Origin of the sequence: Halochromatium salexigens (genome assembly GCF_016653295.1) — a bacterium.
GTDB classification, from domain to species: Bacteria; Pseudomonadota; Gammaproteobacteria; order Chromatiales; family Chromatiaceae; genus Lamprobacter; species Lamprobacter salexigens.
Genome location: NZ_NHSF01000070.1, coordinates 56,794 through 114,160 on the forward strand (window position 1 = coordinate 56,794; position 57,367 = coordinate 114,160).

General features: G+C 63.6%; 50 protein-coding genes (1 of these 50 cut by a window edge). 21 read left to right on the forward strand and 29 right to left on the reverse strand.

Going from position 1 to position 57,367, the window contains the following annotated elements:
- The 5 genes in view from rpoS to surE are tightly spaced (at most 31 nt apart) and all read right to left on the reverse strand, a layout consistent with a single transcriptional unit that may run on beyond the window.
- Positions 1–819 carry the 5' portion of an RNA polymerase sigma factor RpoS gene (gene rpoS / locus CCR82_RS15220; RefSeq protein WP_201246655.1) on the reverse strand. Its footprint begins 240 nt before the window's first position, so the window shows 819 of its 1,059 coding nt (coding positions 1–819); it begins with the start codon at positions 817–819; its stop codon lies off the left edge, out of view.
- A 27-nt stretch (positions 820–846) separates the two neighbouring features.
- Complete coding sequence (locus tag CCR82_RS15225; protein WP_201246656.1) at positions 847–1,647, reverse strand: peptidoglycan DD-metalloendopeptidase family protein; 801 nt, start codon at positions 1,645–1,647, stop codon at positions 847–849.
- Positions 1,648–1,678: 31 nt separating this feature from the next.
- Positions 1,679–2,254 (reverse strand): YqaA family protein, encoded by a 576-nt coding sequence (locus CCR82_RS15230; protein ID WP_201246657.1) that lies wholly within the window; start codon positions 2,252–2,254, stop codon positions 1,679–1,681.
- Positions 2,254–2,943 (reverse strand): protein-L-isoaspartate(D-aspartate) O-methyltransferase, encoded by a 690-nt coding sequence (locus CCR82_RS15235; RefSeq protein ID WP_242513524.1) that lies wholly within the window; start codon positions 2,941–2,943, stop codon positions 2,254–2,256. Before CCR82_RS15235 ends, CCR82_RS15230 begins: the two co-directional genes overlap by 1 nt.
- Entirely contained in the window at positions 2,940–3,689 is a 750-nt protein-coding gene (surE, locus tag CCR82_RS15240) for a 5'/3'-nucleotidase SurE (protein ID WP_201246658.1), read from the reverse strand. The genes CCR82_RS15235 and surE overlap by 4 nt, the downstream gene beginning before the upstream one ends.
- A gap of 100 nt (positions 3,690–3,789) precedes the next feature.
- Here surE and CCR82_RS15245 point away from each other — a divergent pair, with 100 nt between their 5' ends.
- On the forward strand, positions 3,790–4,329 hold the full coding sequence (locus CCR82_RS15245; RefSeq protein ID WP_201246659.1) for a Smr/MutS family protein: 540 nt from the start codon (positions 3,790–3,792) through the stop codon (positions 4,327–4,329).
- Between the two features lie 136 nt (positions 4,330–4,465).
- Here CCR82_RS15245 and soxB read toward each other — a convergent pair whose 3' ends face one another.
- From soxB to soxA, 3 genes are all read right to left on the reverse strand, one after another.
- The gene (soxB, locus tag CCR82_RS15250; RefSeq protein ID WP_201246660.1) at positions 4,466–6,253 is read right to left on the reverse strand and encodes a thiosulfohydrolase SoxB; all 1,788 of its coding nucleotides are present in this window, start codon (positions 6,251–6,253) and stop codon (positions 4,466–4,468) included.
- Between the two features lie 211 nt (positions 6,254–6,464).
- Positions 6,465–7,139, reverse strand: coding sequence for a sulfur oxidation c-type cytochrome SoxX (gene soxX, locus CCR82_RS15255; RefSeq protein WP_201246661.1), 675 nt, complete (start codon positions 7,137–7,139; stop codon positions 6,465–6,467).
- A gap of 29 nt (positions 7,140–7,168) precedes the next feature.
- A complete protein-coding gene (gene soxA / locus CCR82_RS15260; RefSeq protein ID WP_201246721.1) occupies positions 7,169–8,011 on the reverse strand; it encodes a sulfur oxidation c-type cytochrome SoxA in 843 nt (280 codons plus the stop codon).
- A gap of 629 nt (positions 8,012–8,640) precedes the next feature.
- On the opposite strand from soxA, the gene CCR82_RS15265 reads away from it, so the two are divergent.
- Both CCR82_RS15265 and ppsA read left to right on the forward strand, forming a co-directional pair.
- On the forward strand, positions 8,641–9,276 hold the full coding sequence (locus CCR82_RS15265; protein WP_201246722.1) for a rhodanese-like domain-containing protein: 636 nt from the start codon (positions 8,641–8,643) through the stop codon (positions 9,274–9,276).
- Positions 9,277–9,384: 108 nt separating this feature from the next.
- Positions 9,385–11,766: a phosphoenolpyruvate synthase gene (gene ppsA, locus CCR82_RS15270; protein WP_201246662.1), complete on the forward strand. Its 2,382-nt coding sequence runs from the start codon at positions 9,385–9,387 to the stop codon at positions 11,764–11,766.
- Between the two features lie 154 nt (positions 11,767–11,920).
- Here ppsA and CCR82_RS15275 read toward each other — a convergent pair whose 3' ends face one another.
- Entirely contained in the window at positions 11,921–17,893 is a 5,973-nt protein-coding gene (locus CCR82_RS15275) for a CheR family methyltransferase (protein WP_201246663.1), read from the reverse strand.
- A gap of 311 nt (positions 17,894–18,204) precedes the next feature.
- Here CCR82_RS15275 and CCR82_RS15280 point away from each other — a divergent pair, with 311 nt between their 5' ends.
- Positions 18,205–19,131 (forward strand): glutathione S-transferase family protein, encoded by a 927-nt coding sequence (locus CCR82_RS15280; RefSeq protein WP_201246664.1) that lies wholly within the window; start codon positions 18,205–18,207, stop codon positions 19,129–19,131.
- A 7-nt stretch (positions 19,132–19,138) separates the two neighbouring features.
- Here the strand turns inward: CCR82_RS15280 and CCR82_RS15285 are convergent, their stop codons facing one another.
- Both CCR82_RS15285 and CCR82_RS15290 read right to left on the reverse strand, forming a co-directional pair.
- Positions 19,139–19,339, reverse strand: coding sequence for an AbrB/MazE/SpoVT family DNA-binding domain-containing protein (locus CCR82_RS15285; RefSeq protein WP_201246665.1), 201 nt, complete (start codon positions 19,337–19,339; stop codon positions 19,139–19,141).
- Positions 19,323–20,258, reverse strand: a complete 936-nt coding sequence (locus CCR82_RS15290; protein ID WP_201246666.1) for a DHH family phosphoesterase — start codon at positions 20,256–20,258, stop codon at positions 19,323–19,325. The genes CCR82_RS15285 and CCR82_RS15290 overlap by 17 nt, the downstream gene beginning before the upstream one ends.
- A 224-nt stretch (positions 20,259–20,482) precedes the next feature.
- Here CCR82_RS15290 and CCR82_RS19425 point away from each other — a divergent pair, with 224 nt between their 5' ends.
- The 9 genes from CCR82_RS19425 to CCR82_RS15335 all read left to right on the forward strand — a co-directional run bounded on the left by CCR82_RS19425 (position 20,483) and on the right by CCR82_RS15335 (position 26,949).
- On the forward strand, positions 20,483–20,803 hold the full coding sequence (locus tag CCR82_RS19425; RefSeq protein WP_201246667.1) for a response regulator transcription factor: 321 nt from the start codon (positions 20,483–20,485) through the stop codon (positions 20,801–20,803).
- Positions 20,800–21,129, forward strand: a complete 330-nt coding sequence (locus tag CCR82_RS15300) for a DUF3127 domain-containing protein (protein WP_201246668.1) — start codon at positions 20,800–20,802, stop codon at positions 21,127–21,129. The genes CCR82_RS19425 and CCR82_RS15300 overlap by 4 nt, the downstream gene beginning before the upstream one ends.
- Positions 21,130–21,152: 23 nt before the next feature.
- Positions 21,153–21,311, forward strand: a complete 159-nt coding sequence (locus CCR82_RS15305; protein ID WP_201246669.1) for a hypothetical protein — start codon at positions 21,153–21,155, stop codon at positions 21,309–21,311.
- Positions 21,312–21,446: 135 nt separating this feature from the next.
- On the forward strand, positions 21,447–23,201 hold the full coding sequence (locus CCR82_RS15310; protein ID WP_201246670.1) for an alpha-amylase family glycosyl hydrolase: 1,755 nt from the start codon (positions 21,447–21,449) through the stop codon (positions 23,199–23,201).
- Between the two features lie 195 nt (positions 23,202–23,396).
- On the forward strand, positions 23,397–23,762 hold the full coding sequence (locus CCR82_RS15315) for a response regulator (RefSeq protein ID WP_201246671.1): 366 nt from the start codon (positions 23,397–23,399) through the stop codon (positions 23,760–23,762).
- Positions 23,762–24,376, forward strand: coding sequence for a chemotaxis protein CheX (locus CCR82_RS15320; RefSeq protein ID WP_201246672.1), 615 nt, complete (start codon positions 23,762–23,764; stop codon positions 24,374–24,376). The genes CCR82_RS15315 and CCR82_RS15320 overlap by 1 nt, the downstream gene beginning before the upstream one ends.
- Positions 24,376–25,614 (forward strand): sensor domain-containing diguanylate cyclase, encoded by a 1,239-nt coding sequence (locus CCR82_RS15325; protein WP_201246673.1) that lies wholly within the window; start codon positions 24,376–24,378, stop codon positions 25,612–25,614. The genes CCR82_RS15320 and CCR82_RS15325 overlap by 1 nt, the downstream gene beginning before the upstream one ends.
- 68 nt (positions 25,615–25,682) lie before the next feature.
- The gene (locus CCR82_RS15330; protein ID WP_201246674.1) at positions 25,683–25,832 is read left to right on the forward strand and encodes a hypothetical protein; all 150 of its coding nucleotides are present in this window, start codon (positions 25,683–25,685) and stop codon (positions 25,830–25,832) included.
- Between the two features lie 235 nt (positions 25,833–26,067).
- Entirely contained in the window at positions 26,068–26,949 is an 882-nt protein-coding gene (locus tag CCR82_RS15335; RefSeq protein ID WP_201246675.1) for an alpha/beta hydrolase, read from the forward strand.
- Between the two features lie 39 nt (positions 26,950–26,988).
- On the opposite strand, the gene CCR82_RS15340 is transcribed toward CCR82_RS15335, so the two are convergent.
- The gene (locus CCR82_RS15340) at positions 26,989–27,174 is read right to left on the reverse strand and encodes a CPXCG motif-containing cysteine-rich protein (RefSeq protein WP_201246676.1); all 186 of its coding nucleotides are present in this window, start codon (positions 27,172–27,174) and stop codon (positions 26,989–26,991) included.
- Positions 27,175–27,318: 144 nt separating this feature from the next.
- Between CCR82_RS15340 and CCR82_RS15345 the strand changes: the two genes are divergently transcribed.
- On the forward strand, positions 27,319–28,131 hold the full coding sequence (locus tag CCR82_RS15345; RefSeq protein ID WP_201246677.1) for an HAD-IIB family hydrolase: 813 nt from the start codon (positions 27,319–27,321) through the stop codon (positions 28,129–28,131).
- Here the strand turns inward: CCR82_RS15345 and galE are convergent.
- The 4 genes from galE to CCR82_RS15365 all read right to left on the reverse strand — a co-directional run bounded on the left by galE (position 28,107) and on the right by CCR82_RS15365 (position 33,013).
- The gene (gene galE, locus CCR82_RS15350; RefSeq protein ID WP_201246678.1) at positions 28,107–29,147 is read right to left on the reverse strand and encodes a UDP-glucose 4-epimerase GalE; all 1,041 of its coding nucleotides are present in this window, start codon (positions 29,145–29,147) and stop codon (positions 28,107–28,109) included. The genes CCR82_RS15345 and galE overlap by 25 nt on opposite strands.
- Before the next feature lie 36 nt (positions 29,148–29,183).
- Positions 29,184–29,705, reverse strand: a complete 522-nt coding sequence (locus CCR82_RS15355; RefSeq protein WP_201246679.1) for a hypothetical protein — start codon at positions 29,703–29,705, stop codon at positions 29,184–29,186.
- On the reverse strand, positions 29,702–31,123 hold the full coding sequence (gene mgtE, locus CCR82_RS15360) for a magnesium transporter (RefSeq protein WP_201246680.1): 1,422 nt from the start codon (positions 31,121–31,123) through the stop codon (positions 29,702–29,704). Before mgtE ends, CCR82_RS15355 begins: the two co-directional genes overlap by 4 nt.
- 120 nt (positions 31,124–31,243) lie before the next feature.
- Entirely contained in the window at positions 31,244–33,013 is a 1,770-nt protein-coding gene (locus CCR82_RS15365) for an RsmB/NOP family class I SAM-dependent RNA methyltransferase (RefSeq protein WP_242513526.1), read from the reverse strand.
- Between the two features lie 48 nt (positions 33,014–33,061).
- Here CCR82_RS15365 and argE point away from each other — a divergent pair, with 48 nt between their 5' ends.
- Positions 33,062–34,279 carry an acetylornithine deacetylase gene (argE, locus tag CCR82_RS15370; protein WP_201246681.1) on the forward strand — a complete coding sequence of 406 codons (1,218 nt, stop codon included), beginning with the start codon at positions 33,062–33,064 and terminating at the stop codon, positions 34,277–34,279.
- Between the two features lie 101 nt (positions 34,280–34,380).
- On the forward strand, positions 34,381–36,606 hold the full coding sequence (locus CCR82_RS15375; protein ID WP_201246682.1) for a tRNA(Met) cytidine acetyltransferase TmcA: 2,226 nt from the start codon (positions 34,381–34,383) through the stop codon (positions 36,604–36,606).
- Here the strand turns inward: CCR82_RS15375 and bchJ are convergent.
- From bchJ to bchF, 13 genes are all read right to left on the reverse strand, one after another.
- Positions 36,561–37,160: a bacteriochlorophyll 4-vinyl reductase gene (bchJ, locus tag CCR82_RS15380; protein WP_201246683.1), complete on the reverse strand. Its 600-nt coding sequence runs from the start codon at positions 37,158–37,160 to the stop codon at positions 36,561–36,563. The two genes, CCR82_RS15375 and bchJ, sit on opposite strands and share 46 nt — an antisense overlap.
- A complete protein-coding gene (gene hemN / locus CCR82_RS15385) occupies positions 37,157–38,524 on the reverse strand; it encodes an oxygen-independent coproporphyrinogen III oxidase (protein ID WP_201246684.1) in 1,368 nt (455 codons plus the stop codon). The genes bchJ and hemN overlap by 4 nt, the downstream gene beginning before the upstream one ends.
- Before the next feature lie 151 nt (positions 38,525–38,675).
- Positions 38,676–39,488: a putative photosynthetic complex assembly protein PuhE gene (gene puhE, locus CCR82_RS15390; RefSeq protein WP_201246685.1), complete on the reverse strand. Its 813-nt coding sequence runs from the start codon at positions 39,486–39,488 to the stop codon at positions 38,676–38,678.
- Positions 39,489–39,502: 14 nt separating this feature from the next.
- Positions 39,503–40,006, reverse strand: a complete 504-nt coding sequence (gene puhC, locus CCR82_RS15395; RefSeq protein ID WP_201246686.1) for a photosynthetic complex assembly protein PuhC — start codon at positions 40,004–40,006, stop codon at positions 39,503–39,505.
- Positions 40,007–40,040: 34 nt separating this feature from the next.
- Positions 40,041–40,742, reverse strand: a complete 702-nt coding sequence (puhB, locus tag CCR82_RS15400; RefSeq protein WP_201246687.1) for a photosynthetic complex putative assembly protein PuhB — start codon at positions 40,740–40,742, stop codon at positions 40,041–40,043.
- Positions 40,739–41,512, reverse strand: coding sequence for a photosynthetic reaction center subunit H (gene puhA / locus CCR82_RS15405; RefSeq protein ID WP_201246688.1), 774 nt, complete (start codon positions 41,510–41,512; stop codon positions 40,739–40,741). The genes puhB and puhA overlap by 4 nt, the downstream gene beginning before the upstream one ends.
- 25 nt (positions 41,513–41,537) lie before the next feature.
- Complete coding sequence (locus CCR82_RS15410) at positions 41,538–43,010, reverse strand: BCD family MFS transporter (protein ID WP_201246689.1); 1,473 nt, start codon at positions 43,008–43,010, stop codon at positions 41,538–41,540.
- A 2-nt stretch (positions 43,011–43,012) separates the two neighbouring features.
- Entirely contained in the window at positions 43,013–43,726 is a 714-nt protein-coding gene (gene bchM / locus CCR82_RS15415; protein ID WP_201246690.1) for a magnesium protoporphyrin IX methyltransferase, read from the reverse strand.
- Between the two features lie 22 nt (positions 43,727–43,748).
- A complete protein-coding gene (bchL, locus tag CCR82_RS15420) occupies positions 43,749–44,729 on the reverse strand; it encodes a ferredoxin:protochlorophyllide reductase (ATP-dependent) iron-sulfur ATP-binding protein (protein ID WP_201246691.1) in 981 nt (326 codons plus the stop codon).
- Complete coding sequence (locus CCR82_RS15425) at positions 44,726–48,553, reverse strand: magnesium chelatase subunit H (protein WP_201246692.1); 3,828 nt, start codon at positions 48,551–48,553, stop codon at positions 44,726–44,728. Before CCR82_RS15425 ends, bchL begins: the two co-directional genes overlap by 4 nt.
- Positions 48,528–50,117 carry a ferredoxin:protochlorophyllide reductase (ATP-dependent) subunit B gene (gene bchB / locus CCR82_RS15430; protein ID WP_201246693.1) on the reverse strand — a complete coding sequence of 530 codons (1,590 nt, stop codon included), beginning with the start codon at positions 50,115–50,117 and terminating at the stop codon, positions 48,528–48,530. Before bchB ends, CCR82_RS15425 begins: the two co-directional genes overlap by 26 nt.
- 22 nt (positions 50,118–50,139) lie before the next feature.
- Positions 50,140–51,414 carry a ferredoxin:protochlorophyllide reductase (ATP-dependent) subunit N gene (locus CCR82_RS15435; RefSeq protein WP_201246694.1) on the reverse strand — a complete coding sequence of 425 codons (1,275 nt, stop codon included), beginning with the start codon at positions 51,412–51,414 and terminating at the stop codon, positions 50,140–50,142.
- Entirely contained in the window at positions 51,411–51,923 is a 513-nt protein-coding gene (gene bchF, locus CCR82_RS15440) for a 2-vinyl bacteriochlorophyllide hydratase (protein ID WP_420827340.1), read from the reverse strand. Before bchF ends, CCR82_RS15435 begins: the two co-directional genes overlap by 4 nt.
- Before the next feature lie 450 nt (positions 51,924–52,373).
- Here bchF and ppsR point away from each other — a divergent pair, with 450 nt between their 5' ends.
- The 5 genes from ppsR (at position 52,374) to pufA (ending at position 57,277) form a co-directional block, all read left to right on the forward strand.
- Positions 52,374–53,816, forward strand: coding sequence for a transcriptional regulator PpsR (gene ppsR, locus CCR82_RS15445; protein ID WP_201246696.1), 1,443 nt, complete (start codon positions 52,374–52,376; stop codon positions 53,814–53,816).
- A gap of 160 nt (positions 53,817–53,976) precedes the next feature.
- On the forward strand, positions 53,977–54,891 hold the full coding sequence (gene chlG, locus CCR82_RS15450) for a chlorophyll synthase ChlG (RefSeq protein ID WP_201246697.1): 915 nt from the start codon (positions 53,977–53,979) through the stop codon (positions 54,889–54,891).
- A gap of 104 nt (positions 54,892–54,995) precedes the next feature.
- A complete protein-coding gene (locus tag CCR82_RS15455) occupies positions 54,996–56,252 on the forward strand; it encodes a geranylgeranyl diphosphate reductase (protein WP_201246698.1) in 1,257 nt (418 codons plus the stop codon).
- Positions 56,253–56,862: 610 nt separating this feature from the next.
- Positions 56,863–57,006: a light-harvesting antenna LH1, beta subunit gene (pufB, locus tag CCR82_RS15460; protein WP_201246699.1), complete on the forward strand. Its 144-nt coding sequence runs from the start codon at positions 56,863–56,865 to the stop codon at positions 57,004–57,006.
- A 37-nt stretch (positions 57,007–57,043) separates the two neighbouring features.
- Positions 57,044–57,277, forward strand: a complete 234-nt coding sequence (gene pufA / locus CCR82_RS15465; protein ID WP_201246700.1) for a light-harvesting antenna LH1, alpha subunit — start codon at positions 57,044–57,046, stop codon at positions 57,275–57,277.
- The last annotated feature ends 90 nt before the right edge of the window (positions 57,278–57,367 follow it).

Sequence of the window (57,367 nt, forward strand, 5' to 3'; positions counted from 1 at the left end):
GATCTCATCGCTGGGATCATGCGCCGCCTCATCCTGCAGCAGATCGACCAGCGGCTTGTCGGCATCCTTGCCATAGGGGGTATCGACCGAGGCGGTGCGCTCGTTGAATCCGAGCATGCGCTTGACCTCGGCGATCGGCTTGTCGAGCAGCGCGGCCACCTCCTCGGTGGTCGGCTCATGATCGAGCTGCTGCGAGAGCAGCCGGGTCGCCTTCAGGTAGACGTTGATCTCCTTGACCACATGGATGGGCAGGCGCACGGTGCGCGTCTGGTTCATGATCGCCCGCTCGATGGTCTGGCGAATCCACCAGGTGGCATAGGTCGAGAAGCGAAAGCCGCGCTCGGGATCGAACTTCTCGACCGCGCGGATCAGCCCCAGGTTGCCCTCCTCGATCAGATCCAGCAGTGGCAGCCCGCGGTTGAGATAACGCCGCGCGATCTTGACCACGAGCCGCAGGTTGCTGACGATCATGCGCTTGCGCGCGTCCTCATCGCCCTGCTGCGCCAGGCGCGCGTAGCGGATCTCCTCATCCGCCGAGAGCAGTCTCGACTCGCCGATCTCGTTCAGGTACAAGCGGGTCGCGTCGAGTTCGGTATCGCTCGCCGCATAGCGTTTGCTCGGCGCATCGGAGGCCTGCGGGGCCGAGGCTGAGGCATAGGCCGGATCATGCGCGTCGTCCTCGGCGCTCTCGACCTCATCGGTCTCGGGCTCCGGCAGATCCGCATCGCTCGCGTCGACCTCTTCGGCGCTGATGAACAACGCATCCTCAACGGGGAGGGAATCCGTCTCCGGGTCCTCTTCCGGGTTAGCCGCTGGCATGAATCCCCCTCAGTGCGGTCGATCGGGTCACCCTGCTGCCGGTAGGAGCAGCAACGGATCAACGGTGGCGCCATCACGACGGATCTCGAAATGCAACATGGGTTGCCCAGCCGCTGACTGACCAACCTCGGCGAGCTGCTGGCCGCGCTTGACACGCGCGCCTTCGCTGACGAGCACCCGGCGGTTGAAGCCATAGGCACTCAGATAACGCGAATCGTGCTTGACGATGATAAGAGTGCCGTAACCGGCGAGTCCACTGCTACCGCTGTAGACCACCTCGCCATCGGCCGCCGCCGTGACCGGCGTGCCTGCGGCGGCGGCGATGCGAATCCCCTGCCGGGTGCGATCATTCGGCTGATAGCGCTGCAGCAGACGCCCCGAGACCGGCCAGGCCCAGGTCAGTCCGCTCGCGGGGGCTGGCGCAGGTTTCGTCGCGGCTTTTGCCGCAGGCTTCGGGGCCGATGTGGCGGGTCTCGCCGAGGCCGTCTTGGCGCTGCTCGGGCGCGTACTCGTCCTGCTCGGTGCTGTGGTCCGCGTCGTCCTGCCGCCAGGCGGGGCCTCGATCCGCAACAACTGGCCGCTATAGATCGGATAGGGAGGCGCCAGATCGTTCCAGGCGGCGAGCGTGCGCATGCGGATGCGCTGACGCTCGGCGATCTCGCTCAGGGTGTCGCCGGCGCGGATGCGATAGAAGCCGGGCGGGGCTGGTCCATAACCGCGATCATCGACCGGAGCAAGCCCCTTGCTGCCGCACCCGGCGAGCAAGAGCGCCGCCAACAGCACGGTACCCACTGCTCGAGCTTGGCGGTGGTCGAAGGAGAACACCATGATCGCAACGCCTCGCCCGCGCCAGCACACCTTAGCGCAAGAGAATGACGAGTCCGATGAGCGCCACCATGACCCAGCCGATAGTATCCACATACTGGCGCAAGCGCCGCTCCATCGCCTCCCCGCCCCAGGCCATTAGGGCGGCGACTAGAAAGAACCGCGCGCCACGACCGATGACCGAGGCGATAAAGAACGGCAGCAATGCCATCGCCATCACCCCGGCCGTGATGGTGAAGATCTTATAGGGGATCGGCGAAAAGCCAGCCAGGAACACCGCCCAGACACCCCAGCGCTCGAACCATTGTTCACCGTGCAAGAAGGCCTCGTGGTAGCGCCCCCCGACCCCGACCAATGGCTCGATCAGCTCGAAGGCGAAGACGCCGAGCAGATAGCCGAGCAAGCCGCCAGCGGCCGAGGCCAGCGTGGTCAACAAGGCGAACCGCCAGGCCATCTTGGGCTGCCCCAGACTCATCGGTGCGAGCATGACATCGGGCGGAATCGGGAAGAACGAGGACTCGGCGAAGCTGAGTCCGCCAAGATACCAGGCCGCATGCGGATGCCTCGACCAGGACATCACACGATCATACATGGCCGAAAACAGGCGCATCAGGCGATCCCTCCAAGTAAGGGGACAAAGGTAACAGGCTCCAACAATTCGTGCTGATAGTTGGGCCGCCGTCCAGCGGGGTTCTTGATCAGGCGCACCAGCACCTGCCCACCGCCATGATTGATCGGCAACACCATCCGCCCACCGGGCGCCAACTGCTCGGCCAGCTGTCGCGGAATCCCACTCGCCGCCGCAGTGACCAAGATGCCATCGAACGGGGCATATTCGGCCCAGCCGGCACTGCCATCGTCATGGCGCAGGCGGACATTGCGCTGCTTCAGCGCCCGCAAGCGCTGCTCCGCGCGCGCCTGCAAGGCGCTGATGCGCTCGACGCTATAGACACGGCGCGCCAGCGCGGCGAGCACCGCCGTTTGATACCCAGACCCAGTCCCGATTTCCAGCACCGTCTGGACCGGACCGGCCTCGAATAGTGCCTGGGTCATGCGCGCGACCATATATGGCTGCGAGATGGTTTGCCCCCAGCCAATCGGCAAGGATGAGTCCTCGTAGGCCCGGCTTGCCAACGCCTCCTCGATGAACAGATGCCGCGGCAGCTGTCGCAACACCTCGATCACGGCATCGTCTTGCAGACCCGCCGCCAGCAGCCGTTGCGCCAAGCGCTCGCGCGTTCGCGAGGAGGTCATGCCGCTGCCAGCCACGGCACGATCACAGGCCCGCGCGACACTCATCGCAAGGAACTCAGCCAGTACCCGAGCGGCTCGACCGCATCGTGACGGGTCAGGTCCACCTTCAACGGCGTTACCGAGGCGTAGCCGTGCCGGAGCGCGTCAAAGTCAGTGCCCTCGCCGGCATCCTGCTCCGGCCCGGCGGGACCGACCCAGAACATCGCCCGCCCGCGCGGATCGAGGATGCGCTCGATCGGCTCGGCCTTGTGCCGATGCCCGAGCCGGGTCGCGCGCAGCCCACGCAGCTCGGCGAGCGGCAGATCCGGCACATTGACATTGAGGATGGTATTGGCCGCCATGTCGCCATCGCGCAGCCCCCCGACGAGCCGAGCGGCCACGGCGGCAGCCGTCTCCAGATGCTGGGGCTCGTGCGAATCGATCGACACGGCCAACGCCGGCAAGCCGAGAAAGCGCCCCTCGGTGGCGGCGGCGACCGTCCCCGAATAGATCACATCGTCACCGAGGTTGGGGCCGTGATTGATGCCGGCGACCACCAGATCCGGCTCCGTGTCCAGCAATCCGGTGATCGCCAGATGCACACAGTCGGTGGGGGTGCCGTTGACGCGGATGAAGCCATTCTCGAGCCGTTCGGCGCGGATCGGCACGTCGAGCGTGAGCGAGTTGCTCGCGCCGCTGCGATCGCGATCCGGCGCCACCACCGTCAGCTCGCCGAAGGGCGCGAGCGCGTTCGCCAAGGCCTGGAGGCCGGGCGAGCGATAACCATCATCATTGCTGAGGAGAATCTTCATAAGTCCTGACCCGAACGAGCGCCACCGGCAGACATCGAACGCCGGCTCCTCGAGTTTGCTACAGTTTTCGATTCAATGCGGCGAGCACGCGAGAAGCAAAGTGAACAATCGCCTTCATGACGATGATTATGCGCTCTTTCGCGCCGAAGTCGAAGATGCGGAACCACTCGATCGCGAGACCATCGAACCCTTTCGCGAGCGACCGCCGCCGATCCCGCGCCCGCGCGTCGAGGACGCCCCGGCCGAAGACCCGCAACTGCTCTCGGAGTCCGAGGTCGAGACCCACGACGAGTTGCTCTTCATGCGCCCTGGGCTGCAGAAACGGGTTGTGTTCGAGTTACAGCGAGGCCGGATCGAACCCAGCCTCGAACTGGACTTGCACGGCCTAACCGCGAGCTATGCAGGCGCCCTGCTGCAAGCCTTCCTGGCCGATTGTGCCGCGCGACGGGTGCGTTGCGCCAAGATCATCCATGGTAAAGGTCGCGGCTCGGCGACGCGGCAGCCGGTGCTCAAGTGTAAGGTCAACTACTGGCTGCGGCTGCGTCCGGACGTGCTCGCCTTCTGCTCGGCGCCGCGCTTCGACGGCGGTACCGGCGCGGTCTATGTACTGCTGCGCAATCCCGCGAAAGCCAAGCGCTAGCGCTGAGCGCCGGATCAGGGGAACGCCAGGGAGCGCACATCAACTGCGGCAACGATGTCCGTGTGCATGGCGTCTGACGACAAACCGCCCGCGAGCGGGCGGCTGACGGGCTTGATGCCCAGGCAGGGAGGCAACCTCAGCTCAGGATCTCGCCATCATAGTCGGCGATCCCCGGATTGCCCTTGACGTTCTTCAGTTTGGGCGTGTTGAGCTTCTCCAGCTTGACCGTTTTCAGATCACGCAGATAGGTCGCGACCGTCTCCCAGATCGGCTCACCAGGCGACTGACTGCCGACGGTGGCCCATCCAGAGACGACATAGCTCTTGTCAGCCTCGATCTTGGTGCCGTCATCAAGCCGCATCTCGGAGACGCGATTGCCCATGCCGGCCGCTGGATCGCAGACGTAGTCGAGCCCACCGACCCGAACCATGTCACCACCCTGTTGCACATAGGGATCGGGGTTAAACAGGTTGTCGCAGACGTCTTCCAGAATGGCTTTGAGATCGGCTCCCGACATCTCCCGACGATAGGTCTCCGGGTAGGTGATGCAGGTCTGATCCATGACATGATCCATGGTGATCGTCTGCCCCGGCAACACCGACGTGCCCCACCGAAAGCCGGGCGAGAGACTGATCTGAGCATCGTTGACCTTGCGCAGCGCGTCACAGATCACCTGATCGAAGGTGCCATTGAAGTTGCCACGACGATAGAGCACCTCCTCGGCGGTAGCGAGTTTCTCGGTCAGCTTATCCAGATAGGGGGCGCGCTGCTCCTCGATGTACTTGGCCATTTCGGCATTCGGCTCGAGCAGATTCGAGAACACCGGTAGCAGGCGATAGCGATAATCGCGCAGCTTGCCGTCCTTGACATCGAGGTCCATCACGCCGAGGAATTTGCCGTTCGAGCCGGCATTGGTGACTAGGGTCTTGCCCTTAGCGTTGTCGACAATGGTCGGTGCCGGCATGCCATCGTGGGTATGGCCACCAAAGACCGCATCGATGCCGGTCACGCGCGAGGCCATCTTCAGGTCCACGTCCATACCGTTATGCGAGAGCACCACGACCAGATCCGGGGATTCCTCGTCGCGGATCTTGTCGACGAACGCCTGCATGCGCTGATCCTGGATACCAAAGGTCCAATCCGGGATGAAACGGGATGGGTTGGCGATTGGCGTATAGGGGAAGGCCTGGCCGATCACCGCGACGCGTGAGCCGCCGACCTCCTTGATCACATAGGGCTTGAAGGCCAGCCCCGCATCCTCCTGGAAACCGCCAAAGTCCTCGAACTGGTAATCGAACAGCGCCTCTTCGCGCACCTTGACGTTCTGCGCCACGAACTCGCCGTTGAAGGCCTCGACATTCTTGATGACTTCGGTGTCGAGGTAGGTAAACTCCCAGTGACCCGTCATCACATCGACGCCGAGCCGATTGGTGGCGCCCACCATGTCCATGCCACGGGTCCAGTAGGCGGTGCCCGAGCCCTGCCAGGTGTCGCCGCCGTCCATCAGCAAGGTATTGCCGTCGCCGCGCTCGGCGCGGATGCGATCGACCAGGGTCTTCAGATGCGCGAAGCCGCCGATGGTGCCGTATTTCTCAGCCGCGTCGGCGAAGTTAAGATAGGTGAACGCATGCGCCTGGATGGTTCCGGGCTCGATCCCGAAATGCTTCAGCAACGCATCACCAACGATATGCGGCGCCTTACCGAAGGCCGGACCGATACCAAGGTTAACATTCGGCTCGCGGAAGTAGACCGGATTGAGCTGCGCATGGCAATCGGTCATATGCAGCAGCGTCAGATTGCCAAATTTGGGCACCTCGTAGAGATCGCTCGGCTGTTTGGCCTCGGCGAACACCGAGCGCGGCAACATCCCGGCGGCACCGGCCAAGCCCAAGAGGCGGACAAATTCACGGCGAGAAATAGTCATTGGGGTATCATCTCTTCCTACGGTTCTGCTGATCGATCCGCCGCGTTTCACGCAGGCGATCACCCGACTAGGACGGCTGAAACCGGGCACTAGTATGCACGCGGTTCGTTGTCGATGGCCATCGGCCTATCCCTACAGAGAATAGCGACCGGGCACCAAGCGGACAGTGATGCCCGGCCTGCCCCCGGGCGCGCGGGGGATCAACGCAGTGTCATTGGTTAACCGGCGACTCCGGATCGAGCAGATAGGCCATGATGTCGGCAATCGCCTGCTGGTCTAGATAACCGCTGGCACCAAACCTAGGCATATTGGTGCAAGGGAAGGCAGAGTGCGAGTTGTAGATCACGTCATAGGTATATTTCTTGATCGCATCGCTGGTGCCACGAATCCTGCCAAAACCAACGAGGCTAGGGCCGAGCGAACCACCGGTGCGGTCGGTTCCGATCTGATGACAGTTGTAACAATTACCGCCCACCTCGTTGTTCTCGTGGTCATCCGTCTTATGGCCGACTCGGTAGCCATAACCAGACCACGCCAGCTCAGCTCCCCGCTTCCAGTCGCCGAGCTCGATGCCATCCTCCGGATAGACGATGCTCTCGCGCGCCATTTTGCTGATCTCGAGCAGTGTCTCCATATCCGGTCTGCCGCCACCGACCACCGAACAGGTCTTCTGTAATTTATCCTGCACCATGCGTTGGCGCGCCGTTCCGCCTTCCTGGACCTCTTGATCCAGTTTGAAGCTATCGGACTCGAAGATGAGGTACTCGGCGAGTTCCTCAGGCGTCATCTCAGTGTAGTCGACTTCATCGGCGATGGCCGAGACGGTTGGGATCGACAAGGCGGCGAGGCCCATGAGAAGGGTCGCCGAAATACGCTGCTTTAACATGGTTTGAAATCTCCTTTGGGCGTGGCTGCTCAGCGCTTCATATCAGGTAGGATCGCCGGTTGGCCACGGGCCGCGTCGGTCCAGTAGCTAAGCATCGCGATGCTGCCGTCGGAGCCAGCGACCGTTCCCGCCTGCCGCATCTGCCAATAGCAACCACGCAGGCGGTGTTGGCTACTCCGAACCTGGTCGTGACCAACGCGAAACGCTGGCCATGAGACAGCCTTGGTCCACTCTTCCGGAACATTCTTGTTAGGCAGCACCGAGGCTCGGATGCGCTTGCCGGTCTCGGAATGGCAGGTGCTGCAGGCAAAGTCGGCCTTGCCTGCGCGGCGGTAGAACATCACCTCGCCAGCATCGCGCATGGCCTTTTCCAGCGGGTGGTCCATCGGCGGATTCCAGGCGAAGCCACTGGACTTGCTGGCGATATAGGTCTGCAGCTTCATGTGGTCGGAGCCATTGCCATGACGCTTCGCCACCTCGGGATCATCCGGGCTGAAGCCTTGCAGCGTGACCATGCAATGCACCAGACGGGTCTCGAGGTCCATGACTTTGCCGGTGTCCTCGAAATACCGCGGCAGTTCGGCATAGGCGCCCTCCAAGACCCCCGGGCCCTTGCCAAAATCACACTCCTCGAGCGAGACGTTGTTCGGCCCACGGGCCTCTTCGAACAGCGTCTCACCATCCATCGCGGTCCACTGCGCTGGGTTATCGGCCATCATCATCAGGTTCTGGTCGCTCTGCGTCAGATAACCCGACTCAGTGCGATCGATCAGCCCTTGGAGCACATCCAGCGGCTCTTGATAAGTACCCACGGCCGCTTTCGCGGCCTCGCCCGATGCCTTGCGTGCCTCTTGCTTGGCGATCAGTTCCATCGCCAGCGCATCCTGGCGTCGCGCCCATTCCGCATACTGAAGCGCCCGCGTGTACTGGCGCGATGGCAACACCGACTCAGCCTGCTCGATCATCTCATCGGTGGGGCTCTCGGTGACGCCCATAGCGATCGCTTCCTCGCGCGTCTGCTTGGCCTCGGCGATGGCGGACTCGGCCTGTTCACGCGTCGTCGCCCAGACGCTAAGCGGGATCAGTGCCACTAGCAGCGCGATGAGCGCACTCCGCCCGAAGCGTCGGCCAGTCCCGCTCGCCAGCGGCAACGGTTGATGTCGATTCCTGGTTTTTCCAGACACCTCGCTGAGCGACTGGGGCAGCCTCGGCAGTAATGTTCGTAACATTGAAACCTCTTATCACGACAGGATGATTGTTATTGGTCCAGCTCGGATGGCGCCTCCTGAGCCCTGTTAAGTCTGTAAATAACCCAGTGCACCTGTCAACAAATAACAGTACATCAGAATGTGCTAACACAATGATCCTCTAGCGAGTTCAGCTGCTTGATCTCTTATAATGGCTTTGCACGCTTGGTTTTCCCACATCTCGCAAACTATCAAAAGGAGCATCCACCGTGATCATCCGCCATCCCCTCGCCCTCGCCCTCGCCATCTTCTCGATGCTGCTCATCGGCAACCTGACGCTCGCTGCCGAGAACAAGATCGCGCCGACACTCGACAGCGTCGATGTCACCCACAACGGGGAAACCCTGACCATCACTCGCGGCGCGGATCGCCACGCCACCCTGCCAGCCCTCTTCCAAAAGACCGAGCGCGGCTGCCCACCCTTCTGCGTGCAGCCGATGCAGGCGGTTCCCGGCGTCGCCACGATCGGCGAGCTTGATGTGCTCAACTACCTGAGCCGCATCCATCAAGGGGACGACTCGATCCTCGTCGTCGACTCGCGCACGCCCGATTGGGTCATGCGCGGCACCATCCCAGGGTCGGTCAACATCCCGTGGAACACGCTCAATACCGATCTCACCGGAAACTTGGAACAGACCGGCGAGGCCGAGAGCCTGACGCGGGTACTGACCGAGCAATTCGGCGCCAGCCAAGACCCGAGTACCGGGCAGTGGCGGTTCGATGACGCCAAGACCCTCGTCCTCTTTTGCAATGGCATCTGGTGCGCACAATCGACCGCCAACCTGCAGACACTGGCTGGACACGGCTATCCAGTCGACAAACTCAAGTGGTACCGGGGCGGGATGCAAGACTGGCTGAGCGTTGGCCTCACGAGCGTGAAGCCCGAATAGCGCGGCCAGAACCTCGGCGTGCGGTCCAACCAAATTGATGCACCGCACAATCCCCCATTGCCGTATGGTCTATAGTGTTTTATTTGATCCTTGGAGGCATCCGGAGCAATGACCGATTATGTGCGTTGGCTGAGTGAGTTGGGTATGGACGACGTTCCCGTCGTCGGTGGTAAGAACGCCTCGCTCGGCGAGATGATTCAACATCTGACCCAACTCGGGGTCCAGGTTCCGGGCGGATTCGCGACCACCGCGCAGGCCTACCGTGATTTTCTCGCCGTTGACGGCCTCGCCGAGCGCATCGCCGCCGAGCTCGACGCGCTCGATGTCGACGACATCGCCGCGCTCAGCGCCGCCGGTCCGCGCATCCGCGGCTGGATCATCGAGCAGCCGTTCCAACCTGAGCTGGACGAGGCCATCGATGAGGCCTACGCCGCGCTCGCGGACAAGACCGGCAGCGCCGCCGATACCACCTGGGCGGTGCGCTCCTCGGCTACCGCCGAAGATCTGCCCGACGCCTCGTTCGCCGGCCAGCAGGAGACCTTCCTCAATATCCATGGCCTGGACAACGTCAAGCTCGCCATCAAGGAGGTCTTCGCCTCGCTCTACAACGATCGCGCCATCTCCTATCGGGTGCACAAGGGCTTCACCCATGCCGAGGTTGCGCTCTCGGCCGGCGTCCAGCGTATGGTGCGCAGCGATATCGCCGCCAGCGGCGTGATGTTCACCCTCGATACCGAATCCGGCTACGACAATGCTGTGTTCATCACCTCGAGCGTCGGTCTCGGCGAGATGGTGGTGCAAGGCGCGGTCAACCCCGACGAATTCTATGTCCACAAACCCACGCTCGAGGCCGGGCGCCCGGCGATCCTGCGCCGCAGCGTCGGCGACAAGGCCATGCGCATGGTCTTCGCCGAGCCCGGCAGCCGCGAGCCGGTACGCACCGAGCAGACGCCGACCGAGCTGCGCGGGCAGTTCTCGATCAGCGATGCCGAGGTCGAAGCCCTAGCCAAGCAGGCGGTGCTGATCGAGCAGCATTATCAGCGCCCGATGGACATCGAATGGGCCAAGGACGGCATCGACGGCCAGCTCTACATCGTCCAGGCGCGCCCGGAGACGGTACAGAGCCGCAGCGGTCAGGTGGTCGAGCGCTATCGCCTGCAACAGACCGGCGGCGAGGTGCTGGCCACCGGGCGCAGCATCGGCGGGCGCATCGGCGCCGGCAAGGCGCGCGTGGTCGAGTCGATCCGCGACATGGATCAGGTGCAAGCCGGTGATGTGCTGATCACCGACATGACCGACCCCGACTGGGAGCCGGTGATGAAGCGTGCTGCGGCCATCGTCACCAATCGTGGTGGTAGAACCTGTCACGCCGCTATCATTGCCCGCGAATTAGGCGTGCCAGCGGTGGTCGGCTGTAACGACGCGACTGACAAGATCGCCGAGGGGCAAGCGGTGACGGTCTCCTGCGCCGAGGGTGACACCGGTTATATCTACGATGGCGAGCTCGAGTTCGAGCACAAGGTGGTCGAGCTGGAAAAAATGCCCGAGGTGCCGGTCAAGGTGATGATGAACGTCGGCAACCCCGAGCGCGCCTTCGGCTTCGCCTCGCTGCCGAATGCCGGCGTCGGCCTCGCCCGGCTCGAGTTCATCATCAACAACAGCATCGGCATCCATCCGAAGGCGCTGTTAGAGTTCGACCAGCTCCCCGACGACCTCAAAGCCGAAATCGGCCCGCGCATCGCCGCCTATCCGAGCCCGCGTGACTACTTCGTCATGCGCCTCGCCGAGGGTATCGCCACGCTGGCCGCGACCTTCAGCCCCAATCCGGTCATCATCCGGATGTCCGACTTCAAGTCCAACGAGTACGCGAACCTGATCGCCGGCCCGCGCTACGAACCCGAGGAAGAGAACCCGATGATCGGCTTCCGCGGCGCCGGGCGCTATGTCTCCGACACCTTCAAGGACTGTTTCGCGATGGAGTGCGAGGCACTCAAGTACGTGCGCAATGAAATGGGGCTAACCAATCTGCAGATCATGATTCCGTTCGTGCGCACCCTGAATCAGGCCAAGGCGGTCAGCGAGGCGCTGGCCGAGCAGGGCCTCAAGCGCGGCGAGAATGGGCTCAAGCTGATCATGATGTGCGAGATCCCCTCTAACGCCGTGCTCGCCGAGCAGTTCCTCGAGTACTTCGACGGCTTCTCGATCGGCTCCAACGACATGACCCAACTCACCCTCGGCATCGACCGCGACTCGAGCCTGGTCGCCGCCGACTTCGAGGAGCGCGACCCGGCGGTGAAGGCCATGCTCTCAATGGCCATTCAGGCCTGCCGCAAGCAGGGCAAATATGTCGGCATCTGCGGCCAGGGTCCGTCCGATCACCCTGACTTCGCCGACTGGTTGGTCAAGGAAGGCATTGAAAGCGTGTCGCTGAACCCGGATACCGTGATCGATACCTGGCTGTATCTGGCCGAGCATCTCGGTCAAGGCTGAGGGCTGGACGGGTCAAAGCGCGTTGCGTCCAGCACAAGCATGACCCGTCGCCCCCTGCCTATCGGCCTCCAGACCTTGCGCGAAATCCGCGAAGGCGACGAGTTCAGCGAGGTGAGCCTCTTGAATTCAAGGTCGTGTTCCAGCTCCCTCGGCTTCACAGCTCATTGATCAGGCCGTGCAACAAACGCTCGGCACCGCGAAAATCGAACTCGTTCAGACAGGCCTGAACGGCCGCTAACTTCTTTGCCTCCACAATTTTCTGCAACTGCTCAAGGCAGGCTTCGGCGCCGGCCAGATCATGCTCGTCAATGGCCTGGAGACCGCCTTTGAAGAGTTGGCGACGGGTCTCGACATCAACAGCACCTTCATGATCAGCGGTGGAGACTGGCGTGGGCTCCGGCTCAGTGCTGCCGATCCAATCCCCCAAGCCTGCCATGACGTCAGCAAAGGCGCGTTGAAAGGCATCTTCCGTCGCCGCATCCGGGGCCTGTCCCGCGCGCAAGCGCTGCTCCAAGCACTGGGCCAGATCGGCCAGCTGTGGCATGGAGAGTGTCGCCGCGACGCCAGCGAGCCGATGCGCGAGCGCCGCCCCTTCGGCAAGCGCCCCGGAATCGATGGCATGCGCGATGGTCTGCGCATCATTGGCATGCATGTCACGGAACTTAATCAGAGAGGTGCGATAGAGCCCCGGATCACCCCAACGCGCCAGGGCCGCCGGTAGGTCGAAACCCTGGTCGGCGGGCCTCTGGGTATCTGGGAATGCGGCAGCAGCCTCGGCTTTTGCTGTCGGTACCGGCACGCCCAGATCAGTCCAACGCTGGACGCACTGGATCAACTGACCGACATCGAATGGCTTCCCGATAAAGCCGTTCATCCCTGCCTCCAGCGCCCGCACCTTCATCGAGTCGAAGATCCCCGCCGTCACCGCGATGACCGGCAACTCGCGCCAGCGGACATCCTGACGCAGTCGGCGCGTCGCCGCGTAGCCATCGAGCCGCGGCATTTGCAGATCCATCAGCACGATATCCGTGCTATCGGGATGGGCATCGAGCCAATCCAGAGCCGCCTCGCCATCGCCAGCGAGGATGACCTCGGCGCCATGGCTACTGAGGATGCGCTCGGCAACCTCCTGATTGATCTCGCTGTCATCAACCACCAGCACCCGAATGCCAGCGAGCTGCTCGCTCTGGCTTGGAGACAGGATGCCAGTCGTCTCTTTGGCACCGCGTGGCTGCAGGCCGCGCAGACTGGCGAGACTGTTGTAGAGTGACAAAGGCGTGACAGGCTTGTGGATGATTCCGTTGATCGCCGATTGGGCCGGTAGGCCTTGCAAGGCCGCGTCGGCCTGAGGGGTGGCCATGAGTAGGATCAGGGATTTCGCTTCTTCTCCAGTCTCGGTGAGCGCAGCTCGAAGCGCTTGCGCGCACTCCAGTCCCTCTTCGTCTGGCATCTGCCAATCGATCAAGATGGCATCATAAGACACCGCGCCCGCGAGCAAGCGTGCAGAGGCCGCACGTCCAGAAGACACCCAATCGACGGTCCAGCCCAGTGCTTGTCCGGTCTGCATCAGCGCCTCACCGACGCGGCGACAGTCGTCGGCAACCAGCAGCCGCAGCGGCCCCAGCTCGTCTACCGGTAAGGTCTCATCTGGGTCGCGTCGCAGCGGCAGTGTGAACTGGAAGCGACTGCCCTGCCCCAGTGCACTCTCTACCTGCAGGTCTCCACCCATCAGCCGGACCAAGCGCTGGCTGATCGTCAGTCCCAGTCCGGTGCCGCCAAACCGACGGCTGATGCTGCTATCAGCCTGGCTGAAGGCATTGAAGATCTCCTGCTGCCGCTTGGGAGCGATCCCGATACCGGTATCGCGCACAGTGAACTGCAGGTCCACATGGGTCTCGCTCTGGGCCTTACAGACGATACTCAGCTCCACCTCGCCGCGCTCGGTGAACTTGATCGCGTTGCACAGCAGGTTGATCAGCACCTGCTGCAAGCGCTTACTGTCGCCGATCAGGCCTTCGATACAGTCACCCGGCGGAACCATCACCAGCTCCAGGGGCTTATCGCCAACCGCCGCGATCATGATCTCGGCAAGGGAATCAAGCAGCACCGAGAGGCGGAAGGGCGCCGCCTCCAGCTCAATGCGCCCGGCCTCGATCTTGGAGACATCGAGGATATCGTTGATCAGATCCAACAAGACCTGAGCAGAATTGCGGATCTTCTGCACCAGCTGACGACTGGCCGGGTCCAGCGAGCGCTGCTCGAGCAGATAGCCAAAGCCGAGCACCGCGTTCATCGGCGTGCGGATCTCGTGGCTCATGTTGGCCAGGAACTCGCTCTTAGCTTGGCTCGAGGATTCGGCCAGATCGCGTGCCTGGCTCAGTGCCTGCTCGGTCTGCTTGAGGGCGGTGACGTCCTGATTGACGATGAACGAGCCGGTGATGCGCCCAGCCTCATCATGCAGCGGGATCACCGCATTGAGGATGGTCTTTCGTGATTCGTCGAAGCACTGGATGTCGATCAGCTCGTCGAGCACGGATTCGCCCTGTTCGATCGCCCGCACCACGGCCCAATCCTCGGGCGCCAGCGGCTCACCGGTCTCGTGCCACCAGCCTTTGAAGACCCCGAACTGATCGGGGCCGACGTAGCGGGCACCGGCCCAGATACGCTGTCCTTCCTCGTTCCCAAACACGATGGTCCCGGTCGCATCGGTGATCCAGACGCCGACTGGCAGGAGACGCATGATGGCGGCCCAGCGCCGCTCCTGCTCGGCCAGGCTCTGAGTGCGTTCTTCAACCAGCTCTTGCAGCCCGCTGCGGTGGCGCTCGAGCTCTTCAGTCAGACGCTTGTGCTCGCTAATATCCTGAACGGTACCGCGCAGCGCTTTGATATGGCCGTCAGACTCTAGCACCGCCTCGCAGCGGACCCGTGCCCAAAGGTCCTTGCCCTCGCGCGCGACTTCCAGATCCATCGTGCAGCCGCGACCTGTGCCTAAGGTCTCTTCGCGGGCTGCCTTTAGCCGCTGCCAAACGGGCTCTGGTAATGAACGCTCAGCGCTTGGCTCATGATCGAAGATACGCATCAGCTCTTCCGAGCCGCTGAACCGATTGGTCGCGCGCTCCCAATACCAGTTGCCAAGACGCGCAAGACGCTGCGCCTCCCTAAGCTCCGCCTCCTTTTCACTGAGGCGCTGCGCGCTCGCTCGCAGCTCGCGCTCCGCCGATTTACGCTCGGTGATGTCCTCGACCGAGGCCAGGGTACAACGCCGCCCATCCATCTCGATGCTGCTCAGGCCAATGGCGATATCGAAGCGCGAGCCATCCTTGCGCTGACCCTGGATATCGCGGCTGCGATCCATTGGCCGTCGTTGCTCTGGCGCCGCTTGGAAGTCCTCACGATGCCTCTGATGGCGAGCGCGCAGCGCATCGGGAACCAGTCGCTCGACCGATTCGCCATCGAGCTCACCCGCCTCGTAGCCGAAGATCTGCTCAAGCGCCGGGTTCACCAGCAAGATCGTGCCGCGCTCGTCGGCCACCAGCATCCCCTCCATGGTGGCCTCCCAGACCTGCCGGAACTGCCGCTCGCTGCTGGCACGGGCGAGCTCGAAACGATGCAGCTCACTGATATCGGAAAAGGTCAGCACAGCACCAGCGACCTCGCCCAGCTCATCGCGATAAGGATCGATTCGCATCAGATAATGCAGATCGTCTTGGTGCACCGGCTCCGCCTGAGAGTCACCTGAGCTGATCACCGCCTGCAAGCGCTCGCGGAGGTCTGTCAGCTTGATCTGAGAAGGCATGATCGCGAGGTGATCGCCGATGTCGTTCTCGCCGATGCCGAAGATGCGCACCGCGAGTCCATTGAAGCGCGTGATCCGTCCGTCGCAGTCGACCACGATGAGGGCAGTCCGGATCGACTCCTGGATGTTGGTCAGGATGGTGCTAAGCTGGGTCGCCTCGTGGGTCTTTTGGCGCAGCTCATCGTTGAGGGTGGACAATTCCTCGTTAGAGGACTGCAGTTCCTCGTTGGCGGTTTGCAGCTCTTGGGTGGAGACAGCCTTGTCTTCACGCAGCCATTGCAGCTCCTCGTGCGCAGCCGCGAGCTGATCGAGAAGCGCGCTCAAGCTGTCCTGAATCTCGTCACGCTCGCGGCGCAAGCGCGCGATCTCGACATTCTGTGAGTCCTCGCTGCCATCCGACTGGCCCTGGCCCGATGGCGATACGCTCTCGTCGACCGGCTGCTCCTCGAGGACGATCAGGAAGGCGCCGGCCGGTAGCTCGCTCGAAAGCTCGAGACGGCGCGCCACCGGGGAGATACGCAGTCTCTGGTCGTCGACGCGCAGCTCCAGACTGATGCCGTGCAAGACATCCCGCCCCTCTTGCAAGAAGCGATAGCAGAGCGCTTTCAGCTCGAGGCCGAGCTCGGGGCGACAAAGCGCGAACAGGGAGAAGTCGGAGGTATCGTTGGGCAGACTGAAATAACGCTTGGCGTTGCCGAAGAAATGCAGCGGCTCGAAGCGCGTGTTGACCAAGACGGCGGCGAGTCCATGCATCTGGATCAGCGCATCCAGAACGACGTCGCGAATCGGGTCAACCGTCTGCTGGGAGCGACGCTGCGAGCGCCTTGGATCATCGGCCAGCACCGGCAATGCATAGCGCCCCTGCGCCGGCGGCTGAGACGGCACCGCGCGACGTCGATAAAGCTTATTCAGGGCATCGATTGGCTCGAAGAAATGGGCATCGCTGTCTGCCGACTCGGAGCGTCCGGTCAGGAACAGTCCGCCCGGTTGCAGGGCGTAATGGAAGGTTTCCAGACACCGGGGCTGCTGCTCGGATCGGAAATAGATCAGCAGGTTGCGACAGCTGATCAGATCCATGTTCAGGAACGGCGGGTGGCGAAGCAGGTCGTGAACACAAAAGACACAATGCTCACGCAGGGACTTGTCCACCCGCCACTGGCCGCCCTGTTTTATGAACCAGCGCTCGCGCCGATCGGTCTCCAGATGGCTCAGCGACTCGCTCGGGTAGAGTCCGGCGCGTGCAGCCTGGATCGCCTGCGGGTCAGCATCGCTAGCGAAGATGCGGACATCGAAGTCGTCGAAGCGCTCGCCGAGGATCTCGTGCAGCAGGATCGCGAACGAATAGGCCTCTTCACCGCAGGCGCAACCCGCAACCCAGAGGCGGATCGCATCGCCCTTATCCTTGTCGCGCAGCCGCGGACGCAGCGCCTGCTCCGCGGTTGCGAATGCCTCTGGATCGCGAAAGAAGCGCGAAACAGCCAGCAGGAAGCGCTGTTGCAGCTCCTTCAACTGCTCGGGGCGATCCTTGGCATAGTCGACATAGGCCTCCAGCGAATCGAAACCGAGTGCCTGATAATGCCTGGTGGTTTGGCGGAACAGCGTCGCCTCCTTATACCAGTCGAGCTTCAAGCCAGTGAGCTCGGAAACGCGCTTGATCAGCTCCGCGAAGACGCCTTCTTTGGAGCCTTGGCCGCGCGGCTCCTCGTGTAACTCCTCGTCGCTCAACATGCTGATCCGATTGAGCCAATTGACAATCTCTTGAGTATCACCCGAGCGCGCATCCGCGGAGAGTCGGAGCGCAGCAGCCGGCATCTGGGATTCGCGTGCGTCCGCGGGCGACTGCACGATGACCTGTCCGCCTGCCGCGAGTACCGCCTGACAGCCCTCGGCTCCGTCTTCGCCGGTGCCCGACAAGATCAATGCGCAAGCCCGATCTCCGAAGGCATCCGCAGCCGAGCGAAACAGCCGGTCGATGGAGGGCACCTCGGGGACATCGGGATCAGGTTGGCGGAGGACCAGCTGGCCGTCTCGGACCTCCATATCCTGTCCTGCTGGACACACATAGAGATGATCAGGCTGCAGGTGCATCTCCGATTCGGCAAGCAGGATCTCGAGATCAGTCTGAGACGCGAGCAGCTCCGGAAGTCGGGTCTCCTGATCCGGCTTCAGATGCTGTGCGAGCACATAAGCCGACAAGCCTTGTCGATCCAGGCCGCCGATGATGGAGCGGAGGTGCGGCAATCCCCCGGCAGAAGCGCCGAGGGCAACCAGGTACTCGGGGCAGTCGGGACGCAGCGCATCAGATGAAGAGCGGCCGTCGCGGTCAGTCATCGCCTCAGCCCTTCTTGACGCGCAAGCGGATGGGCGCATCCTCAACCAAGCACGAGTCCCGTCCACGCAAGCTCCGCACCTGGCCCTCTGAGTCCAACGAGAAGACGCGGAGTCGACCGACAGAAGCCCTTGGTTGCATGATCAATTCTCATTATTGACATCTTGTTCCGAGGGCGAAGCTAGCCATAGGCTAGGGTGTCGGTCAAGCCCCAGCACAACTTTGTCATCAAAACCATTGAGGCCCGCCGAGCGTGAAAAGTGCTGTGCTAGGGCTCACCTCAAAGATCCCAACTGAGCGACGGAGCATCATCATGGCAGCAACCAAGAACGGCGAATTCATCCGCTGGGAATCCGGCTTTCGCCACTGGGTGACGTCCGATGGCAGCCCGGGGCCTTCCGGCGAGGGCGGCTTCCCGGCCGAGCCTGGTCGCTATCACCTCTACGTCTCTTACGCCTGCCCCTGGGCCCATCGCACGCTGATCCTGCGCGCGCTCAAGGGTCTCGAGGAGCTGATCAGCGTCTCGGTGGTGCATCCGTTGATGCCGCCCGAAAGCTGGGTGTTTGGTGAGTATCCGGGTGCGACGCCCGATCATGTGCACGGTTTCGACAAACTGCTGCAGCTCTATGCGCACAGCGCGCCAGACTTCGATGGCGTGGTGACCGTGCCGGTGCTCTATGACAAACAACGCGAGACCATCGTCAACAACGAGTCCGCCGAGATCATCCGCATGCTCAACAGCACCTTTGACGCCTGGGGCAACGCCGAGCTGGATCTCTATCCGGTCGAGCTGCGCGCCGAGATCGACGCAATCAATGCGCTGGTCTACGACAATGTCAACAACGGCGTCTACCGGGCCGGTTTCGCGACGACCCAAAGCGCCTATGAAACCGCCTTCGATCAACTCTTCGCGACCCTCGACCAGTTAGAGGCCAAGCTGGCGACCCAGCGCTATCTGGTCGGTGATCAGATCACCGAGGCCGATTGGCGCCTGTTCACCACCCTGGTGCGCTTCGATCCAGTCTATCACGGCCATTTTAAGTGCAATCGCCAGCGCCTCGTTGACTACCCAAACCTCTGGGCCTACACCCGCGAACTCTACCAGGTGCCCGGCATCGCCGAGACCGTTAACATGGATCATATCAAGCGGCACTACTACGGCAGCCACAAAGACATCAATCCGACCGGCATCGTGCCGAAAGGCCCCGCGCTAGACTTCACCGAGCCCCATGGCCGATGACCTAACCTTACCGCGTAGACCAAACCGGTTGACTTAACCAGCCAATCTGTTCAGGTAGGGCGACGGCGATGCGATCCGCCTCTTCCGTATTCACCTGATCGAGTCCGACGCCTTCCAGCTCGAAATCGAGCTTGCTGCCTGGCTCGAGACCAAGCCGCCGGCGAATAACGGCGGGTATGACGACTTGGCCCTTATCGGATATCGTCACTGATGCGCGCGATCAGTTCCTCGCGCACCCGCGCGGCCTGGTCGTTATCGACCTGGCAGGTGCCGGCGGCATCATGGCCACCGCCGCCGTATTCCAGCATCAAGCTGCCGACATGGGTCTTCGAGCCGCGGTCGAGGATCGACTTACCGACCGCGAACACCGTGTTCTGCTTCTGCCGTCCCCACAGAACATGCATGGAGATGTTGGCCTGCGGATAGAGCGCGTAGATGGTGAAGCGGTTGGCGGCCCAGATCGGGTCCTCGTCGCGCAGATCGACCTCGACCAGGTTGCCGTGCAGGGTGGAGACGCGCTCGAGCTGAGCGCGCGCTTTGTCCTGGTGATCGAAGTAGAGTTCGCAGCGCTCCTTGACATGCGGCAAGTCCAGGATTTGCTCGATGTCGTGATCCCGGCAATAGTCGATCAGCTGCATCATCAGCTGATAGTTGGAGATGGTGAATTCGCGAAACCGCCCCAGGCCGGTGCGCGCGTCCATTAGAAAGTTCAGCAGCACCCAGCCCTGGGGATCGAGGATCTCGTCGCGGGTGAAGTCGGCCGAGTCGCCCTTGTCCACGGCCGCCATCATCGCCTCACTGACCCGAGGAAAGCGTTCCTTGCCGCCATAGTAGTCGTAGACGACGCGTGCTGCCGAGGGGGCGTCGGGATCGATGATGTGATTCTCCCGGCGCTGACCACCGGCACGCTCGATCTCGCTGGCATGATGGTCGAAGGCCAGATGCACACCCTCGACATAGGGCAGGTTGGTGGTGATGTCGCGGGCGGTGATCTCGATTGCGCCATCCTGCATGTCTTTGGGATGCACGAAGCTGATGTCGTCGACCAACTCCAGCTCTTTCAGCAGGACGGCACAGACTAGGCCGTCAAAATCACTACGGGTCACGAGGCGGTATTGTTCAGTCATGATGCTCTCCAGATGGAACACCCACTCGGCGATGCTTGTACCAAGCGGGAACAGGGGTCAGTTTACCTGGAAACGACCTTCGAGCCATTCCATCGAGCGATCGATCATGAGTCATTTTGCCGCCCTGGAGGACCCACGCAGCCCGACTCAGCGCCGGCACCTGTTGAACGAGATGCGTGTGATGGCCATCGCTGCAACCCTTCTCCGCCTCCGCGACTCACCTCATGCGACTGCCCCACCATGAGCTTGCCGGACTGCTTGAGCGCAAACTGGTTCTGCCTGGCAGCACCGAAGACAGGTCGGTCTTGCCGCCGCGCCTGCGCGACGTGCTAAATGGGCTCCTCGCCGGTGAGTCAGAAAAGCAGATTGCGGCGCGACTCGAGCTGAGCCCGCATACGGTTAACCGCCATGTGCAACGCATCTATAAGCGCTATGGGGTCCGCTACAGGAGTCATCTGATTCAGCGCGTCCTCAGACAGCGCTGGTACCATGAGCCCTACCCCACGAAAACGCCACCGCGGAGGCAACAGGCAACATGGAAATGACAGGCACGATCACGCAGGTACTGCCCGAGAAGAGCGGCACCTCGGCGCGCGGCCCCTGGCGCAAGCAGGAGTACGTGCTCGAACTCCCCGGCGACTTTCCGAAACAGGTCTGCTTCATGGTCTGGGGCGATCGCATCGATCAGTTCGGCATCCGCGAGGGGCAGGAACTGACCGTCAGCTTCGACCTCGAGAGCCGCGAGTACAACGGGCGTTGGTACACTGATGTGAAAGCCTGGCGCATCGCACCAGTCGGCGGTGCCGGCGAGCCCGGCGACGATCGAGTCCGCGATGAGCCGCCACCCTTCGATGACGAACCACCCTTCTAAGCCGCCCGCGCGACCGAGGTCGCTTGCATCATAGAGCACTGGCTGGACGCAGCCTCAACAAGGCCACGGCCACGCATCCCGAGCGCTTGCCCGCCACCTTGGCCCAAGCGCGGGAATGTTTGACCGGACGCGCCCAAGACGCGATCAGCCTCCTGGCCAAGGCCGAGGCTTTCTTGCATTAACCCCAGCCCCTTATTTAAGCTGGTCGCTACCAGCGAGCGCCCTTGCGTGCGGCATCTATGGAAACCCAGCATCAAACCATCGCAGCGCTGAGGCCGCAGACGCACCTCGAGCCGACTCAACGACACGAGTGATCTATGTCTCAACAACAGCCCATCAGTCAAACGCTGCCCACCGGGGTGATGCTCAACGCCTACCCCGACAGCATCGGCGGGCGACTCTCCGACATCGTCGCCGTGCTGAAACGCCCGGAGTTCAAAGATACCTTTTCTTTGTTCTACATCCTGCCGACCTTCTTCAACAGCGACCTCGACCGCGGATTCTCGATCATTGACTACGGGCTCAATGAGGAGCTGGTCACGCCCGAGGATCTCGCCGAGCTGCATAAGCTCAATATCAACTTTAAGCTCGACCTGGTATTGAACCACCTCTCGGTGCAGTCGCATCAGTTCCAGGATCTGATCGAGCACGGCAACGAGTCGCCGTACAAGGATTTCTTCGTCGACTGGAACGAATTCTGGCACGAGCACGGCACCGAGGGACCGGATGGGACCATCATCCCGACCGAGGAGTACCTGCAGAAGCTGTTCATGCGCAAGCCCGGGCTGCCGATCCTCAAGGTGCGCTTCCCGGACGGCTCGGATCGCCTGTACTGGAACACCTTCTATCAGGATGTCAGCTACCAGGAACTCGAGCCCGAGGATCTTACCGAGGTCGAGGGTATCTCCGCAGACGATGCCCCGGCAGTCGCCTCGCTCGTCAATCAAGCCATCGCCGCCAAAACCGATCCGGCGGCGATCGATCTCGATGGCTATTCCGAACATAAGGATGCCATCCTCGGCGTGATCGAGCGTAAGCGCCAGTATCTTGGACAGATGGATCTCAACGCCCGCTCCGAGCAGGTCTGGAGCTTCTACGAGGAAACCCTGAAGCGGCTGCGTGACTATGGCGCCAAGATCATCCGCTTGGATGCCTTTGCCTATCTGCACAAAGTGCCGGGTGAACCCAACTTCTTTAACCGTCCCGGCACCTGGGACTACCTCGAACGACTGAAGCGCATCGCTGAGGCCAACGACCTCATCGTCTTCCCCGAGATCCACGCCGAGTATGGCACCGGGCTGCATGAAGAGGTGGCCAGCAAGGGCTTTCCGATCTACGACTTCTTCTTTCCCGGTCTGGTCATCGACGCGCTCGAGCGCGGCACCAATCAGGCACTGCTGCGCTGGATCGACGAGATCCGCGCCAAGGGCCTGCAGACCATCAACATGCTCGGCTGCCACGACGGCATCCCCTTGCTGGACCTACGCGGCAAGGCCGAGGCCGGCAGCTTCCGCGAAGGGCTGCTGGATGAGGAGCAGATCGAGGCGACCATGGCCCGCGTCACCGAGCGCGGCGGACGGGTGAAGAACCTCTATGGGCCGGATGGGCGCAAGATTGCCTACTACCAGATCAATGCCACCTTCTTCAGCGCCCTCGGCGAAGACGAGCAGAAACTCCTGATGGCGCGCGCCATCCAGCTCTTCATGCCGGGCATTCCGCAGATCTGGTATCTGGATCTGTTCGCCGGCAAGAACGACTACGAAGCCGCCGATCGCGGCGGTGCGGCCGGCCACAAGGAGATCAATCGCACCAATCTCTCGCTCGAGGACGTCGAAGCGGGGCTTAAGCGGCTCGTCGTGCGCGACCAGCTCAAATTGCTGCAACTGCGTAACACCTGCCCTGCGTTCCGTGGCGATTTCGAGGTCCATCCAACCGAGGAGCATCACTTGCGCATCAGTTGGCACAACGGCGACAGCCTGGCGACGCTGGAGGCGGATCTGCGCAACAGCAGCTTCCATCTCTGCGTCCGTGACGGCAAGGGCGACGAGCAACGACTCTCGTTCGAGCGCTGAGATCAGGGCCGAACACCGACGGGCGGAGGGGAGGCAGGGACGCCAACAGCCCCGTCTGCTCGGCGAATCCGCATGACTCTGCGACTCGGTGCCTGTCAAGGACGACACAGCCGTTTATGGCTATAATCGCAGTTCAAAGCCCAAGATTAAAAAGACTCCGCCAGGTTACGACCCACACCCAATCGTCTGTTTTTTATGAAGCTGCTCGTCGTCGATGACTCGCGCATGGCCCGGCGCTTACTCATTGGTCTTCTTCGTGAGACCGGCTTTCAAGACGCTGACATCCTCCAGGGGGAACATGGCGAGGAAGGCGTGATGCTATGGCGTGAGCATCACCCAGACCTTATTTTTCTCGACCTGACGATGCCGGTGATGGATGGCTTCAAAGCCCTTCAAGCGATCCGCGCCCACGACCTCAAAACCCCCATCCTCGTGGTCTCGGCTGATGTGCAGTCGCGGGCCGTGTCCAGGGTCATGGCCGATGGCGCCGATGGCTTCATCGACAAATCAGCGTTACAGAACGAGCTGGAAGGTCATCTGCGACGACTGGGGTTTCTTTGATGGAACGCCTCGATGACGATCAGCTCGACTGTCTTAGAGAACTCATCAACGTCGCTTCTGGCAAGGCCACGGCGCGCATCGCCGACATCATGGGCGCCTTTGCCACCATGCGTCCACCACTCATCGCCCTGATCGATACCCACAGCTTCCACGGCATCCTGCGCGATGCTTGCGCGCCGAGCGAGGGCTGTTACCTCGCCCGACAAGTGTTCCGCGGCGATGTCAGCGGCGAGGTGATCTTCCTACTCGATAACACCTCCGCAGCCAATATCGCCGCTTACCTCGAAGCCCAGTTGGACGGAGACAGCAATGATAACCACGACGACGTCTTGCTGGAGTTGAGCAACATCGTCACCGCAGCGATGATGCGCGAGCTGGGCGCGCAGATGGAAGCGCACGTTACCCTCGGTGAGCCCGATCTCCAACACTTCAGCGCCATACCTCTCGCCGAGGCGCCGGCCACCGCTCATTTCGATTATGTCGTCAAGATCGAAACCCTCATCGACTTTGCCGAACAGCACATCCGCGGGCGCATCTTCATCTTGACGCACAGCCAGTGTTTCGATTGGATTCGATGCAGCCTGAATCGAGTGCTCGACGAACTACCCCACTGATGCAATCGATCGCGGATCAACTCTCCAGCGGCATCCTGATCGTTGATCCTGAGCTGACAGTGCTCGCATGGAACCGTTGGATGACCGAGCATGCGGAGATCGACTCGGAGACAGCCATCGGTCAACGCCTTGAGACCTTGTTTCCGGATTTGCCCGTGGCGACCCTAAGGCGGCGCGTGAAAGCGGCATTGCAACTGCAATCGCCCTCATACCTACAGCCGCGCAAAGGTTATCTGTTCCCGGTCACGCTGGATCGCATCATCGACTCGCATTTCGCGTACATGCAACAGCGTATACGCATCCTCCCGGATGAGAACGAGCCACATAACGCCATTATCGTAGTCGATGATGTCACCGCCACTCGCGAGGCCGAGGCCCGGGCCGCCGTGGCGGCAAAGGCATCGCAGCGCTACCTTGAGCTGATCGACCACAATGTGATGACCCTCGGCGTCGATGACGATGGGCACGTGACCCGCGCTAGTTCCGCACTTCTCCAAGCCAGCGGCTGGAATGCCGAGACCCTCTGCGGCACCCCGCTCGACGCGCTCGGTCTTGGACAACTCGAGGCACACCAGAAGGCCGCCGATGACAAGCTCCCGGAATGCCCCGTGCTGCGCGCCGACGGCAGCACACTCTGGGTGCGGGTGCGCAAGGCACAGGGACTGGAAGACGAAGAGGGATACGAGCACTATCTCGTCTTGCAGGACATCAGCCTGCAAAAGGAGATTCAGGCCCTCTCGGAGCGCGATGCCCTCACCGGCGCTTACAATCGCATGAAGTTCGATCAACTGCTGCAGGCGGCCATCTCGGCCGAAGAACGCTATGGCCAGCAATTTGCCGTGATCCTCTGCGATATCGACTACTTCAAGCGGATCAACGATAACCACGGCCATCTTGCCGGTGACAGCGTGCTAAAGCAGTTCACCGCGTTACTACGGACGCAGACCCGCTTGAGCGACCAACTCGCGCGCTGGGGCGGAGAAGAGTTCGTCGTGCTGCTGCCGATAGTCAATACACAGGATGCCGCCGCTGCTGCGGAAAAGCTGCGTCAAGCCATCGCCACGGAAAACTGGCCACCCATCGGTAAACTCAGCGCCAGCTTCGGTGTTGCCTTTCATGCGCCGAACGAGTCCGCCGATTCGCTCCTTGATCGAGCTGACGTTGCCCTTTACCGGGCCAAGGAAGAGGGCCGCAATCGCGTCTGCATTGCCGAACCAGCGGATAGCGAGCGAGACTGACCACCGCCGGAAAGAAGACAACGCTGCAACGCAACAGAGCGGTCAGCAGCGCGTCTTCAGCGGGCTGAATGGGCATTGGGAATGGCTGCGGCCTGTTCCCCTCTCCTGGGGCCGGCTACTGGACCGCGAACCAGATCGCCAGTCTCTTCGAGGTCACCCCCTACATCAACGCGGCCTATCTTCCGGTCTTCCGGCTGGGTTTACCGTCGCAGCGGTGATCCTGCTATCCAGAAGACGGTAAGGATACCGAAACATTGATGCGATATGCCGATCGCGCAATGTATGGAGCCAAGAAGACAGAGGCCGCTCAACACCCACCGCGCTCGGTTTAGTCGGTCGCCCCAGCCCGGCGGCGCTCCACGCCCAACGCGGCTCGCAATCGAAGCTGCATCACGTTTCGGCAGGCGACGATCGTCACTGCGTTCAAAATCGGGCCAGGGGTAAAGTGGTTCGATGATCACCTCTATTGCCACAACAACCCTGGTGACGCTGGCGCTGCTCGCGGTGCTGGCCGCAAGCCTGATTCCGCTTGGCGTCCACCTCGGCTTTCGGGCACCGCGTGTGCCTGCAACACGCTCACCGGCGGCTCTCGGGCTTGCCTTCGAGACTGTCCGCATTCTCACCGTTCGCGGCCGCACGCTAACCGGGTGGCTGTTGCCGGCAGCCGATGCCACACGGACGGTCATCATCCTGCACGGCTGGGGCAGCAATGCCGAGCAGATGTTGCCGCTCGCACAGCCATTGCATCAGGCGGAGTTCAACGTGCTGCTGTTCGATGCGCGCAATCATGGCGCGAGCGATGGCGACAGCTTCTCCTCGCTGCCGCGCTTTGCCGAGGATCTAGGCGCGGCCATCACTTGGCTGCGGCAACAACATCCGTCGTGCTCGACGCGGATCGCGGTGCTAGGGCATTCGGTCGGTGCCGGCGCCGCGCTGTTTGAAGCCACGCGCAATCCGCACATCAACGCGGTGATCAGCATCGGCGCCTTCGCCGACCCGGCCCAGCTCACCGAGCGGTATCTGGCGCGGCTGCATCTACCGCGCTTTGTGGTGGAACTGACCAAGCGCTATGTCGAATGGGTGATCGGCTACCGGTTCGCGACCATCGCCCCGGTCAATAGCATCCGCCGCGTTCCCTGCCCGGTGCTGCTGGTCCATGGCGATCACGATCAGACCGTGCCGATCGAGGACGCCAAACGCCTCGCCGCAGCCGCTGATCCGGCGCGGGTGCGGCTGTTCGTAGTGGCTGGCGCTGGCCATGATTCGGTCGACAAGATCGAGGCCCATGCCGATGCGTTGCTGACGTTTCTTGGGGCAGCATGGTGGGCGACTTGAAGGACACAGCGTTTGAAGCCTTCAGACGCAGACTCCCTGTCAGTCATCGTCACGACAAACATTCAAGCGCGCCAGGTCGCCCCAGGCGTTAATTTCGGCCTCGAATTCGATCGGCCGGCAACAGACCGGACAGTCTTCAATATAGCGATGGCTGGCCGAACCATCGACCGCAGTTGTGATGGTTTCGCCGCAATACGGACATTCCACCAAGGTTTGTTCAAGCATCAACAACCTCCAGGATGAAGAAACGGTGACCTGGCCGCCAGCGCTGGACAGCCGCCAGCCATTTGACGGGCCTCGGTCGATCTGTCGAAATAGTTCGCAACGGCGCTACGGCGTTCAATGGGATTGAAAAACGGAGACACCACGATGCGAATCCTTGCGACCGATCTTGACCGAACCCTGCTACCAAACGGCAGTTGGCCTGCGGACCCAGGTGCCATCGAGCTGTTCAACGACCTGACCGAACGCCAAGGGATCTTCGTCGTCTACGTCACCGGCCGCAACCTGCGGCTGGCCGAAGCGGCGATCCGTGAGTTCGGCATCCGCCACCCGAAGGTGCTCATTGGCGATGTGGGCACCTCGATCCGCCGCTTCGAGGACGGTCAGTGGCAGATCGATCAGGCCTGGGTCGACCATGTGAAACAGCTGTGCCCGCGTTGGGACGCCGCTGCCGTGCGCGAGGCCGTTGCCGACATCGACGGCATGCGCGAGCAGGAGGCCGAACATCTGAGCGCGTTCAAGCAGAGCTACTATGTCGATCACGCGAACAAGGATGCGGTGATCGCACAGATCACCGAGCGCACCCAGGATCGCTTCGATGAGGTCGCGATCTACAGTTTCGATTCGCAGAGCGGCGATGGCTTGCTGGATTTCCTACCGAAAGCGGCCACCAAGCAGACCGCGCTCGAATTCCTCGCCGAGCAACTGGGCGTGCCCAAGCAAGAGGTGGTGTTCTGCGGCGACAGCGGCAACGACATCTTCCCGCTCACCGCCGGCTTCTCGGGCGTGCTGGTGCGCAACGCCGATGAACAGTTGGTCGAGAAGGTGCGCGAGGCCATGGCCGGGAACCCGAGTCTACGCGCCTACTTCGCCCAGGGCGGCTTCAAGGGATTGAGCGGTTATTACACCAGCGGTGTGCTCGAAGGCGCGCATCATTATGGGATATTGGCCGATTCCTGACCGGCCTCGGGATACCCCTCAGGATTTTGGCGCTGCCAACGCCAGGCATCGTTGACCATCTGTTCGAGACCGCGCTCGGCCTGCCAGCCGAGCAGGTCGCGCGCCTGGGTCGGATCGGCATAGCAGGCGGCAATGTCGCCGGGCCGCCGTCCGACGATCCGATACGGCACCGGCCGGCCGCTTGCGGCCTCGAATGCACCCACCATCTCGAGTACGCTATAGCCCTGCCCGGTGCCGAGATTGCAGGTCAGCAGCCCCGGCGCATCGCGCAAACGCTCCAGCGCCGCCAGGTGCCCGAGCGCCAGATCCACCACATGGATGTAGTCGCGCACCCCGGTGCCGTCTGGGGTTGGATAATCATCGCCGAAAACCTGCAGCGCCTCGCGCTTGCCGACCGCAACCTGGGCGATGAACGGCATCAGGTTATTCGGAGTCCCGTTCGGGTCCTCGCCGATGCGGCCGCTCGCATGCGCCCCGACCGGGTTGAAATAACGCAGTAGCGCGATGTCCCAGCTCGGGTCGGCGCGATACAGATCGCGCAGGATCTCCTCGATGAAGAGCTTGGTGCGGCCATAAGGATTGGTCGCCGAGAGCGGAAAATCTTCACGAATCGGCACCGTATTCGGATCACCGTAGACCGTGGCCGAGGAGCTGAACACCAAGCGCTTGACGCCCGCCTCGCGCATCGCCCGACAGAGCGTGAGTGTGCCGACGATGTTGTTGTCGTAGTACTCGAGCGGGAGCGCGCTCGACTCACCGACCGCCTTGAGGCCAGCGAAATGGATCACGGCATCGAACGCATGCGCGCAGAACACCTGCCCAAGCGCGGCCTCATCGCGCAGATCGGCGTGTACGAAGTCCAGCGCCCGGCCGCTGATCTCACGCACCCGTTGCAGCGACTCAGGCTTGCTATTGCTGAGGTTGTCGACCACGACCAGTTCGTGGCCGGCGGCCAGCAGTTCGACGCAGGTGTGGCTGCCGATATAGCCCGCCCCACCGGTGATCAGGACCTTCATCCGCGCCTCCTGGCGACAGGGGCGCCGCTCACGCAGTCAACGGCGCCGGAAATCGATGTCTGGCTGCAGTATAGCCATTCGCGTCGACGTCCGGACAGGGCGTGGCCGGGAGGTTCCAAGTCGCAACCGCACACGCACGTGTCGCAGCTGCTCTGGCGCGATCACCTCCTCGCTCAGGATCATCCACGCATAGCGCAGCCAACCGACACGAAAATGCAGGATCACCAGCGGCACCGTGACCAGACTGCTCGGCAGCAGCACGGCATCGCGCTGGTGACCGTTGCGAAACCCGAGCCGCCAGCCCTGCTCGGACCAGGTCGCTTCTCGCAACGACCAGGGCGCCAGGCCCAGGACCTGCGCCCAGAGGCCATAGCCGAGGCTGAGCATGACCAGCAGGAGCAACAGCACGCGCAGCAGCGGCTCGAGCGGCCTTGGCTCAAGCGGGATCAGCAGCAAGACGACAGCCGCGAGCAGGTGCGTCGCCACCAGCATCACCCCCAGCCAGCGCGAGCGACGTGGCTGCAAGCACAGCGGTGGCTGCTGTCGGTGAGTGCTCACAGATAGAACAGCATCATCAGCAGGAAGAACAGCGCCACTGAAATGATGTCATTGCCAGTGGTGATGAAGACGCCGGTGGCCATCGCCGGATCGATGCCGAGCCGCTCGAGCAGGATCGGGATGCTGGCGCCGACGATCACCGCGACGACGATCACTGAGAGTAGCGACAGCCCGGCGGTCAAGGCCAGGACGATCGGCTGCTGCACCTCGATGAACTGCGTCGCCAGCAGCACCATCCCCATCAAGACCGATGCCGAGATGGCACCATTGGCCACTGCCGCGACCAGCTCCTTGCCGAGGCGCCAACCGAGATCGGCAAAGGTCACCGTCCCGCTCGAGAGGCCCTGCACCGCGACGGTCGCAGCCTGGATGCCGGCATTGCCGGCCATCGACATCACGATCGGGATGAAGCTGGCCAGGATCGCCGCCTTCGCCAACTGCTCCTCGAAGGCGCCGACCACCGCCGCCGACAGACTGGCCCCGGCCAAGCCCGCCAGCAGCCAGGGGATGCGCCCGCGAATGATGCGCCGGATCGGTTGATCCGGGCGCGAATCGGCGGGCAGGCCCGACATCAGGTTCAGGTCTTCCTCGGCCTCCTCCCGCAGCACGCGGCGCAGTTGCTTCGGCGTGATGCGGCCGATCAGGCGCCCGTCGCGATCGACGACCGGCACCACCGAGAGTTCATGGCGGTCGGCGAAACGAGCCACCTCTTCCTGATCGGTCTCCGGACCGACGGCGACGAAGTCGGTCTGCATGATCTGCTCGACCGGCGTCTCCTTCGGCGCCAGCAGCAGATCGCGCAGGCGCAGATAGCCGACTGGGCGTTGCTCGGCATCGACCACGTTCACCGCATAGAGCTTCTCGATCGCCTCGGCATTGGCGCGAATGTCGGCGGTGACCTGTCCGATGGTCCAGTCGACCGGCACGGCGACGAACTTGCGGCTCATGATACTGCCGGCGGATTCCTCACCGTAGCCGCGCAGGGCCTCGATGGTCTCGCGCTCCTTGAGCCGTGGCAGCACCTGCTCGGCGACCTCGTCTGGGAGATCGTCGAGCGCATCGGCGGCCTCCTCGGGCTCGAAGCCATCGAGCACGTCGATCAAGCGCTGCACCGCGACATCATCGAGCAGCGCGGCACGGAACGAGGGATTCAGCTCGGCGATGATGCGCAACTCTGGCTGATCCAACCAGCTGGTCAGCTTGCGCGCACGCTTCAGTGGCAGATGCACGAACAGCGAGACCATGCTCGGCGGTGGCATCCGGCGCACCGCTTTGAGCACGGTCTCGCGCGCGCCGGCCTTGATCAGCCGCGCGAATTCGTCGACCACGGCCCGATTCGGCTCGCTCAGATCCTCACTGACCGCCTTGTTGGTATCGGCGTGCCAGATGAGCGGGATTTGCGGCTTCTTGGCTTTCATCAGTGTCGATTCTTTCCGGCGATCAGGGTGTGCGGTGATAGCGGTGCAACCAGCTTAACCAGTTGCACAAGATAGAGCGACACCATGACGATCGGATGAAACCTGGGGCAAATCCTGCCGTTAAGCTCCAGCGGTGCAACCGCTCCAGCGACTCGGGAACAGGCTCTCCAGATCGCCGGAGCGATGCAGCAGCGCGACCCCGAGCGTGAAACCACGATGGCGCACCAGGACCTGACCAGGACGGCAGTCGGCGACCTGCGCGGGGTCCGGGTGCAGCAGCTCGCGACGCAGATAGCAATCGCGCTGCTCGCTGCTCAGCTCAAGGGTCTGACGAGCCGCCGCCGAACCAAGCAACAACGCCGCGCCGGTGGTGAGCTTCGGCGGGCGGATATTGGTGCGATAGGCGAACAGGCCGCTGCCCTGCGGCGACGGCGCCGCCGGCGGGTGATGATCGGCGGCCACCAGGTGCAGACCACGGCGGGTCTGTCGATGGAAACGGCGCTCGGCCAGTGCCGATGCCGACAGACCGTAATGATCGCAGAGTTCCCGCCGCCAGCCGTCATCGTCGGCCTCCAGTTGGAGTGGGTGCTGGGACGGGTGCGGGCGCGAATGTTGAGGCCGGGCAGATGCGGCATCGCCCAAACCCGGTGCCCGGGCAGATTTATGGAGTACGGCGATAAAGAAACCGCCGGTATCATTCGCCTGCGGCCAGATGCGCAGGCAGCGCGAGAGGCTGGGGTCGAGCTGACGACCTTGCCAGTGCGTCACACCAGCGCCCGTGAGCAGGTCCGGCACTTCGCAAGGCAACAGCTCCAGGTGGCCATTCTGCTCATCGAGGATCTCGGCGACGATCAGCTCGTTCTCCTCCGGCGCGAAGGTGCAGGTCGAGTAGACGATGCGCCCACCGGGCCGGCACAACTGCACCGCCTTGCGCAGCAGCGCGCGTTGGCGCCCCGCCATGCGCTGCGAGCGCTCAGGGCCGATGCCAGCGTGCGCGCGCGCGAGCGTGCCAGAAGCGAGATCGCCCCGATCGCGCCCACCTTGAGCGCCACGCTGGACCAGGCTTGGGTTGCGCCTCAGCGTGCCCTCGCTCGAGCAGGGGGCATCGACCAGGATGCGGTCGAAACCACCGGCCGCGGCCGGATAATTGCCACCATCGCAGCGCGTGGTACTGCAGTTCAGCACCCCGAGTCGATCCAGGTTGCCCTGCAGCGCGGCGATGCGCTCGGCGGCAAAATCGTTGGCGAGTAAGGTGCCGCGATTGCCGAGTGCCAGCGCCAACTGCGCGCTCTTGCCGCCGGGCGCGGCGCAGAGGTCGAGCACACGCTGACCAGGATGCACATCCAACAGCATCACCGGCAGCTGCGAGACCGCCTCCTGCGCATGCGCCAGGCCGGCGCAATACCACCAGCGCTGGCCGGCCTTGAAGCCCGGCGGCAGGCGCAGCGCGATGGGACTGGATGCAGCGACGGTGATCGCACTCGCGCTGAGCGAATCCAAGCCGGCCGAGTTGGGCCCGAGGGACTCGGGGCTGGACGCAGAGTGCTGCTGCCCGGCTTCGTCTTTGAGCGCCGCAACCCGCAGCGCCACCGACGACCACCAGGGGTTCAACCAGGGCACCGGCTCGGCATTCACCCCTTCCTCGGCGATCAGCGCGCGGAGCTGCTGGCCCTCGATCCGCAGCGGATTGGCCCAAATCCAAGTCGGCAACGGCCGCAGCAGGGTGGCGATGAACCCATCCCAGTCATCGACCTGTTGATCGAACAGGCAGCGGTAGCGGCCGAGCGCGGCCTCGAGATCAGCGCGAACAGTCGATGGAGGATTCAACACGACAGACAATACCTGTGCGGATGCGGGATGGGCTTGCAGCAGTGGGGCGATTCGCCGCATCTTACCGGCATCGGGATGGTGCAACCATCCAGCCGCTCAGGAATCCCTATGTCACAGCGCTCAGCTTCCACCGCCCCACCCCTGCGCCAGATGCTGGAGGGACTGATCGCGGTGCCCTCGGTCAGCAGCGTCGATCCAGGCCTCGATCAAAGCAACCGGCCGGTGCTCGACCTGCTGGCGGGCTGGCTCGAGGACGCCGGCTTTCGGATCGAGATCCTGCCACTTCCCAGCCAGCCCAAGAAGGCGAATCTGGTCGCCACGCTGGGTGGATATAATCAGGGCCGCGCGGGTTTGCTTGCCTCTGCGCGGGACAACCAGCCGCCAAGCGGTCTGGTGCTCTCGGGGCATGCCGATACGGTGCCCTTCGACGAGCACCTCTGGCGCTCTGATCCGCTGCACCTGACCGAGGCCGATGGTCGTCTGTACGGCATCGGCACGGCGGACATGAAATCATTCCTGGGGCTAGCGATCGAAGCCGCGCGGGGGTTCAAGCCAGCCGATCTCAAGCACCCTCTGATCCTACTCGCCACCGCCGATGAGGAATCGGCCATGCACGGCGCGCGGGCGCTAGTCGAGTCCGGACGCGCCCTCGGCCGCCATGCGCTCATCGGCGAGCCGACCAGCCTGCGACCGGTGCGCGCGCACAAGGGCGTGATGGCCGAGGCGATCCGGCTCACCGGGCGCAGCGGCCATGCCAGCGATCCGAGCCTGGGCAACAACGCGCTGGAAGGCATGCACGAAGTCCTGAGCGCACTCTTCGCCTGGCGTGATGAGCTGAAACGCACGCAGCGCGACCCGGCCTTTGCGATCGACTATCCGACCATGAATGTCGGCCACATCCATGGCGGCGACAACTTCAACCGCATCTGCGGCCATTGCGAGCTGCATCTCGATATCCGTCCGCTGCCGCATCAGCAACCCGAACAGCTGCGCGCCGAACTGCGCGAACGGGTGGCACCGATCGCCGAACGCCGCGCGCTCGAACTCGACATCGAACCCCTGTTCCCGAGCATCCCGCCAGCGGAGACCGCCGCCGGGGCCGCCATCGTCCAGGCCGCCGAGGCGCTCACTGGTCATCACGCCGAGAGCGCCAGCTTCGGCACCGAGGCACCATTCCTGAATGCCCTTGGGATGGAGACCATCGTCTTCGGCCCGGGCGATATCGATCAGGCACATCAGCCGAATGAATACCTCGCCCTGGACCGCATTGCGCCGATGCTTGGCTATCTGCGCCAGCTCATCCAGCGTTTTTGCGTCGATGCCTGACAGCAAGCCTGACGGTCAGCCTGATGGTCGGCTCGCCGGAAACGAGCCGCGCGCAGGCCGCACCGAGTGCGCGCGCCGCCATCAAAGGCTGGGGGCGGAGGATGAATGAACGCTGGCCGCACCGCCGGCTGATCCAGTTCGCTGGCGGGCACGATTGGGGCGTGCAAGCCGCCGCCGAGGTCATCGCCTCGCGCACGCCGCAACGCCCCGTCTGGCTCAGCAACGCCCCGCTCCCCGATGCCATCCCGATGGCCAAGGCTCAACAACTGCTCGGCGGCGAGTGTGATCTGCTGGTGATGGATCTCTGGAGCGGCCTCGATGCCGATGCGCTAGGAGCGTCGGTCGGCAGCCTGCGCGGCGGCGGTCTGCTGCTGTTGCTGACCCCGAGGCTCGCGGACTGGCCGCACTGGATCGACCCAGAGGCCGCGCGCATCGCCGTGCATCCCCACTCCGCCGCTGAGGTGGGCACGCGGTTCATTGCCCGCCTCGCGCGTCTGTTGCAGTCATCGGCCGCGGTGATCCACATCGATGGTTCCGACACCGAAACCGCGATTGACGCGGTCGTCGCACTGACGGTTGGTGAATGGCAGCAGCGTCAGCGGCCAACCCTCGATCCGACACGGCCCGCGACCCCGGATCAGGCCCAGGCGGTAGCGGCGATCCGTGCGCTGGTCAGCGCGCGCGCGCGGCGTCCACTCGTGCTCACCGCCGATCGCGGGCGCGGCAAGTCAGCGGCGCTCGGGATAGCCGCCGGGGAGGCGATCCTCCAGCATCGCGCCAGGATCATCGTCACCGCACCGCGACGCAGCGCCGTCGAGCCCTTGTTCGCGCATGCGCAGGCGACGCTGCGGGCCGCCTCGGCGAGCGAGGCTGAGCCTTTGTTGAGTTTTGCCGCACCGGACGCCCTGCTTGCGGACTCGAGCGCCCCGGATCTGCTCATGATCGATGAGGCCGCCGGCATCCCGGCGCCCTTGCTGGAGCAGTTGTTGATGCGCTATCCCCGCATCTGCTTCGCGACCACGGTGCACGGCTACGAGGGCACCGGACGCGGCTTCGAGCTACGCTTTCGCGCCCTGCTCGAGCAGCGCACGCCGGGCTGGCGGGCGCTGCACCTGAAGACCCCGATTCGCTGGCGCCAGGACGACGCGCTTGAGCAACTCATCGACCAGATCCTGCTGCTCGATGCCGAGCCGGCTGCCGATGCACGGATCGCCGCCACCGATCTGGCCTCGGCGCGTTTCGCCATTCGATCACCCGAGACGCTGGCCAACGACGAGGCGTTGCTACGTCAGTTGTTCGGTCTGTTGGTGCTCGGCCATTACCAGACCCGACCCAATGACCTGCGCCATCTACTCGATGGTCCCAACCTCGAGGTCGCGACTCTTAGCGTCGGCGCTGAAGCCAACGTCGGCAGCAATGTCGGCGTCAACGTCGGCGCCGATATCGATATGAGCGACCTGGTGTTGGCAACCGCTTTGATCGCCCGTGAAGGCACGCTGGCGTCGGAGTTACTGCAACCGATCTTTGAAGGCCGGCGTCGACCGCGCGGCCACTTGCTGCCGCAGACCCTCTCGGCGCATGCCGGTCTGGCGGAGGCGCCCGAGCTTGGCTATGCACGCATCGTGCGCATCGCCGTGCACCCGGCGGCGCGACGGCGCGGGCTGGGACGGCGGCTGGTTGGCGAACTCGCGACACGCGCGCGCCGGGATGGGCTCGATCTCTTGGGCGCAAGCTTCGGTGCCAGCGCCGAACTGCTCGCCTTTTGGCGCCGCTGCGGGCTGGCGCCGCTGCATCTGGGCACGCGTCGCAACACCGCCAGCGGCGCCCATGCGGCCGTGGTCCTGCAAGCACTCAGCCCGGCCGGTGAAGCCTTGGTCGCGCATGCCCGCACGCGCCTCGGCGACGACCTGCCGAGCTTGCTGAGCGGCCCCTTGCAGGCTGTTGAACCCTCACTCGTTGCCGCGCTGCTGCAGGAGTTGCCGCAACGCGAGACGATTGGTGGCGCGGATGATCAGCGGCAGATCGATGCCTTCGCCGACGCCCATCGCAGCTTCGAGGCCGCGCTACCGGCGCTCGAGCGTCTGGTGCGCGCACAGCTCGTCGCCCATCAGGCCGGCATCCAGGGTGGGCTCGAGGCCGAGCAGCGTGATCTGTTGATCAGCAGCCTCTTGCAGCGGCGCGCCGCAGAGGTGGTCATCCGCGAGCGCGGACTCAGCGGCCGTGGCGAGTTACTCCAGCGGTTGCGCGCGGCCATCGGCGCACTGCGCGACTGCCAGCAGGATCACCAACGCATCTCGAACACGCAGGCCTCGGCGCCCAGGGCCTGACACTGGGTCTCGCGCACCTCAGTCTTGCGGTTGACCAGGGTGGTGAAGAGCCGCTCGAAGGTACCACGGTAGAAATCGCAGACCGGCACCTCGGCCTGGCTGCCGCGACAGAGCGGGCAGTCCTGGATGCGCACTTGCACCGGGCGCTCGGTGGTATAGCTGAAATGACCGCTACCGGAGAAGGTCCAGGCATGCTTGCCGACGGCCTTGAGCAACATGGCACTGGCCGGCCCTGGCGGTAACAGTTTGAGGATGCGCTGGGCGGGCTTGGGAATGCGATGCGCGAGCAGGTAATCGCCGGTGCGCAGCCCGGCATCATGGCCGATGCGGCGCGCCGTCTCGACGTCCAGCTGGGCGCGTAGCGCCTGCTGCAGCGCTGTCACATCGCGCTCGTCGACCATCGACTCGGGCGGATCGGCGAGGTAATGCGCCAGGCAGGCGGCGTTGAAGACATCCTCGGCGGAGCCACGCTCGGCGACCAGGGCCTCGGCCACGCGCATGATGGCATTGGGTCCGATGCGGACCAATGCGGTACTGTCGTCGAGCGAATTCATAGGCTACGCGAGAAGTGCCAGCGCGAGCGGTCCCACTCGAAGTAGGCCCCATGCTCGCTGCAGAGGGTGCGCAGGAAGTAACGTCCCGAGGGGGTGATCCGCAGCCGGTCGGGCTCGATCTGCACCAGACCGTCCGCGGCGTAACTGGCAAGGCGGGCGTACTCATCGTCGAGACAGCCGGCGGCGAGTTCGGCCGGCAGTTCGAGGTTGCAGATCATGTGCTCGATCGCATCGCGGCGGCGCCGATCGCGGTCGCCGACCCGATGCCCGCAGGCGACCGGCAGCTCGCCGCGTTGCACCCGTGTGGTCCAGGCGTCGATCTCGACCTCGTTCTGCACGCAGAGCCCATTGACATCGCCGATGGCGGCGCTGCCGAAGCCGAGCATGTGATCGGTCTCGATACCGGTATAGCCGATGCAGTTGCGCCGCAGTCGCCCCTCTTCCTGGGCAATGGCGAGTTCGTCGGTGTCCAGCGCGAAGGCATCCAGCCCGATCCAGGCATAACCGGCGGCGGTGAGGGTGTTGACGGCGCGATGGAACAGCACTTGGCGGTCGGTCGCCGAGGGCAGCCGATGGGCATCGATGGCGTACTGGTGGGTGCCGCGCGCCGTGGTGCGCGCATAGCCGAAGCAGGAGACCCGATCGGGTGCCAGATCGACGATGGCATCAAGGGTGTCCTGGAAGCTCGCCTCGGTCTGCTCGGGCAGGCCGTAGATGAGATCGAAGCCGATCGCCTCGAAGCCGGTCTCGCGCGCCATCGCATAGACATCACGAATCAGATCGATCGACTGCATCCGCCCGATGGCGCGTTGCACCTGCGGGTCGAGGTCCTGGACGCCGAAGGTGATGCGGCGGTAGCCCAGTGCATGCAGCAGATCGAGCTGACCCGCCGAGGCGCGTCTTGGATCGCATTCGATCGAGAGATCGGTGTCCGGGATGATCCGAAAGCGCCGCTCGATGATCTCGGTCAGCCGTGTCAGTTGGGAATCGTTGAGGTAGTTCGGGGTGCCGCCGGCGAGATGCAGTTGCAACACATCGTGCTGGCCTTGAAGACGGTCGGTGACCAGGGCCATCTCTTGGTCGATGGCCTCCAGGTAGCGATCGATCCAGGCCGTGTCATGGGTGACGGTGGTGTTACAGGCGCAATAGAGGCAGCGCCCGGGGCAGAAGGGGATATGGATGTAGAGCGAGAGGGTCTCATCCGGATGCTGAGCGATGTCCCTGAGGGCCTTGGCGTACTCGGAGTGATCGAGCCTGTCGATCCAGGATGCCGGTTGACTGGCAAACTGGGCATACAACGGCCCAAGCTCAGCGATTCGTGTCAGTTGTTGGGGCGACACCTCCGTTGGCGCAAAGCTGGACATGAGCAAACCTCAGTGTGGCGTGAGCGGGGGGAGCGCTTGGCCACACCAACGCGAGCGCGAGCGCGAGCGCGGCTACTGTGACACAGGTCTCCGTGCCGGCTAACTTAGTGAACCAACGGTATGCGGGCGTTGATGCATATCAACGTAGCGGCTATTCAACCTTTTGCTTATACTCGGAGTGCTGCGCGGATGCGGCATTGGAGCGATCTCCCGAGGTGGTCACCCAACGCCACAATGCGGCATCGGCCAGGGGCAATACCAGAAACCAGTGCTCGAGTATCGCCAACGCCAATAAGGTTGCCGACAGAATCAGCGAAACACCGACAAAATCCGTGGTTGGCAGTTCTAAAGCCGCTTCGACGAGTAACGACATCACCACGGTCGCCACACTCACCGAGACAGGAAAAAGCAAATTCATCGGGCGCTTACGAAGATAGCTGGTGATGAAGCGAACATGTCCCGGCAGCCAATCCTCGTTGAGATTCGGCACGCCAAGAAAGAGATTCAATTTCGCACTCCAGCGCATCAGCCAGAGGATGACGAAGGTCCAGGTACCCAATTGATTGGCCGCATCCCAGGTCAGGGCGATCAACACCATCGCAATCAGCAACAACAGGAGTTCATGATAGAGGCTAGTGCCCAGCGCCAGCAGGAAGCGACGCCAGCCCGTGCATCCTTGAGGACAGGGCTCTTTGTGTGGCCCGGTGACCAAGCCCATGAAATAGACCATCTCCAGCCAACCCCAGACCAGGACGCCCGCGGTGAAGCCGAGGTAGGCTCCCCAGAGGTCATGGCGATCGCGGACGAGATAGATCACCGCGACCAGCAGGATCATCAATCCCGTTGCGGCGATCAGACTGGTTTTATAGGTGCGGGCTGGCAACCCGTTGAGATAGAGGATGACGCCAGTGCTGAACCACCAAAGGAACAACGCGTAGCCGATCGCTAGAGCATAGCTCGACATACGTCGCTGAGGCCTTAGTCGCGCGCGTCCGCGGCAATGACATCGGCAAGCGGCTCGGGCTCGCTGCGCAGAAGGGGAGAGAAAGAGGCCAGGTTGGTCGGACCGAAGGCGCGCAGATCGATCTCGGTGCCGACATTCGGGTCGCGGAACACCAGCCTGCCGTCTTCCAGCAGGGCGAGTTGATATGGGGCATCGAGCGGCAGATCGCGCGCCTTGCGATCACGAACCATGCCACGCATCACGCCCATCGCGAACCCATCTTCGCCCGACTTCAGCAGGCCGACCACCGCTTTGCGATCGGCGCCCGAGGGGCCCGGCAAGGTCACCATGGTCACCCCATCGCCGATGTCTTCAATCACTAGCTCTCGCGCCTCGACCACCGGCGCATACGGCATCTCGACGCCACCCTTGCCGGTGAGGCGAACCATGGCCGCAGCCATGATCGCGAATGCGATCAGCACTGCGGCGCCAATCAACACGCCGCGTGGGAAGGGACGGCCGTCGAAAGGATCGCTCATCGCTGTACTCCTCGCCAATCAGGCCAACGACAGGTCACTGACCACCCGCCTTCGCTGGCGTAGGCTCCAACGACAGCTCGTCCGTAGACGCCGCCCTGTCCCGCTTCGTATCCTGTATTCCATCCTGCGCCGGCACAGACGTTGGCTCATCTTCATCCGCCGTTGCCGAGCGTAAGGCCTCGGCCAGGATCTCCGCGACCTGTGCCGCGTCCGGGATGCTACGCAGCATCGGCTGCGCATTCGAGAACCGCCAGGGACGAACATTGGGCCACATGATCAGATAGCTGACCTTTTGGTCCTCACTGAGCACCAAGGGGATATCGCCAGACCCATCCGGATAGGTGCGCAGCCCAGCACTCTCGATGCTCTTAAACGGGATATTGACGGCCATCGGCAGCGCGACGCCAAACCGGATCACCACCCGTCGATCGGTAATGCTATAGACCGTCGAACGGCTGTAGAGCCAGGCGAGCAGGGTGAGAATGCCGATCGCTAACAGCGCGAGGGTGCCCATCCAGAGGCTCCAGAGTACGGCATCGCGGAACGAGATGCCCTCGGCAATCAGCACCGCTAAGCGCAGTAGCATCAACAAGACAAAGTAGAAAGCCACTGTTCTGACATAAAAGGCGCGCCTGGCAAGAACGCGCCAATCCGGCGCGCCCTGCCAACGGAGCGCCTCCCCAGGGGGGAGGTTCTCCGGCAAGCCGTGAACCGGCTCGAAGGCAAACTCACTCACAGAAACGGCTCCGCGCGCTCTGCAGTGGCATACATGGTTCCGGCACCATAGTAAGCAGTGACCATGTCTTCCTCACGCATGGTGATCTGGTCATAGCTCTTCAGGGTTGGCGCGCCGGCAAACTGGGCCCCGGTGATGCTGGTGACATCAACATAACCTTTCTTGCCCTTGACCACGCACATGGTGATCGGTAGCAGCACGCGCTTACCACCAGCGGCCTCGAGCTCGAGGTAGCGAATCTGCGGCTCGGAGCGATCAACCCACAGCTCCTTCACGGTACCGCCTTGGGCACCATCGCAGCCGAGGACTGGCATGCCACGCGGATCGGGGTCCTTACCGACGACCTCGAAGTGCTTGGCAACCTTCATCGGCACAATCCGCGGCCGGCCATCGACGGTGAGATCGGGTTCTTCCAGGCGCATGGCATACGAGCCGGGGCCGACGTTAGCCTTCATCGGATCGCCGGTCGGAGCCAGCGGGGCGCCCGGGAAGGGTGCAATCGGATCGGCATTCACCTTGTATTGCGGCTGCTCAGGTCCCGGCTTCACGACCTCGGTACCAGTATGCGGCATCAGGAAAGTCTTTGGCTTCGGCATCGGCGGAAAGCCTTGCATCATCTTCACACCGCGCAAGCGCTGTGATTCCACCGGATAGCCTTCACGCTTATCTTCGCGACGAATCCAGAAGATGAGCGCGAAAAAGAAGAACCAGAACGCTAAGAGGGTGAGCTGAGCGACGTCAATGTAGTTGGTAATAGCGCCAGTGGGCATCGGAAAACCTCCGTTGGCAAGTTGACTAAGGAAGCTCGGTGAGTCCGAACTTCGAGGAAGACCGCGCAGCGTGACCGCCCTTCAGGGCAAGCGGTCCGAGTACGATCAGGGTGGCAAAGAGCAGCAAGATCTCCAGGTTATAGACGAACGCATAGCCAACGGCTGGACCCATCAGGGATTCACCGAGGGCTCCCGTGGAAGCGATTGACGTCACGAGATCGCGCAGCGTGCCGCCAAGGAACATCGCAAGACCATAAGCGGTGGCTTGGACCGCACCCCAAGCCCCCAGTGCAAGGCCGCTGCCTTCGACATCGGCCAAGTTCATTGCCGCGGTCAGGGTGCCCACCGCGAAGAAGCCGCCGCCAGCCCCGATCAGCAGCGCGCCGAACCGGAACAACAGCGGCGAGTCGAGCGGATCGGCGGCGATCACGGCGGCGAAGGCGAGCACGCCGATCAAGGCGCCGGAGACCGAGATCCGGTAGTAGTCGACTTGGCGCCCGAGCAGATAGGCCGAGAGTCCGAAGGCAGCCAGGGTGCCGAAAGCCCAGATCGCGGTTAGTCGCGTGGTCTGCGACACCGTCAGCCCAAGCACCTGACCGCCGTAGGGCTCGAGCAGGATGTCCTGCATCTGGAAAGCAGCGGTACCGAGTGCCAGCGCGACCAGTAAGCGCGCGGCATCCCCAGCACGGATAAAGTGCGCCCACGTTTCGCTGAACTTCGGCTGCTCCTTGTGGGCGGCGCGATCGGCCTTGATCCGCGCGGCGCGCTCACGATTGATCGACTCCTGCTTCCAGAGCGCAATCATATTGAGCGCGACTGCAACCAGCGCCGCCCCCTGCAGCACACCAATCAGGCGTCCATTTGCCTGACCGGGGCTCATTTCGTTGAACCCGGTCAGCAAGGCGCCAAAGGCTAGCGATGCCACCAGCATGCTCAGGTGCAACACCACGAACAGCAGGGCAATAACCCGCGGGCGCTTATCCTCGACCGAGAGGTCGGTCGCCAATGCCAGGCCAGCGGTCTGTGTGGTATGCAGCCCAGCGCCGGCGATCAGAAAGGCGAGACCGGCGGCGAGCCAAGTGACGAAGGTCGGCACGTTGCCACCCTCGGCCATCAGCAGCAGAGCGAACGGCATGATCGCCAAACCGCCAAACTGCATCAGGGTACCGAACCAAATGAAAGGAACCCGACGCCAGCCGAAGGCCGATTCATGAGTATCGGACTTGAAGCCAATCAACGCCCGAAATGGCGCTACGAGCACTGGCAGCGCGACCATCAGGCCGATCAGCCAGGGCGGCACGCCCTTCTCGACCACCATGACACGATTCAGGGTGCCATAGAGCAGCACCATCATCATGCCGACCGAGGCCTGGAACAGCGCCAGGCGCAACAGGCGCCCGATCGGCAGTTCCTTGGTCGCCGCATCCGCGAACGGCAGGATCTTGGGCAGGACCTCCTGATAGAAAGCCTGCTTGAGTTCATCCAACGAGGCCGCCATCGCTAACTTACCTCCTTGCCCCGCCGGCGCAACTCGAGCGCCTGCGAGGTGTAAAAGCCTTGCGCGATCCGCTTGCAGCGGCCGATCTCCCAGCCGTCGAAACGCGAGGCACCTTCAATGCGGACGCGCATCGCCTTCTCAGCAATCGGGATGATCGCCGGCGAGCGATCGCTGCGCGGAAACAACTGCCCAACCGCGTGCATCAGCGCCAAGGCCGGCGTGCGCGGGGCAAAGGTGAAGAGCACCGAGTCGCGCGCACGTTCGGCAAAGCCCGCGATCACGTCTAGCGCATCATTGGGCTCGTAGTGGATGATGCTGTCCATCGACACGATATGATCGAAATCGCCCTGCTCTGGCGCCAGCATGTCGCCGACGGCAAACTCGATGCGTCCCGGCAGATCGCTCGGCAAGTGCTCGCGCGCATGCTCGATCAGCGTCGGTGACAAATCCACGGCATGGACATCGGCACCACGACGCGCGGCCTCGACCGACAGCAGGCCGGTCCCGCAGCCCGCATCGAGCAGCCGCTTGCCACTGAGGTCGGCTGGGAGCCACTCGAGCAGGGTTGCGCGCATCCGATCGCGGCCAGCGCGCACGGTCGCGCGAATCCCGCTCACCGGCGCATCCGAGGTAAGGCGCTTCCAGGCATCGACCGCGGTGCGGTCGAAATAGGACTCGACCTGGTCGCGGCGCTCTTGGTACGAAGGATTGGGCATCGGTGTCACTTGCTCACTGTGCTCATTCGAAGCCCAAGAATTCGAAGAGGTCACGGTCACGCATCGGTTTGACCTCAAGCGGTTCGGAACCGGCCAGCAGTGCCTTAGCGAGCTGCAGATACTGCCCTTGCGCGTGCTCTACCTCGGGCGATGACTCCATCTCGAACAGGGTTGCCTTGCGCAGCCGCGAGCGGCGAATCACATCGAGCGCCGGCAGATGAGCCATGGTCTTGAGGCCCGTCGCCGCGTTGAAGCGATCGATCTGGTCGGTCTCGTCGCTGCGATTGGCGATGACGCCACCGATGCGCACCTTATAATTCTTGGCTTTGGCCAGGATTGCGGTCGAGATGCGATTCATTGCGAAGATCGAGTCGAAGTCGTTCGCGGTGACGATGAGCGCGCGGTCGGCATGCTGTAGCGGCGCCGCGAAGCCGCCGCAGACGACATCGCCGAGCACATCGAAGACGACGATATCGGTGTCGTCGAGCAGATGATGCTGTTTGAGCAGCTTCACGGTCTGACCAACGACATAGCCGCCGCAGCCGGTGCCGGCCGGTGGCCCGCCAGCCTCGACGCACATGACGCCATTGACACCTTCGTAGACGAAGTCCTCGAGCCGCAGCTCCTCGGGATGGAAGTCGACCGACTCGAGCACATCAATGACGGTTGGCACCAGGCACTTGGTCAGCGTGAAGGTGCTGTCGTGCTTTGGATCGCAGCCGATCTGCACCACGCGCTTGCCGAGCTTCGAGAACGCCACAGAGAGATTGGAGCTGGTCGTGCTCTTGCCGATACCGCCCTTGCCGTAGATCGCGAAGACTTGGGCCTTGTCGATGCGCTCACTGGGATCGAGCTGCACCTGGACACTGCCCTCGCCGTCGAGGCGCGGATCGGCGAGTTGGGAACCACCGCAGTCGGGGGCATCGCAGCGATCCGCGGCGGCCGGACGAGCGCTCGGCTTGCCGCCGCCGTAGATCGTGGTGGGCAGATCGTCGAGGGTCATGCGGCAACTCCTTCGGTGATGCCTTCGAGGCGGTCTTCGAGTTCTTCGCCAGCCTGGCGCAGGGCCTCTAGGGTCTCGGCATCCGGTGCCCAGTAGTTGCGCTCATGGGCCTCGATCAGGCGCTGCGCGACCTTGGCCGAAGCGGTGGGATTGAGCGCGGCCAGGCGCTCGCGCATCTCATCGTCGAGCACGAAGGTCTCGGTCATGCGCTGATAGACCCAAGGCGCGACCTGACCGGTGGTTGCTGACCAGCCCATGGTGTTGGTCACATGAACCTCGATCTGGCGCACGCCCTCATAACCGTGGTCGAGCATGCCCTCGTACCATTTGGGATTCAGCATCCGGGTGCGGGTCTCGAGCGAGACCTGTTCGGCCAGGGTGCGCACCTTGCCATCGCCGCGGGTCTGATCACCGATATAGACCGGCACGTCACCGCCCTTGGAGCGACTCACCGCGCGGCTGATGCCGCCGAGCGTATCGAAGTAATGGTCGACGGTGGTGACGCCGAGTTCGACCGAATCCAGATTCTGGTAGGCGAGCTGCACATCGCCGAGCACGCTCTTGAGCAGCTCGGCCTGGCGCACCGGGGCACCGGCGCGGCCATAGGCAAAGCACTTACGGCGGGTGTAGGTCTCGGCCAGCTCGTCCTCCTCATCCCAACCGCTATTGTCGATCAGATGATTGACGTTCGAGCCGTAGGCGCCATCGGCGTTACTGAACACCCGCAGCGCGGCGGTCTCGAGATCGCACTCGTGGGTCTGCTGATAGGCCAGCGCATGCTTACGCACGAAATTCTGCTCGACTGGCTCATCGGCGGCTGCCGCCAGATAGGCGGCCTCTGCCAGCAGTTTAGTCTGTATTGGCAAAAGATCACGGAAAATGCCAGAGAGGGTCATCACCACATCGATCCGTGGCCGCTGCAGTGTCTCCAATGGCAACAGCTGCGCGCCACAAACACGGCCATAGCTATCGAGCCGCGGCTTCGCGCCAAGCAGCCATAACGCTTGCGCGATCGGGCCACCCTCAGTCTTGAGGTTGTCGGTCCCCCACAGCACCAAGGCGATCGACTCGGGCAGAGCGTCGTTGTCCTGGATATGGCGGTCGAGCAGTTGCTGCGCATGACGCACGCCCTCCCGCACGGCGAACGGACTCGGGATGCGGAACGGATCGAAGCCGTGCAGGTTGCGGCCGGTCGGCAGGATCTCCGGGGTGCGGAGTAGATCGCCACCCGGTGCCGGGCGCACAAAACGCCCTTCGAGCGCGCGCATGATCGCCGGCATCTCGTGATCTTCGTTGAGCAGCTTGTCGTAGCTGGCCAAGTCTTCCATCAACTTCAGGCTGGCCTCATTGACCTCCATGCCACCCTTCTGCAGCGCGAGCGCGGGCGCGCCACCGCCGATCAGGGCCTCCAGCGCCTCGCGCTTGAGGTCGACCGGATTCTCCGGATCGATGCGCGATTCGGCCACCGCCATCAGCATATCCAGGCGCTCGGTCGGATTCGGCGGCTGGCCGACGACATGCAGTCCATGTGGGATCAGAGTGTACTCAAGCTCGAGCAGCTCGTCGGTGAGGCGCTGGATCCGTTCACCGGCACTGGCATCCCATTCCGGCTCTTCCTCCGAGGCCATGGTCGCCAGATCAAGTTCGGCGGCCTGGGCCTGGATCAGCGAGGCGAGTTCATTGCGCTCCTCGGTCGGCGCTTCTGGGGTCAGCGCGCGCCAACGCTCGATCGAACTCTTGAGATCGACCAAGCCACGATAGAGTCCGGCATTGGCGATCGGTGGGGTCAGGTAGCTGATCAGGGTCGCGGCGGCCCGGCGCTTGGCGATGGTGCCCTCGGATGGGTTGTTCGAGGCATAGAGATAGAGATTCGGCAGATCGCCGATCAGCCGATCCGGCCAGCAGGCGCCCGACATCCCGGCCTGCTTGCCCGGCATGAACTCAAGTGCGCCATGGGTGCCGAAATGCAGCACCGCATTGGCGGCAAAGTCCTCGCGCAGGAAGCGGCAGAAGGCGCTAAAGGCGTGGGTCGGCGTGAAGCCCTTGTCGAACAGCAGCCGCATCGGATCGCCTTCATAGCCGAAGCTCGGCTGCACACCGACGAAGACGTTGCCGAACTGCTCGCCGAGCACGAAGATCGATGAACCATCGCTCTGCTGCTTGCCCGGTGCCGGTCCCCACTGGGCCTCGATCTCGGTGAGATAGGGCTCGCGGCGGACGTGATCATCGCTCGGGATGCGGGTGAAGACGTTGGCATGGGCGCCGTACTGGCCGGCATTGCCGTTGATGATGCGCTCGCGCAGCGCATCGACGCTGTCCGGGACCTCGACCTGATAGCCCTCGTCCTTCAGCCCCTGCAGGGTGCGATGGAGCGAGGCGAACACCGAGAGATAGGCCGCTGTGCCGGTATTGCCAGCATTGGGCGGGAAATTGAACAGCACGATCGCGATCTTGCGGTCCTTGGTCGGCGTTTGGCGCAGTTTGATCAGACGCGCGACGCGCGCGGCCAAGGTATTGGCGCGCTCTGGATGCGATTGCATGTCGCGGGTGCGATCGTCGCCGGCCTCGGCCGAGCGGCCGCCGAAGACGATCGGGCCGGTGGAGCCATCGAGTTCGGGAATCGCCACCATCATGGTCGCCTCGACCGGCATCAGCCCGCGCTCCGAGGCCTGCCATTGCTCCAGGGTCTGGAACTCGACCGGATGCGCGGCGAGATAGGGCACATCGAGCCGCGCCAGCACCTCTTGGGCGGCGGCCGCATCGTTGTAGGCCGGCCCGCCGACCAGCGAGAAGCCGGTCAGCGAGACCACCGCATCGACCACGCACTTGTCGTTGCGGAAGAAGAACTGATCGACCGCGGGCCGAGCATCGAGGCCGCTGGCGAAGGCCGGGATCACGCGCAGCCCCTTGGCCTCGAGCGCCTTGATCACCCCATCGTAGTGGCCGGTGTTGCCGGCCAGCACATAGGAGCGCATGACCAAGAGCCCGACCGTGCCGGTGGCGCCCTTCTTCGCCGGCAGCTTGCTGACCTGATCGGTGATGCGGCCCTTCATGCCCGGATGAAAGACCCCGACCTCGGGATACTCGGCCGGCGGCGCGGCCTTGAGCTTGCCACGCAGCCCCTCGCGCGGCCCGGCGGCATAGCGGTCGATGAGCAACCGAACCATGTTGGCCACGTTCTCATCCGAGCCCGCGAGCCAGTACTGCAGCATCAGGAAATAGGCGCGCACATCCTGAGCCGTGCCCGGAATGAAGCGCAGGATCTTCGGGATGCGCCGCAGCATCGCCATCTGGCGCGCGCCATCGCTGGCGTTCTTGTTGTCCTTGCTGTCCTCGGCGCGATTACCGCGCAGCTTCTTCAGGATCGCCATCGGCCCGCTCTGGGAGCCGTCCATGGTGAACTTGCCGAGCCGGGTGAGGCGCATGATCTCGCCGGCGGACATGCAGCCGACCATCGCGTCGCAGTGGTCGCGACGTGCCTGCAGCGCAGGCAGCACGGCCTTGATGTGATCCTCCATGAACAGCATGGTGGTGACGACGATATCGGCCTTGGAGATATCGGCCCGGCAACGCTGCAGCTTACACTCGCCATTGGCCGAGCAGCGGCCGCAAAGATCATCCTCACGCGCGGTACCACCACAGCGCTCGAGGCCGTCTTTGTTGTCATCCCACTCAGCGGCGGCGTGCAATGTGAGATTCAGCCCTGGCAATTGCTGCTTCAGGGCCGGGCGCGCGCGCTCGACCGCACCCGCTAGGTGGCTGTCCAAGGTCACAATGACAACGTTGATGGGTGTCGTATCAACGACCGAAGTAGGCTTTGGCATCGTACAGTGTCTCGACCGTTATTCTGGCGACGCCGCGTTCAGCGGCGAAGCGTTCTGTGTTACGACGGGCCTTCCCGCGCACGAAGAAGGGGATCTTCTTCAGCTCCCGTTCGGCCTCGGACTCCCAAACGAGCGCAGCCTCAGCCCCCATGTCGTCCGCGCTCATGGTTGGTTCAGCCGTCGCTGCGGGCCGCGCCGCCGTTTCCGCGCTCGACGAGGAAACCCTGCCGGACCCGAGATGGGAGGCAACCGCCTCGTCATGAAACTCCTCGTCTTCACGGAACATCGTGATCAGATGCTCTTCCAGGCCCATCATCAGCGGATGGACCCAAGTATCGAAGATGACATTGGCGCCCTCGAAGCCCATCTGCGGGGCATAGCGCGCCGGGAAATCTTGCACATGCACGGGTGAGGAGATCACCGCGCAGGGAATGCCGGCGCGCTTGGCGATGTGGCGCTCCATCTGGGTGCCGAGCACCAGCTCCGGGGCCAGCTCCAGCACCGCCGACTCGACCTCGAGATAGTCATCGCTGATCAGCGCCTCGACACCATAACGCTCAGCGGCGGTACGCAGCTCGCGCGCGAACTCGCGACTGTAGCTGCCCAAGCCGACGACCTCAAATCCCAGCTCTTCGGTGGCGATGCGCGCGGCGGCGATCACATGGCTGGCATCGCCAAAGATGAACACGCGCTTGCCGGTCAGATAGGTCGAATCGACCGAGCGCGAGAACCAGGGCAAGCGGGTGCGACCGGCGGCAATCGCGGCGCTGGTATCGATCCCGGCGACCTCGCCGACCTCGCGCAGGAAATCGCGCGTCGCGCCGACCCCGATCGGAACCGTCTTCACCCAGGGCTGCTTGAACATCCGCTCGAGCCAGGCACAGGTGCTCTGCGCGATCTCGGGATAGAGGCAGATGTTGAAGTCCGCCTCCGGGATGCGCCGCAGATCCTCGGGCGAGGCCCCAGCCGGGGCACTCAGATTGACATCCACGCCGGCGCCGTCGAGCAGCTTGGTGACCTCGGCGATGTCATCACGGCAGCGGAAGCCGAGCGCGGTGGCGCCGAGCAGGTTCGCGCGCGGTCGGCGACCCTCGGCCGCCGGATCACGCGCGCGCGGCGGCTGACCGCGCAGCAGTGTGCGCACCAACTGATGGAAGGTCTCGCTCGCGCCCCACTGCTCCTTGCGGGTGAAGGCGGGCAGCTCGAGCGGCACCACCGGGCAGTCGAAGCCCATCCCCTGCGCCAGCGCCGCCGGCTGGTCCTGCAGCAGCTCGCCGGTGCAGGCCTCGCCGACCAGCAGCGCCTGCGGCTGGAAGCGATCGACCGTCTCGCGCAGCGTCTTGCGCACCAGCTCGGCGGTATCGGCGCCCATATCACGCGCCTGGAAGCTGGTGTAGGTCACCGGCGGGCGCTTGGCGCTGCGCGCGATCATGGTGAACAGCAGATCGGCGTAGCTATCACCTTGCGGCGCGTGCAGCACGCAATGCACATCCTGCATCGAGGCGGCGATGCGGATGGCGCCCATGTGCGGCGGGCCTTCGTATGTCCAGACAGTCAGTTGCATGCTTTCGAATCGGACCGACGAATCAAAACGCGAGCCGCTCGCGGCGGTTCAGGGGGCGCACGAAGAGTTCGGCCAGGTCAGCGGCCTGATCGAACCCATGCACCGGTGAGAACACCAACTCGATCGACCATTTGGTGGTCAGTCCCTCGGCCTCGAGTGGATTGGCCAACCCGAGCCCGCAGACGGTCAGATCCGGGCGATCGGCGCGCAGGCGATCGAGCTGGCGCTCCAAGTCCTGGCCCTCGGTCAGGCGCACATCCGAGGGCAGCCAGTCCAGCTCGGCGCCCATCATGCGCCGATCGAGATAGGGTACCCCGACCTCGACCAATGTCATACCGCATTCGTGCTGCAGGAAGCGCGCGAGCGGGATCTCGAGCTGCGAGTCCGGCAGAAAACTGATGCGTTTGCCCGCAAGCTGCGCGCGATAGCGCTCGAGCCCGCGCTCGGCGCGCGCGACGGCCGGCGCCGTGACTTCATCGACCCGTGCAGCGGCGATGCCGAAGGCCGCCGCCGCCGCGCCGAGCCAGGCGCGCGTGCCCTCGATCCCGAACGGATAAGGGGCCTCGAGCAGGGTCGCGCCGCGATCGACCAAGGCCGCCGCCGTGCCGCCGACGAAGGGCTGCGCGGCGAGCAACCGTGTGCCCGGCCCGACGGGCGGTAGCTCGCTGCCGCGCCGGGGCGGCAAGAAGTGCAGCGCCGGGATGCCGAGCGCCTCGAACAGGCGGCGGAATTGATCCTCGACCACATCGGGCAGGGTGCCGAGCACCAGCAGCGCCTCACCGCCGGCGTCCGCCTCGGGCAGCTCGGGAACCAGCGCGCTCAGGCAGGTATCCTCGCCCTGCGTGAAGGTGGTATCCAGCCCGCTGCCGCTGTAGGCCAAGACCCGCACCCGCCCCTGCTGCTCGCGGGCGAGCCGCGCTGCGGCATTGTCGAGATCGAGTTTGATGACCTCCGACGGACAGGAGGCGACCAGGAACAGCGTGCCGATATCGGGCCGCCGTGCCAGCAGTTCAGTGACGACGCGGTCGAGTTCTTCATTGCAATCGGCCAGCCCGGCCAGATCGCGATCACCAAGGATCGCGGTGCCGAAGCGAGGCTCGGCGAAGATCATCACGCCGGCGGCCGATTGCAGCAGATGGGCGCAGGTGCGCGAGCCGACGACCAGGAAGAAGGCGTCCTGGATCTTGCGATGCAGCCAGACGATGCCAGCCAGCCCACAGAAGACCTGGCGCTGACCATGCTCGCGCTGCACCGGCAGGCTGCCGCCACAGCTCGCGATGTCGCTCGCGCCGCTCATTCGACGCCCCCCGCCGAAGCGGTGGCGTTCTCGGCATCGAGCCGCTGTGCCGACAGACGCGCCGCGCGCAGTTTCAGGATGAACTGGGTGGCGTTGATCACATAGGCGGCGTAGGCGGCCAGGGCCAGCAGCATCTGCCCATGCACATCCATGAAGCCACCGAACAGCGCGATCAGGTAGGCGGTGTGCAGCGCCAGCACCAGCATGCTGAAGACGTCCTCCCAAAAGAAGGCGGGGGCGAACAGATACTCGCCGAAGACGACCTTTTCCCAGATCGATCCCGTGACCATGATCAAGTAAAGGATCAATGTCTTGAGCACGATCGAGACCGTGGCGGCGGTTTCGCCAGCGCCGGTCGCAAGATAGCGGATCACCAACACCACGCTGATCAGGAACACCAGGAACTGCAACGGCGCTAGAATCCCCTGAACCAGGGTCCAGGGCGTCTCGTCGCGCCGCTTGCGCTCTTCTGGCGTATAAAGCGGTTGATGCCGATCATGCCTTTTCACGGGCTGACGCATTAGCCTCCTCGAGCATTGGTTGGGATAGCTGCCGTACTAAGGAATCTAGTCTGCATCCCAACACATGTCAACTCAGCTTAACGTAAAGAATACTTGACAGATCGGCGCCGCCCGACTACCTAATAAAGGGTCACCGGCGTATGCGCCGTGCTGTCCGTGTGTTCGCAGGCAACACACCGCTAGGCGCGAAGCGTCGAATGTTGCCCGCGGCGCCACGCGAGTCGTGGATCATTTCCCATAAAAAGACAATGGGTTTTGGTCTTTTGCCCCTCGGGCTCAGCGGGATGACATCAGCCCGCGCGGTACAGGGGAGCCGAGGTGATGACGTGAAGCGAGCTGGCGCGGGCGCCATGATCAAGCCCGCAACGAGGATGATAAGACGTACCGCGTCAAACCGGGCGCGGAGAGTGCGCGCGGTGCAGCCAGGAGCAGGCGATCGTGAAGGCCTTTGACGCACCGCAAACCGCCCTCGGAACACTCGACACCGATCGCGTTGCATCCCTGATCGCCTCGGTTTCGGACATCGCCCTGATCCTCGACCAAAAGGGCATGATCCGCGACGTCGCGCTTGGCAACGACGAACTCAGCGCCCAGGTCTCCGATGACTGGGTCGGTCGCTCTTGGAGCGACACCGTCACCAGCGAAAGCCGCGGCAAGGTCGAGGCGCTGATCGCCGATGCCCTGAGCGACAGCGGCGTGCCGATCTGGCAGCAACTCGCCCATGTCTCGCGCAGTGGCGGCGAGGTGCCGGTGCGCTACTGCGCCACCCGTCTTGGCAATCGCGATCATCTCATCGCCGTCGGCCGCGACCTGCAAGGCTTCGCGGCGCTGCAGCAACGCCTGGTCGACGCCCAGCAATCGCTCGAGCGCGACTATTGGCGTCTGCGCCAACTCGAGACCCGTTATCGCTTGCTGTTCCGCTCCACGTCCGATGCGGTGCTGGTGATGGACCCGGCCACCGGCAAGGTGGTCGAGGCCAACCCGGCTGCCAGCCAATTGCTCGTCGCCGAGCCGCGACGCTTGGTCGGGCGCCATTTCCCGGAGGGCTTCGACGAGGCCGGCACGCGCGCGGTCGAGTCGCTGATCGCCGGCGTGCGCGCGGCCGGGCGCGCGAATGATGTGCGCGCCCGTCTGCGCAGTGGCACCGAACTCAGCGTGTCGGCAGCCTTGATCCGCCAGGAGAACACCTCACTGATATTGCTGCGCCTCGCCCAGGTGTCAGCCTCGAATGCCGCCCCCTCGGAGCAGGCCGAACCGCGCTCGCGCCTGGCGAAGATGATGGAGCGCGCGCCCGATGGCATTGTTGTGACATCCCAGGATGGGCGCATCCTGAACGCCAATTCGGCTTTTCTTGACCTGACCCAAAACAATAGCGAGGACCAGGTGCGCGGCGAATCGCTCGATCGCTGGCTCGGCCGCCCCGGTGTCGATCTCAATGTGCTGCTCGCCAACCTCCGTCAGCACGGCGCCGTGCGCCTGTTCGCGACCACGGTGCGCAGCGACTACGGCGCCAGCAGCGAGGTCGAGATCTCGGCGGTGGCGATCCAGAACGGCGAGCGGCCCAGCTTCGGCTTCATCATCCGCAACGTCGATCGCCGCGTCTCGGCCGACAGCGGCAACGAGCAGGCCCTACCGCGTTCGGTCGAGCATCTGACCGAGCTGGTCGGGCGCGTGCCACTGAAAGAAGTAGTGCGCGAGTCGTCCGACATGATCGAGCGCCTCTGCATCGAGGCCGCCCTTGAACTCACCGGCGACAACCGCGCCTCGGCGGCCGAACTGCTCGGGCTCAGCCGGCAAAGCCTGTATGTGAAGCTGCGCCGCTACGGTCTCAGCGAGGCCGCCGGCGAGAGCACCAGCGACACCCCCTCGCGCGCGCCCTGAGCCGCATCGCCGCACTCGAGACCACGGCAAGCACTGGCGACGCCGCTGGCTTGACCTTGATCAGCGTTCCTGTGCGCCAGGGCGCCAGATGGGGGCGCTTCGGGCTAAACTTGTGCGGTTTCCCGCCCCCCAACCGACCCAAACGTGAAGCCCCGAATCCATGATAGAGCCGGCCTCCTCCGCTACGGCGAACCGACCCGAGCCCTCAGCCATCCTTGAGGTCCTGCACCCGATTACCTGGTTTCCGCCGATGTGGGCCTTTGCCTGCGGCGTGGTCTCATCGGGCGCGGCGATTGTCGAGAATTGGCTGTTATTGCTTGCTGGCGTCATCCTCGCCGGCCCTCTGCTCTGCGCCACGAGCCAGGTCGTCAACGATTGGTACGACCGCGATGTCGATGCCATCAACGAGCCCAACCGCCCCATCCCCTCGGGGCGGATTCCAGGCGATTGGGGCTACAAACTCGCGATCGCCTGGTCCCTGATGTCGCTCCTGCTGGCGCTGGTGCTTGGGCCCTGGGTGTTCGCCGCTACCGTCGTCGGCCTGCTGCTGGCCTGGGCCTATAGCGCGCCACCGCTGCGGCTCAAACAGAATGGCTGGTTCGGCAATGCCGCCGTCGGCTTCTCCTACGAGAGCCTGGCCTGGATCACCGGTGCGGCGGTCATGCTCGGCGGTGCCATGCCGGACGGGCGCATCCTTGTCCTCGCCGTGCTCTATGGACTCGGCGCCCACGGCATCATGACGCTGAACGACTTCAAGGCGATCGACGGCGACACGCAGATGGGCGTGCGCACGCTGCCGGTGCAGCTTGGCGTGCGCGGCGCGGCCTGGGTCGCCTGCATCGTGATGATCGTGCCGCAGCTGGTCGTCGTCGGCCTGCTGTTCTCCTGGGTGCAGCCGGTGCATGCGGCCACGGTCGCCGCCTTGGTGATGGTGCAGATCACGCTCATGGTTCGTTTCCTCGAGGACCCTGTCGCCCGCGCCACCTGGTTGAGTGCGCTCGGCGTCACGGTCTATGTCAGCGGCATGATGGTGAGTGCCTTTGCCGCCCGCGCGGTGATCGTCGCCAATTCCTAGTGGCCCTCTCTAGTGGTCGGCCCTCGTTGCCGGCCTCCAGCGGCTAGGCGTGAGCGCACCGCGTCCCCCACTCCAACGACAGATAGACCCCAAAGGTGAGACTGATGGCGAATTCGCAGACCTATGACGCAGTCGTCGTCGGCGGCGGCCCGGCCGGCGCCACCGCCGCCACCGATCTGGCCAAGCGCCAGCGCAAGGTGCTGCTGCTCGACCGCCCCGGCCGCATCAAGCCCTGTGGCGGCGCGATCCCGCCGAAGGCGATCGAGGAGTTCGAGATCCCCGATGAACAGCTGGTCGCGAAGATCGCCTCGGCGCGCATGGTGGCGCCGAGCGATCGCCATGTCGATATGCCGATCAACGGTGGCTATGTCGGCATGGTCGATCGCGAGCCGTTCGATGAATGGCTGCGCGAGCGTGCCGCCGGCGCCGGCGCCGAGCGTCGCAACGGCACCTTCACCCGCGTGTTGCGCGATGAGGACGGCACCGCGCTGGTCGAGTTCCGCCCAGCCGAGGCCAGCGATCGCACCACCACCGAGACGGTGCGCGCGCGCGCGGTGATCGGCGCCGACGGCGCCATGTCCTCGGTCGCCAAGCAATGCGTGCCCGGCGCCAAGGAGCTGCCGCATGTGGCCGCCTATCACGAGATCGTGCGCTCGCCGGCGCCGACCACAGGCAAAGGCCTGCATGACTTCGACCCGGCCCGCTGCGACGTCTACTATCAGGGCAAGCTCTCGCCCGATTTCTACGCCTGGATCTTCCCGCATGGCGAGACCACCAGCATCGGCGTCGGCACCGAACTCAAGGGCTTCTCATTGCACGACGCGGTCGACCAACTGCGCAAGGAAACCGGCCTCGATCAGTGCGAGACCCTGCGCCGCGAGGGCGCGCCGATCCCGCTGCATCCGCTCAAGACCTGGGACAACGGCCGCGATGTGGTGCTCGCCGGCGATGCCGCGGGGGTGGTCGCCCCGGCCTCGGGCGAGGGCATCTACTACGCGCTGGTCGGTGGCCGTCTCGCCGCTGATGCGGTCGAGGAGCTGCTGGTCACGGGCGATGCCAAGGCGCTCGCCAACGCGCGCAAGCGCTTCATGAAGGCCCATGGGCGCGTATTCTTGATTCTCGGCATCATGCAGCGCTTCTGGTACAAGAGCGACAAGCGCCGCGAGCGCTTCGTCAGCCTCTGCGACGACCCCGACATCCAGCACCTGACCTGGGAGGCCTACATGCACAAGCGCTTGGTCAAGGCCAAGCCCGCCGCCCACCTGCGCATCTTCCTCAAGGACATGGCGCATCTGTTGGGCATCGTCTCGCCCTGGCAAAAGCCTCCCGCCGCGCCGACCGAGTCCAGAACAGCCGACTGAATCTAGTACAGCCGTCAGAGACTGCCCCCGCCCCTCCTCTTGGGCAGTCTCTAAGCCCCCTCAAATCTCTCCTCCGCCCATCCCATCTAAAGAGCGCCCTGCCGCTCGCCCTCTGGCCAAGCCAGACGGGAGGACACGCTGGACATACCAACCGCCCTTCCAGACGCTGCCCAACCCTCCCGACGCAGATGCCAGAAGTCCCTTGCCGGCAAACGCCTAGACTCGTTCACCCTGACCCCAGACCTGACCTCGCCGCCCCGCCGTTCCATGGCCCTAGGCCTTACGAGCGCTTCTGTCCGGACCCACAGCTGTCAACCAAGCCGGTGTCAGCTTAATTTTACAGCCAGGCAGAATATGCTTTTTCTTTTATTACAGGCGTTTAACCACTAACAACCAGGCCAGGAACAGAAACTCAAAAAGAATCTGTACATTTGGGTTGACATTTATAGCTGTCAAACTAAACTGACAGCCATGGAAACACGAACTGGCAAACGGAAAAGCCCCCGGCACTGCCGGTCGTACAGTTCGATCCGACGTCTACTGTCGAGTCGATTCCCGTCGCACGCACAGGTGCGGCACTGTCAACAAACCCTTAACGGAGGGTATGTAAATGGCTGACATGAAGAGCCTATCGGGCCTCTCGCCTGAGCAAGCGAAAGAGTTTCACGAGCAGTTCAAGGTAACCTACACGGCGTTCGTCGGCATCGCAGCCGTCGCCCACATTCTGGTTCTGGCCTGGAAACCCTGGTTCTGATCGCCTGTTACTGCTACATCGTTTAGAGGATTTACTCATGTTCCAAGACGTCTTCAACTATAAGCCAAAAGAGCAAGACTATCGGATCTGGCTCGTTTTGAACCCAGCAACCTGGCTGATCCCGATCCTGATGTCCGTGTTCCTGCTCGGCATCCTGATCCACGCCTTCCTGTTCTCGGTTAGCCCTTACGGCGAGTATTGGGTTGCTGATGCAGCGCCTGCCGCTGAGGCTGCTCCGGCACCAGCTAAGCCCGCTCCAGCTGCCGAATAAGAAGAGACGATCATCGATAACTGCCATCCGCAGTGTCGTTACCTAAGCCCTGGATCATCCAGAGGCATCCACAATCCTTCAGGAGTCAAC

Excerpts from the sequence above, each read along its gene's own strand:
- CCR82_RS15225 (WP_201246656.1), bottom strand. The coding sequence starts at position 1,647 with ATGGTGTTCTCCTTCGACCACCGCCAAGCTCGAGCAGTGGGTACCGTG.
- CCR82_RS15230 (WP_201246657.1), bottom strand. The coding sequence starts at position 2,254 with ATGCGCCTGTTTTCGGCCATGTATGATCGTGTGATGTCCTGGTCGAGG.
- CCR82_RS15235 (WP_242513524.1), bottom strand. The coding sequence starts at position 2,943 with ATGAGTGTCGCGCGGGCCTGTGATCGTGCCGTGGCTGGCAGCGGCATG.
- surE (WP_201246658.1), bottom strand. The coding sequence starts at position 3,689 with ATGAAGATTCTCCTCAGCAATGATGATGGTTATCGCTCGCCCGGCCTC.
- soxB (WP_201246660.1), bottom strand. The coding sequence starts at position 6,253 with ATGACTATTTCTCGCCGTGAATTTGTCCGCCTCTTGGGCTTGGCCGGT.
- soxX (WP_201246661.1), bottom strand. The coding sequence starts at position 7,139 with ATGTTAAAGCAGCGTATTTCGGCGACCCTTCTCATGGGCCTCGCCGCC.
- soxA (WP_201246721.1), bottom strand. The coding sequence starts at position 8,011 with ATGGAACTGATCGCCAAGCAAGAGGCACGCAAGGCATCGGGCGAGGCC.
- CCR82_RS15265 (WP_201246722.1), top strand. The coding sequence starts at position 8,641 with ATGCTGCTCATCGGCAACCTGACGCTCGCTGCCGAGAACAAGATCGCG.
- ppsA (WP_201246662.1), top strand. The coding sequence starts at position 9,385 with ATGACCGATTATGTGCGTTGGCTGAGTGAGTTGGGTATGGACGACGTT.
- CCR82_RS15275 (WP_201246663.1), bottom strand. The coding sequence starts at position 17,893 with ATGACTGACCGCGACGGCCGCTCTTCATCTGATGCGCTGCGTCCCGAC.
- CCR82_RS15280 (WP_201246664.1), top strand. The coding sequence starts at position 18,205 with ATGGCAGCAACCAAGAACGGCGAATTCATCCGCTGGGAATCCGGCTTT.
- CCR82_RS15290 (WP_201246666.1), bottom strand. The coding sequence starts at position 20,258 with ATGACTGAACAATACCGCCTCGTGACCCGTAGTGATTTTGACGGCCTA.
- CCR82_RS19425 (WP_201246667.1), top strand. The coding sequence starts at position 20,483 with ATGCGACTGCCCCACCATGAGCTTGCCGGACTGCTTGAGCGCAAACTG.
- CCR82_RS15300 (WP_201246668.1), top strand. The coding sequence starts at position 20,800 with ATGACAGGCACGATCACGCAGGTACTGCCCGAGAAGAGCGGCACCTCG.
- CCR82_RS15310 (WP_201246670.1), top strand. The coding sequence starts at position 21,447 with ATGTCTCAACAACAGCCCATCAGTCAAACGCTGCCCACCGGGGTGATG.
- CCR82_RS15315 (WP_201246671.1), top strand. The coding sequence starts at position 23,397 with ATGAAGCTGCTCGTCGTCGATGACTCGCGCATGGCCCGGCGCTTACTC.
- CCR82_RS15320 (WP_201246672.1), top strand. The coding sequence starts at position 23,762 with ATGGAACGCCTCGATGACGATCAGCTCGACTGTCTTAGAGAACTCATC.
- CCR82_RS15325 (WP_201246673.1), top strand. The coding sequence starts at position 24,376 with ATGCAATCGATCGCGGATCAACTCTCCAGCGGCATCCTGATCGTTGAT.
- CCR82_RS15330 (WP_201246674.1), top strand. The coding sequence starts at position 25,683 with ATGGGCATTGGGAATGGCTGCGGCCTGTTCCCCTCTCCTGGGGCCGGC.
- CCR82_RS15335 (WP_201246675.1), top strand. The coding sequence starts at position 26,068 with ATGATCACCTCTATTGCCACAACAACCCTGGTGACGCTGGCGCTGCTC.
- CCR82_RS15340 (WP_201246676.1), bottom strand. The coding sequence starts at position 27,174 with ATGCTTGAACAAACCTTGGTGGAATGTCCGTATTGCGGCGAAACCATC.
- CCR82_RS15345 (WP_201246677.1), top strand. The coding sequence starts at position 27,319 with ATGCGAATCCTTGCGACCGATCTTGACCGAACCCTGCTACCAAACGGC.
- galE (WP_201246678.1), bottom strand. The coding sequence starts at position 29,147 with ATGAAGGTCCTGATCACCGGTGGGGCGGGCTATATCGGCAGCCACACC.
- mgtE (WP_201246680.1), bottom strand. The coding sequence starts at position 31,123 with ATGAAAGCCAAGAAGCCGCAAATCCCGCTCATCTGGCACGCCGATACC.
- CCR82_RS15365 (WP_242513526.1), bottom strand. The coding sequence starts at position 33,013 with ATGCGGCGAATCGCCCCACTGCTGCAAGCCCATCCCGCATCCGCACAG.
- argE (WP_201246681.1), top strand. The coding sequence starts at position 33,062 with ATGTCACAGCGCTCAGCTTCCACCGCCCCACCCCTGCGCCAGATGCTG.
- CCR82_RS15375 (WP_201246682.1), top strand. The coding sequence starts at position 34,381 with ATGAATGAACGCTGGCCGCACCGCCGGCTGATCCAGTTCGCTGGCGGG.
- bchJ (WP_201246683.1), bottom strand. The coding sequence starts at position 37,160 with ATGAATTCGCTCGACGACAGTACCGCATTGGTCCGCATCGGACCCAAT.
- hemN (WP_201246684.1), bottom strand. The coding sequence starts at position 38,524 with ATGTCCAGCTTTGCGCCAACGGAGGTGTCGCCCCAACAACTGACACGA.
- puhE (WP_201246685.1), bottom strand. The coding sequence starts at position 39,488 with ATGTCGAGCTATGCTCTAGCGATCGGCTACGCGTTGTTCCTTTGGTGG.
- puhC (WP_201246686.1), bottom strand. The coding sequence starts at position 40,006 with ATGAGCGATCCTTTCGACGGCCGTCCCTTCCCACGCGGCGTGTTGATT.
- puhA (WP_201246688.1), bottom strand. The coding sequence starts at position 41,512 with ATGCCCACTGGCGCTATTACCAACTACATTGACGTCGCTCAGCTCACC.
- CCR82_RS15410 (WP_201246689.1), bottom strand. The coding sequence starts at position 43,010 with ATGGCGGCCTCGTTGGATGAACTCAAGCAGGCTTTCTATCAGGAGGTC.
- bchM (WP_201246690.1), bottom strand. The coding sequence starts at position 43,726 with ATGCCCAATCCTTCGTACCAAGAGCGCCGCGACCAGGTCGAGTCCTAT.
- bchL (WP_201246691.1), bottom strand. The coding sequence starts at position 44,729 with ATGACCCTCGACGATCTGCCCACCACGATCTACGGCGGCGGCAAGCCG.
- CCR82_RS15425 (WP_201246692.1), bottom strand. The coding sequence starts at position 48,553 with ATGCCAAAGCCTACTTCGGTCGTTGATACGACACCCATCAACGTTGTC.
- bchB (WP_201246693.1), bottom strand. The coding sequence starts at position 50,117 with ATGCAACTGACTGTCTGGACATACGAAGGCCCGCCGCACATGGGCGCC.
- CCR82_RS15435 (WP_201246694.1), bottom strand. The coding sequence starts at position 51,414 with ATGAGCGGCGCGAGCGACATCGCGAGCTGTGGCGGCAGCCTGCCGGTG.
- chlG (WP_201246697.1), top strand. The coding sequence starts at position 53,977 with ATGATAGAGCCGGCCTCCTCCGCTACGGCGAACCGACCCGAGCCCTCA.
- CCR82_RS15455 (WP_201246698.1), top strand. The coding sequence starts at position 54,996 with ATGGCGAATTCGCAGACCTATGACGCAGTCGTCGTCGGCGGCGGCCCG.
- pufB (WP_201246699.1), top strand. The coding sequence starts at position 56,863 with ATGGCTGACATGAAGAGCCTATCGGGCCTCTCGCCTGAGCAAGCGAAA.
- pufA (WP_201246700.1), top strand. The coding sequence starts at position 57,044 with ATGTTCCAAGACGTCTTCAACTATAAGCCAAAAGAGCAAGACTATCGG.